Annotated in this window: 55 protein-coding genes and 2 tRNA genes (1 of these 57 running past the window's edge); 34 read left to right on the plus strand and 23 right to left on the minus strand. The window is 67.5% G+C overall.

The window, feature by feature from the left end:
• Positions 1-24: 24 nt before the first annotated feature.
• Positions 25-1,395: a metalloprotease PmbA gene (pmbA, locus tag AC5LXX_RS05260; protein WP_493410712.1), complete on the plus strand. Its 1,371-nt coding sequence runs from the start codon at positions 25-27 to the stop codon at positions 1,393-1,395.
• 91 nt (positions 1,396-1,486) lie between these two features.
• On the opposite strand, the gene AC5LXX_RS05265 is transcribed toward pmbA, so the two are convergent.
• Both AC5LXX_RS05265 and AC5LXX_RS05270 read right to left on the minus strand, forming a co-directional pair.
• Positions 1,487-1,987, minus strand: a complete 501-nt coding sequence (locus AC5LXX_RS05265; protein ID WP_493410713.1) for a dihydrofolate reductase — start codon at positions 1,985-1,987, stop codon at positions 1,487-1,489.
• A 261-nt stretch (positions 1,988-2,248) separates the two neighbouring features.
• The gene (locus AC5LXX_RS05270; protein WP_493410714.1) at positions 2,249-2,575 is read right to left on the minus strand and encodes a hypothetical protein; all 327 of its coding nucleotides are present in this window, start codon (positions 2,573-2,575) and stop codon (positions 2,249-2,251) included.
• 497 nt (positions 2,576-3,072) lie between these two features.
• Between AC5LXX_RS05270 and AC5LXX_RS05275 the strand changes: the two genes are divergently transcribed.
• Positions 3,073-4,470: a sigma-54 dependent transcriptional regulator gene (locus tag AC5LXX_RS05275; RefSeq protein ID WP_493410715.1), complete on the plus strand. Its 1,398-nt coding sequence runs from the start codon at positions 3,073-3,075 to the stop codon at positions 4,468-4,470.
• Between the two features lie 41 nt (positions 4,471-4,511).
• Complete coding sequence (locus tag AC5LXX_RS05280) at positions 4,512-5,483, plus strand: thymidylate synthase (RefSeq protein WP_493410716.1); 972 nt, start codon at positions 4,512-4,514, stop codon at positions 5,481-5,483.
• Positions 5,484-5,572: 89 nt separating this feature from the next.
• Here AC5LXX_RS05280 and AC5LXX_RS05285 read toward each other — a convergent pair whose 3' ends face one another.
• Together AC5LXX_RS05285 and AC5LXX_RS05290 are read right to left on the minus strand one after the other, a co-directional pair.
• Entirely contained in the window at positions 5,573-8,167 is a 2,595-nt protein-coding gene (locus AC5LXX_RS05285; protein WP_493410717.1) for a DUF6600 domain-containing protein, read from the minus strand.
• Between the two features lie 150 nt (positions 8,168-8,317).
• Positions 8,318-9,025: an ArsR/SmtB family transcription factor gene (locus tag AC5LXX_RS05290; protein WP_124456052.1), complete on the minus strand. Its 708-nt coding sequence runs from the start codon at positions 9,023-9,025 to the stop codon at positions 8,318-8,320.
• Positions 9,026-9,211: 186 nt separating this feature from the next.
• On the opposite strand from AC5LXX_RS05290, the gene AC5LXX_RS05295 reads away from it, so the two are divergent.
• Both AC5LXX_RS05295 and AC5LXX_RS05300 read left to right on the plus strand, forming a co-directional pair.
• Positions 9,212-9,355 carry a hypothetical protein gene (locus AC5LXX_RS05295; RefSeq protein WP_185658257.1) on the plus strand — a complete coding sequence of 48 codons (144 nt, stop codon included), beginning with the start codon at positions 9,212-9,214 and terminating at the stop codon, positions 9,353-9,355.
• Positions 9,356-9,486: 131 nt separating this feature from the next.
• A complete protein-coding gene (locus tag AC5LXX_RS05300) occupies positions 9,487-9,999 on the plus strand; it encodes an acyl-CoA thioesterase (protein WP_012328135.1) in 513 nt (170 codons plus the stop codon).
• A 41-nt stretch (positions 10,000-10,040) separates the two neighbouring features.
• Here AC5LXX_RS05300 and fumC read toward each other — a convergent pair whose 3' ends face one another.
• From fumC to AC5LXX_RS05315, 3 genes are all read right to left on the minus strand, one after another.
• Positions 10,041-11,435, minus strand: coding sequence for a class II fumarate hydratase (gene fumC, locus AC5LXX_RS05305; RefSeq protein WP_493410718.1), 1,395 nt, complete (start codon positions 11,433-11,435; stop codon positions 10,041-10,043).
• A gap of 174 nt (positions 11,436-11,609) precedes the next feature.
• Positions 11,610-12,998 carry a multidrug efflux MATE transporter NorM gene (norM, locus tag AC5LXX_RS05310; protein ID WP_493410719.1) on the minus strand — a complete coding sequence of 463 codons (1,389 nt, stop codon included), beginning with the start codon at positions 12,996-12,998 and terminating at the stop codon, positions 11,610-11,612.
• Between the two features lie 331 nt (positions 12,999-13,329).
• Positions 13,330-13,548 (minus strand): RNA-binding S4 domain-containing protein, encoded by a 219-nt coding sequence (locus AC5LXX_RS05315; protein ID WP_124456049.1) that lies wholly within the window; start codon positions 13,546-13,548, stop codon positions 13,330-13,332.
• Between the two features lie 270 nt (positions 13,549-13,818).
• Between AC5LXX_RS05315 and AC5LXX_RS05320 the strand changes: the two genes are divergently transcribed.
• A complete protein-coding gene (locus AC5LXX_RS05320) occupies positions 13,819-14,220 on the plus strand; it encodes a hypothetical protein (RefSeq protein ID WP_493402618.1) in 402 nt (133 codons plus the stop codon).
• A gap of 130 nt (positions 14,221-14,350) precedes the next feature.
• Here AC5LXX_RS05320 and AC5LXX_RS05325 read toward each other — a convergent pair whose 3' ends face one another.
• The 8 genes from AC5LXX_RS05325 to fdxA form a co-directional block, all read right to left on the minus strand.
• The gene (locus AC5LXX_RS05325; RefSeq protein WP_493410720.1) at positions 14,351-15,136 is read right to left on the minus strand and encodes a DUF4088 family protein; all 786 of its coding nucleotides are present in this window, start codon (positions 15,134-15,136) and stop codon (positions 14,351-14,353) included.
• 160 nt (positions 15,137-15,296) lie between these two features.
• Entirely contained in the window at positions 15,297-15,635 is a 339-nt protein-coding gene (locus tag AC5LXX_RS05330) for an AzlD domain-containing protein (protein WP_493410721.1), read from the minus strand.
• On the minus strand, positions 15,632-16,384 hold the full coding sequence (locus AC5LXX_RS05335) for an AzlC family ABC transporter permease (protein ID WP_493410722.1): 753 nt from the start codon (positions 16,382-16,384) through the stop codon (positions 15,632-15,634). Before AC5LXX_RS05335 ends, AC5LXX_RS05330 begins: the two co-directional genes overlap by 4 nt.
• Positions 16,385-16,530: 146 nt before the next feature.
• Positions 16,531-17,436, minus strand: a complete 906-nt coding sequence (locus AC5LXX_RS05340; protein WP_493410723.1) for an AraC family transcriptional regulator — start codon at positions 17,434-17,436, stop codon at positions 16,531-16,533.
• Positions 17,437-17,498: 62 nt separating this feature from the next.
• Positions 17,499-17,984: a CreA family protein gene (locus tag AC5LXX_RS05345; RefSeq protein WP_493410724.1), complete on the minus strand. Its 486-nt coding sequence runs from the start codon at positions 17,982-17,984 to the stop codon at positions 17,499-17,501.
• 127 nt (positions 17,985-18,111) lie between these two features.
• Positions 18,112-18,187: transfer RNA gene (locus AC5LXX_RS05350), tRNA-Asn, on the minus strand.
• 71 nt (positions 18,188-18,258) lie between these two features.
• Positions 18,259-18,334, minus strand: a tRNA-Asn gene (locus AC5LXX_RS05355).
• A gap of 103 nt (positions 18,335-18,437) precedes the next feature.
• Complete coding sequence (fdxA, locus tag AC5LXX_RS05360; RefSeq protein WP_059235411.1) at positions 18,438-18,761, minus strand: ferredoxin FdxA; 324 nt, start codon at positions 18,759-18,761, stop codon at positions 18,438-18,440.
• 267 nt (positions 18,762-19,028) lie between these two features.
• Between fdxA and pncB the strand changes: the two genes are divergently transcribed.
• From pncB to AC5LXX_RS05385, 5 genes are all read left to right on the plus strand, one after another.
• Positions 19,029-20,228: a nicotinate phosphoribosyltransferase gene (pncB, locus tag AC5LXX_RS05365; protein WP_124456041.1), complete on the plus strand. Its 1,200-nt coding sequence runs from the start codon at positions 19,029-19,031 to the stop codon at positions 20,226-20,228.
• A gap of 88 nt (positions 20,229-20,316) precedes the next feature.
• A complete protein-coding gene (locus tag AC5LXX_RS05370; RefSeq protein WP_124456040.1) occupies positions 20,317-20,979 on the plus strand; it encodes a LutC/YkgG family protein in 663 nt (220 codons plus the stop codon).
• A 43-nt stretch (positions 20,980-21,022) separates the two neighbouring features.
• Positions 21,023-22,453, plus strand: coding sequence for a sodium:proton antiporter (locus AC5LXX_RS05375; protein ID WP_493410725.1), 1,431 nt, complete (start codon positions 21,023-21,025; stop codon positions 22,451-22,453).
• Between the two features lie 81 nt (positions 22,454-22,534).
• Positions 22,535-23,524 carry a 2-hydroxyacid dehydrogenase gene (locus tag AC5LXX_RS05380; RefSeq protein WP_493410726.1) on the plus strand — a complete coding sequence of 330 codons (990 nt, stop codon included), beginning with the start codon at positions 22,535-22,537 and terminating at the stop codon, positions 23,522-23,524.
• A complete protein-coding gene (locus tag AC5LXX_RS05385) occupies positions 23,521-24,999 on the plus strand; it encodes a DNA recombination protein RmuC (RefSeq protein ID WP_493410727.1) in 1,479 nt (492 codons plus the stop codon). Before AC5LXX_RS05380 ends, AC5LXX_RS05385 begins: the two co-directional genes overlap by 4 nt.
• Before the next feature lie 102 nt (positions 25,000-25,101).
• Here AC5LXX_RS05385 and AC5LXX_RS05390 read toward each other — a convergent pair whose 3' ends face one another.
• The 6 genes from AC5LXX_RS05390 to AC5LXX_RS05415 form a co-directional block, all read right to left on the minus strand.
• Positions 25,102-25,587 (minus strand): GNAT family N-acetyltransferase, encoded by a 486-nt coding sequence (locus AC5LXX_RS05390; RefSeq protein WP_493410728.1) that lies wholly within the window; start codon positions 25,585-25,587, stop codon positions 25,102-25,104.
• Positions 25,584-25,859, minus strand: a complete 276-nt coding sequence (locus tag AC5LXX_RS05395; protein ID WP_006476519.1) for a hypothetical protein — start codon at positions 25,857-25,859, stop codon at positions 25,584-25,586. Before AC5LXX_RS05395 ends, AC5LXX_RS05390 begins: the two co-directional genes overlap by 4 nt.
• 39 nt (positions 25,860-25,898) lie before the next feature.
• Positions 25,899-27,197, minus strand: a complete 1,299-nt coding sequence (gene moeA, locus AC5LXX_RS05400) for a molybdopterin molybdotransferase MoeA (protein WP_493410729.1) — start codon at positions 27,195-27,197, stop codon at positions 25,899-25,901.
• 112 nt (positions 27,198-27,309) lie between these two features.
• Positions 27,310-27,927: a molybdenum cofactor guanylyltransferase MobA gene (mobA, locus tag AC5LXX_RS05405; RefSeq protein WP_493410730.1), complete on the minus strand. Its 618-nt coding sequence runs from the start codon at positions 27,925-27,927 to the stop codon at positions 27,310-27,312.
• A 29-nt stretch (positions 27,928-27,956) separates the two neighbouring features.
• Positions 27,957-29,069: a GTP 3',8-cyclase MoaA gene (moaA, locus tag AC5LXX_RS05410; RefSeq protein ID WP_493410731.1), complete on the minus strand. Its 1,113-nt coding sequence runs from the start codon at positions 29,067-29,069 to the stop codon at positions 27,957-27,959.
• A gap of 130 nt (positions 29,070-29,199) precedes the next feature.
• A complete protein-coding gene (locus tag AC5LXX_RS05415) occupies positions 29,200-32,322 on the minus strand; it encodes an Rne/Rng family ribonuclease (RefSeq protein WP_493410732.1) in 3,123 nt (1,040 codons plus the stop codon).
• A gap of 722 nt (positions 32,323-33,044) precedes the next feature.
• Between AC5LXX_RS05415 and AC5LXX_RS05420 the strand changes: the two genes are divergently transcribed.
• Genes AC5LXX_RS05420 through AC5LXX_RS05435 form a run of 4 tightly spaced genes read left to right on the plus strand, consistent with a single transcriptional unit; the run spans position 33,045 to position 36,117 of the window.
• The gene (locus AC5LXX_RS05420; protein WP_493410733.1) at positions 33,045-34,049 is read left to right on the plus strand and encodes an RluA family pseudouridine synthase; all 1,005 of its coding nucleotides are present in this window, start codon (positions 33,045-33,047) and stop codon (positions 34,047-34,049) included.
• Positions 34,050-34,054: 5 nt separating this feature from the next.
• Complete coding sequence (locus AC5LXX_RS05425) at positions 34,055-34,714, plus strand: HAD-IA family hydrolase (protein ID WP_493410734.1); 660 nt, start codon at positions 34,055-34,057, stop codon at positions 34,712-34,714.
• Positions 34,711-35,112 (plus strand): Rieske (2Fe-2S) protein, encoded by a 402-nt coding sequence (locus tag AC5LXX_RS05430; protein WP_493410735.1) that lies wholly within the window; start codon positions 34,711-34,713, stop codon positions 35,110-35,112. The genes AC5LXX_RS05425 and AC5LXX_RS05430 overlap by 4 nt, the downstream gene beginning before the upstream one ends.
• Positions 35,113-35,124: 12 nt before the next feature.
• Positions 35,125-36,117, plus strand: a complete 993-nt coding sequence (locus tag AC5LXX_RS05435) for a S49 family peptidase (protein WP_493410736.1) — start codon at positions 35,125-35,127, stop codon at positions 36,115-36,117.
• A gap of 58 nt (positions 36,118-36,175) precedes the next feature.
• On the opposite strand, the gene AC5LXX_RS05440 is transcribed toward AC5LXX_RS05435, so the two are convergent.
• Positions 36,176-36,898: an SAM-dependent methyltransferase gene (locus AC5LXX_RS05440; RefSeq protein WP_043181959.1), complete on the minus strand. Its 723-nt coding sequence runs from the start codon at positions 36,896-36,898 to the stop codon at positions 36,176-36,178.
• Positions 36,895-37,527, minus strand: a complete 633-nt coding sequence (locus AC5LXX_RS05445) for a Maf-like protein (protein ID WP_493410737.1) — start codon at positions 37,525-37,527, stop codon at positions 36,895-36,897. Before AC5LXX_RS05445 ends, AC5LXX_RS05440 begins: the two co-directional genes overlap by 4 nt.
• Before the next feature lie 230 nt (positions 37,528-37,757).
• Here AC5LXX_RS05445 and AC5LXX_RS05450 point away from each other — a divergent pair, with 230 nt between their 5' ends.
• From AC5LXX_RS05450 to recO, 19 genes are all read left to right on the plus strand, one after another.
• Positions 37,758-38,393: a YceD family protein gene (locus AC5LXX_RS05450; RefSeq protein ID WP_069620558.1), complete on the plus strand. Its 636-nt coding sequence runs from the start codon at positions 37,758-37,760 to the stop codon at positions 38,391-38,393.
• A gap of 98 nt (positions 38,394-38,491) precedes the next feature.
• Entirely contained in the window at positions 38,492-38,671 is a 180-nt protein-coding gene (rpmF, locus tag AC5LXX_RS05455) for a 50S ribosomal protein L32 (protein ID WP_006051932.1), read from the plus strand.
• A gap of 129 nt (positions 38,672-38,800) precedes the next feature.
• On the plus strand, positions 38,801-39,907 hold the full coding sequence (plsX, locus tag AC5LXX_RS05460; protein ID WP_493402635.1) for a phosphate acyltransferase PlsX: 1,107 nt from the start codon (positions 38,801-38,803) through the stop codon (positions 39,905-39,907).
• Positions 39,908-40,897: a beta-ketoacyl-ACP synthase III gene (locus AC5LXX_RS05465; protein WP_124456025.1), complete on the plus strand. Its 990-nt coding sequence runs from the start codon at positions 39,908-39,910 to the stop codon at positions 40,895-40,897.
• Between the two features lie 83 nt (positions 40,898-40,980).
• Positions 40,981-41,913 carry an ACP S-malonyltransferase gene (gene fabD / locus AC5LXX_RS05470; protein WP_493383772.1) on the plus strand — a complete coding sequence of 311 codons (933 nt, stop codon included), beginning with the start codon at positions 40,981-40,983 and terminating at the stop codon, positions 41,911-41,913.
• A 36-nt stretch (positions 41,914-41,949) separates the two neighbouring features.
• Entirely contained in the window at positions 41,950-42,699 is a 750-nt protein-coding gene (gene fabG / locus AC5LXX_RS05475; protein WP_493410738.1) for a 3-oxoacyl-ACP reductase FabG, read from the plus strand.
• Positions 42,700-42,843: 144 nt separating this feature from the next.
• Complete coding sequence (gene acpP, locus AC5LXX_RS05480) at positions 42,844-43,083, plus strand: acyl carrier protein (RefSeq protein ID WP_004197638.1); 240 nt, start codon at positions 42,844-42,846, stop codon at positions 43,081-43,083.
• Positions 43,084-43,247: 164 nt separating this feature from the next.
• Positions 43,248-44,480 carry a beta-ketoacyl-ACP synthase II gene (gene fabF, locus AC5LXX_RS05485; protein WP_124456022.1) on the plus strand — a complete coding sequence of 411 codons (1,233 nt, stop codon included), beginning with the start codon at positions 43,248-43,250 and terminating at the stop codon, positions 44,478-44,480.
• A gap of 11 nt (positions 44,481-44,491) precedes the next feature.
• Positions 44,492-44,956 (plus strand): hypothetical protein, encoded by a 465-nt coding sequence (locus AC5LXX_RS05490; protein ID WP_124456021.1) that lies wholly within the window; start codon positions 44,492-44,494, stop codon positions 44,954-44,956.
• 91 nt (positions 44,957-45,047) lie between these two features.
• On the plus strand, positions 45,048-45,647 hold the full coding sequence (rpoE, locus tag AC5LXX_RS05495; protein ID WP_006490873.1) for an RNA polymerase sigma factor RpoE: 600 nt from the start codon (positions 45,048-45,050) through the stop codon (positions 45,645-45,647).
• Between the two features lie 86 nt (positions 45,648-45,733).
• Positions 45,734-46,351: a sigma-E factor negative regulatory protein gene (locus AC5LXX_RS05500; RefSeq protein ID WP_124456020.1), complete on the plus strand. Its 618-nt coding sequence runs from the start codon at positions 45,734-45,736 to the stop codon at positions 46,349-46,351.
• Between the two features lie 5 nt (positions 46,352-46,356).
• Complete coding sequence (locus AC5LXX_RS05505; RefSeq protein ID WP_493410739.1) at positions 46,357-47,409, plus strand: MucB/RseB C-terminal domain-containing protein; 1,053 nt, start codon at positions 46,357-46,359, stop codon at positions 47,407-47,409.
• 16 nt (positions 47,410-47,425) lie between these two features.
• Complete coding sequence (locus AC5LXX_RS05510; protein ID WP_493410740.1) at positions 47,426-48,928, plus strand: DegQ family serine endoprotease; 1,503 nt, start codon at positions 47,426-47,428, stop codon at positions 48,926-48,928.
• 7 nt (positions 48,929-48,935) lie between these two features.
• Entirely contained in the window at positions 48,936-49,172 is a 237-nt protein-coding gene (locus AC5LXX_RS05515; protein ID WP_124456017.1) for a glutaredoxin family protein, read from the plus strand.
• A gap of 166 nt (positions 49,173-49,338) precedes the next feature.
• The gene (gene lepA / locus AC5LXX_RS05520) at positions 49,339-51,132 is read left to right on the plus strand and encodes a translation elongation factor 4 (RefSeq protein ID WP_175881902.1); all 1,794 of its coding nucleotides are present in this window, start codon (positions 49,339-49,341) and stop codon (positions 51,130-51,132) included.
• Positions 51,133-51,148: 16 nt separating this feature from the next.
• Positions 51,149-52,042, plus strand: a complete 894-nt coding sequence (gene lepB, locus AC5LXX_RS05525) for a signal peptidase I (protein ID WP_124456015.1) — start codon at positions 51,149-51,151, stop codon at positions 52,040-52,042.
• Positions 52,043-52,195: 153 nt separating this feature from the next.
• The gene (gene rnc / locus AC5LXX_RS05530) at positions 52,196-53,413 is read left to right on the plus strand and encodes a ribonuclease III (protein WP_493410741.1); all 1,218 of its coding nucleotides are present in this window, start codon (positions 52,196-52,198) and stop codon (positions 53,411-53,413) included.
• A gap of 60 nt (positions 53,414-53,473) precedes the next feature.
• Positions 53,474-54,373, plus strand: coding sequence for a GTPase Era (gene era / locus AC5LXX_RS05535; protein ID WP_124456014.1), 900 nt, complete (start codon positions 53,474-53,476; stop codon positions 54,371-54,373).
• Positions 54,360-55,158, plus strand: partial view of a DNA repair protein RecO gene (gene recO, locus AC5LXX_RS05540; protein ID WP_124456013.1) — the 5' portion only. Its footprint extends 38 nt past the window's final position; 799 of the gene's 837 nt are visible here — the first part of the coding sequence; it begins with the start codon at positions 54,360-54,362; the stop codon falls past the right edge of the window. The genes era and recO overlap by 14 nt, the downstream gene beginning before the upstream one ends.

Consider the following 55,158-nt stretch of genomic DNA (forward strand, 5'->3'; position numbering starts at 1 on the left):
CGCCCGCCACCGGATACCAAGACGATGGCAGCCAATCTCGACGTACAAGCGCGCTATTTCCCGCACACGCAGGACCAGCTCAAAGAAATCGCGTCGGACATCCTTCGCCATGCGAAGGCGCTCGGCGCGTCGGACGCCGCGACCGAAATCTCCGAAGGCGACGGCCTGTCGGTGTCGGTGCGCCGCGGCGAAGTCGAAACGATCGAGCACAACCGCGACAAGATGGTCGGCGTGACCGTGTTCATCGGCAAGAAGCGCGGCAACGCGAGCACGTCCGATTTCTCGCCGGCCGCGATCAAGGACACCGTCGCCGCCGCGTACAACATCGCGCGCTTCACGGCCGAGGATGAAGCAGCCGGCCTCGCCGAGGCCGAACTGCTCGAAACCGACCCGCGCGACCTCGATCTGTACCACCCGTGGGCGCTGACGGCCGACGAGGCCGTCGAGCTGGCCCGCCGCGCGGAAGATGCCGCCTTCGCGGTCAGCCCGCAGATCCGCAATTCGGAAGGCGCGAGCGTGTCGGCGCAGCATTCGCAGTTCGTGCTCGCGACGTCGCGCGGCTTCCTGTCCGGCTACCCGTACTCGCGCCACTACATCGCCTGCGCGCCGATCGCGGGCAGCGGCCGTCACATGCAGCGCGACGACTGGTATTCGTCGAAGCGCAGCGCGATCGATCTCGCGGCGCCCGAAGCGGTCGGCCGTTACGCGGCCGAACGCGCACTCGCGCGGATGGGCGCACGCCGTCTCGACACCCGCAAGGTGCCCGTGCTGTTCGAGGCACCACTCGCGGCCGGCCTGCTCGGCGCATTCGTGCAGGCCGTGAGCGGCGGCGCGCTGTACCGCAAGACGTCGTTTCTCGTCGACAGCCTCGGCAAGCCGGTGTTCGCTCCGCACATCCAGGTCGTCGAGGATCCGCACGTGCCGCGCGCGATGGGCAGCGCGCCGTTCGACGAGGAAGGCGTGCGCACGCGCGCACGCAGCGTCGTGAAGGACGGTGTCGTCGAAGGCTACTTCCTGTCGACCTATTCGGCACGCAAGCTCGGCACGCAAACCACCGGTAACGCGGGCGGTTCGCACAACCTCGCGCTGCGCAGCTCGAACACGCAGGCGGGCGACGACTTCGAAGCCATGCTGAAGAAGCTCGGCACGGGCCTGCTGCTGACCGAGCTGATGGGGCAGGGCGTGAACTACGTGACGGGAGACTATTCGCGCGGCGCGGCGGGTTTCTGGGTGGAGAACGGCGTGATCCAGTATCCGGTCGAGGAAATCACGGTCGCGAGCACGCTGCAGGAAATGTTCCGGCACATCGTCGCGATCGGTGCCGATTCGCTCGTGCGCGGCACGAAGGAAACGGGCTCGGTGCTGATCGAGCAGATGACGATCGCAGGGCAGTAAGCGATGCGCGGCGTTGGCCGCCGTCCAGCGAAAAAGCCCGACCGGCGTGAGCCGGTCGGGCTTTTTTCATCGTGCGTGACGGCGAAACGCGTCAGCCGCGCTTGCGTTCGTAGACGACGAATGCATAGCCGAACGTGTTCGGCTCGGCAGCCTGGTGCGCTTCACGCGATACCTCCTGCCAGTGTGCGGCGTCGGGTGCGGGGAACGACGCATCGCCGTCGAAGTCGGCATCGATCTCGGTGACGACCAGCTTGTCGGCGAGCGTGAGCCCTTCCGCATAGAGTTGCGCGCCGCCGATCAGGAATGCCTCGGGCACGCCGTCGTGCGCGGCGAGCGCCAGCGCATCGGCGAGCGACGTGACCGTGTCGCAGCCGTCGAAGCGGCGCGTTGCGTCGCGCGTGACGACGATGTTGCGGCGGCCCGGCAGCGGCCGGCCGATCGATTCGTGGGTCTTGCGGCCCATCACGATCGGCGCACCCATCGTCGTGCGCTTGAAGAACGCGAGATCCTCGGGAAGTTTCCAGGGCAACTGGTTGTCGCGGCCGATGATGCCGTTGCGGGCACGCGCGACGATCAGGGTCAACGTCGTCATGAAGGTCGGGAAAGAGGAAAGCCGGAATGGCGCCGATTCTACCGGAACGGCGGCGCGCATCGGCTTTCACCTGCTGCGTGCCGCGACGCCTGACGTATTGCGTCGCGGCGACGGACCGAATTAAAAGCGTGCCCGCCGGGGGACGGAGCACAAAACCTGTTCGTGTCGCGGGAGCGGCGATGCCGGCGCGGAGCGGTGCCGTCCGGCCTGCCCGAACCGCCGAATCAATGTGGAATCCTGATTGAGCGGACCGGTGTGCGCTCACTGACGCGTATTGCCTTGTGCGTTGCCTTGCATCGCGTGCTGCGCGTCGCCGGGTTGCGGTACCGGAAGCGGTATCGGCAGTTGGGGCGATGGCGGGATCTCGTCCCACAGCGTGACGGTCGCCTTGCCGGTCGGCAGCGGTCGCGGTGCCGACACGGTCACGATGCCTAAGCCGTTGCCGTGCTGCAGGCCCGGCGCGTCTTCGGCCAGCAGCGTGGAGCGATCCGGTATCGCGATTTCATCCGCGCGGGCCGGCGCAGGCGGGCCGGCGGCCGAGAGCGCAAGCGCCATCGGCACGAAGGAAAGTGAAAGGCGTTTGTGCATGATGGCTGTCTCCGATCGTTCGCGTATTCAGCGAAATACATGCCATCGTGTCGTGACCATTGTCGCCACTGCGATTCGCGCTCAGGCGTTGCGAATTGTGGCCGAAACAGCGTGAAAATGTTTCAGGCCTGAAACGAGGGGGCTCGGGAATACTGCGGATTCAATCGATACGCTTCAAGGATGAAAATCGGGTCGTGTGTTGATGAACGAACACTTCGCTGCGCTATGTGCAGATGATTGACTTGCATCGACCTCCTGAGCGATTCGGCCGGATCGCATCGGCGCTGAAACGGGTTTGTCGTATTCGGTGCCTATAACCAAGCTGTCTTGACCAAAACATAACTGGACGCGAGATAAGCGCCATCATGCGAGGCTTTGTCGTCGCCGCGCATCGGCATGGCGAATCGAGCCACCTCTGGCTGACCCGATTCGATCCTTTTCGCACGAGACCTGACGTGCACGGCAATCGTTAGACGGTTGATGAACGGGGTGAGGATATGGGAGCCGATCAGCGGCACGTGATCTACTATTCGCGCGAACCGAACGACGCGTTGCGCGGCCATTTCGACGAATGCGGCTGGCGCGTCGATCTCGCGGAGACCGTACGTGACGTACGGCGTGTCGTGCAGCACGGTGTGGCGAGCGCCGGCCTGCTCGACTTCTCGCCGGGCTTCAAGCCCTCGGACCTGCGTGAACTCGAATCCTGCCTGAGCATCCAGCACATCGGCTGGATCGCCGCGACGCGTCGCGGCCAGTTGCAGGATGCCACGCTGCGCCATCTCATTCGCGACTATTGCTTCGACTATGTGACGATGCCGTACGAAACGTCGCGGATCGTCGAGACCGTCGGCCACGCGCACGGCATGGTCGCGCTGACCGATCCCGTTGCGCCGCCCGTCGGCGCCGGGCGCAGCGAAGGCGAGATGGTCGGCACCTGCGATGCGATGCTCGGGCTCTTCAGGACGATCCGCCGCGTCGCGGCGACCGATGCGCCGGTGTTCATCTCCGGCGAGTCGGGCACCGGCAAGGAACTGACGGCCGTCGCGATCCACGAGCGTTCGTCGCGCGCGCAGGCGCCGTTCATCGCGATCAATTGCGGCGCGATTCCATCGACGCTGCTGCAGGCCGAACTGTTCGGCTATGAGCGCGGCGCGTTCACCGGCGCGAACCAGCGCAAGGTCGGCCGCGTCGAGGCCGCCAACGGCGGCACGTTGTTCCTCGACGAAATCGGCGATCTGCCGCTCGAAAGCCAGGCAAGCCTGCTGCGTTTCCTGCAGGAAGGCAAGATCGAACGGCTCGGCGCGCATGTGTCGGTACCCGTCGATGTGCGCGTGATTTGCGCGACGCACGTGGACATGGAAGCCGCGTTGCGGGAAGGGCGGTTCCGCGAGGACCTGTTCCATCGCCTGTGCGTGCTGAAGATCGAGGAGCCGCCGCTGCGCGCGCGCGGCAAGGACATCGAGGTGCTCGCGCGCCACATGCTCGAGCGTTTCAAGGGCGATGCGCATCGCCGCCTGCGCGGCTTCTCTCTCGACGCGGTCGCGTCGCTGTACGGCTATTCGTGGCCGGGCAACGTGCGCGAGCTGATCAATCGCGTGCGCCGTGCGATCGTGATGTCGGAGGGCCGGATGATCACCGCGGCCGATCTCGAGCTGAACGACTTCGCGACGCTCGCGCCCGTGTCGCTGCTGGAGGCGCGGGAGGCGGCCGAGCGGCAGGCGATCGAGCAGGCGCTGCTGCGCCACCGCGGCCGTTTCGCGGATGCCGCGCGCGAGCTCGGCGTGTCGCGCGTGACGCTCTACCGGCTGATGTGCGCGCACGGGATGCGCGATCGCGGCGACACGCTGGCAGGGTTTTCGCCGCCGTTGGCGGAGCTTCCTCGCCACGCTTGCTAAAATCGGCGGGTACGGCCGCCCTCGCGGCCGAAGGAACCCGCATGAAACAGTATCTCGATCTCGTTCGTACCATTCTCGATACCGGCACCTGGCAGGAAAACCGCACGGGGATCCGAACCATCAGCATGCCGGGCGCGATGCTCCGCTTCGACCTGCAGCAAGGCTTTCCGGCCGTGACGACCAAGAAGCTCGCGTTCAAGTCGGCGATCGGCGAACTGGTCGGCTTCCTGCGCGCGTCGCGCAGCGCGGCCGATTTCCGCGCGCTCGGCTGCAAGGTGTGGGATGCGAACGCGAACGAGAACGCGCAGTGGCTCGCGAACCCGTATCGCCAGGGCGTCGACGATCTCGGCGACGTGTACGGCGTGCAATGGCGCCAGTGGCCGGGCTACAAGGTGCTCGACGCGGGCGCCGACGCGCAGATCGCCGATGCGACGCGCCGCGGCTTCCGGATCGTCACGCGGTTCGACGAAGACGGTGCGCCGAAGGTGCTGCTGTACAAGGCGATCGACCAGCTGCGCCAGTGCCTGGATACGATCATGGAGAACCCGGCCGACCGCCGCATCCTGTTTCACGCGTGGAATCCGGCCGTGCTCGACCAGATCGCGCTGCCCGCATGCCACCTGCTGTACCAGTTCCTGCCGAACGCGACGAAGCGCGAGCTCTCGCTGTGCCTGTACATCCGCAGCAACGACGTCGGCCTCGGCACGCCGTTCAACCTGACGGAAGGGGCCGCGCTGCTGTCGCTCGTCGGCCGGCTGACGGGCTACACGCCGCGCTGGTTCACGTATTTCATCGGCGACGCGCACATCTACGAGAACCAGCTCGACATGCTGCAGCGGCAGCTCACGCGCGAGCCGTACGAAAGCCCGCGGCTCGAGATTGCCGAGCGTGTGCCCGAGTACGCGAAGACGGGCGTTTATGCGCCGGAATGGCTCGAGCAGATCGAACCGTCCGATTTCTCGCTGGTCGGTTATCGCCACCATGAGCCGCTGACCGCGCCGATGGCGGTCTGAGCGCGCGCGGTTTCGTCGAGCCGCGCCCCGCAGGAAAAAGCCCGACCGGCTGAAACCGGTCGGGCTTTTTTGTTTCACGTTTGCGGCACTTACTGGCGATGCCGTTCTTCGTGACCGCCTTGCGGCGGCGGGCTGCTCTGGCGCGGCGCCTCGACGTGCGGTGCCGGTTGCGGCCGCGGTTCCATGTGCGGAGCGGGCATCGGCGGGCGCGGTTCCATACGGGGCGCCGGCTGCGGCCGCGGCTCCATGCGAGGCGCGGGTTGGGGGCGCGGCTCCATGCGCGGCGCTTGCGGCTGCGGGCGCGGCATGTCGTGCACGACAGGCGCCGGCGGACGGTACTCGTTCACGCGCGGCGGTGCGACTTCGCGGTGCGGCGCCGGTTGCGCGAAGTCGGGGCGCGGTTGCGGTGCCGGGGCGGCCCGCTCCGGTTGCGGCTGCGCGTGCTGGGCCGGCGTCTGGAAATCGGGGTGCGGACGCGGCTGCGAAATCTGCGCCGTGTTGTCGATCCTCGGTTGCGGCAGCGCTCGCGGTGCTTCGTTCCGGCTGCCGGGCTGCATGCCCTGCGGCGTCGGCACGCCCTCCGGATGCGGCACCGCTGCGCTGCGTACGGGCGGCAGCGCGTTCTGTCCTGCCGCGTGAAGGGCGCTCGGCGGTGCTTGGCGCTGACGTTCCATCGGCGTGTGCGGCTGCATCCACGCGGGTGACGGCGTCTCGGCGGCGTGCGCGTTGCCGAGTCCCGGCGGCGGGTTGCTCGCGACCGGCGGATGCGGGACGCCGTTGCCGGCCCCGAAAGCCTGATGCGGCGTCGTGTTGCCGGGCGCCTGCGGCATGCCGCCGTTGGCGAAGTGCGGTGCACCGGGGTTTTCGCCGTTCGCCGGCCGTCCGGGATTCGGCACGCCCTGCACCGGTACGCCCGGCCGTCCGGCCTGTACGGCAGGTGCCTGGCCTTCACGCGGCGCGTGCGACGGCTGCACGACGGGGCCGTGCGGATTCACGAGCTGCACGTTGCGCATTGCCCACGCGCCACCGCCCGGGTTACCGGGCACGCGGATCGGGCGGGGCCTGTAATCGGCCGGCACGCTCGTCTTCACGACCGGTGCGCCGGCGCCCGGCACGCGACCGCCTTGCTGCGCGAGATGCGCGGCGGCCTGGTCACGATAGGCAGCCGGCACTGCAGGGTTGCGCGTCGCGACGTACGGATGCTGCGCGATCGCCGCCGGCGGACGGTAGCTGGCATTGCGCAGCCCGCCGGTAAAGCTCTGGCGTACCGGCGCGATGCCGGGTGTCCCCGGCGTGACGTGCGCATTGCGCCATTGCTGCGGATCGACGCGTTGCGAGAAGTGCGCGACCGGCTGGCCGTGCACGAACGCGGAAGCCGGCACGGCCGTGATCGCGTGCGGCGCATGGAAGTTCAAGTACGTCTTGTTGATGTTGGTGATATTGGTGATGTTCGTCACGTTCACGGTCTTGTTCACGTTCACGTTGACGTTGTTCACCACGACGTTGCGGTTCACGCGGTCGTAGTAGTGCGGGCTCCAGCCGCCCCAGCCGGGGTGCCACGGTTCGCCGGGGCCGAGCGCGAACCACGCGCAGCCGGCCGCGGCGACGCCGCCGACCGTGAGCGCGACACTCCAGTCCGGGCCGCCGCCGCCGCCGCCTACGAACGCGACGAGTGCCGGCGCATAGACCGGCGGCTGGCTGACGACCATCGGGCCGGGCACCCATGCCCAGCTGTCGTCCACGTACGCCCAGCGGCCGTAGTGATACGGCGCGAAGCCCCACGGTGCGTCATCGACCCACGTCCAGCCCCACGGTGCCTGCCAGATCCAGTGGCCGTCGTGATACGGCGCCCAGTCGGCCGGCGTGTCGTTCGGTACCCAGACCGAGCCGTAATTCGGCGTTTCGCGCCACGTACCGTTCGCGTCGAGATCCTGGTAGCCGGGAATGTCGCGCGACACATAGCGGGCCGACACCGAGCGCTCTTCGGCCGCGTCGCGGCTGGCGGCCCACTGGTCGAGCGGGTCGGGGCCCGGCGCCGCCGATTGCTGCGCGACCTGCAGGTCGGTGCCCGTGAACACGACCTGCTGCCCGGGCGACAGCGGGTACTGTCCATTGCTGCCGTAGACGGTGGCGCTGCCGCTGCGCATGGTGACCGTCGTGCTCGCACCGTTCGGCGCGACATCGACGCGATAGTCGCCGGGGCCCGTGATGCTGAGCGCGAGGTTCGGCGTGTCGATTTCGTACGATCCGCCGCGCGGGAGATCGCGCACGTGTGTGGATACGGTGCCGAGGCCGACCTTCAGCTGGGTCGTCGTGTCGTCGAGATTCAGTACCGACAGGCTCGTCGAATCGCCGAGCCGCACCGCGGTCGACCCGATGTGCAGTTCCGAGCGGGCGCCGGCATCGTTCCAGAGCTGGTCGCCGGTCGTCAGCGGCCTGTTCACGGCCGCGTACGACCACGTGTCGGTGCCCGCCGGTTCGGTCGTCACGGCGCCCGACAGGTAGTTGAGCCGCGCGACGCGGCCGGGTGGATCGCCGCCGGGTTGCCGTGCGGCCGCCGCGTACGGCGGCGCAGCGGCCGATTGCGCGAATGCGGGCGGCAGGGCCGCAAGCGCGGCGAACGCGAGCAGCGTGTAGCGGGCGGTTCGCTTGAGCGTGAACAGGGTGGCCATGGTGAGCGTCATCGTCGTTATCGCGGCGCGTCGATTCGTGCCGATGAATTCACAATATCTGCTTGGCCTGTTTCAATGCCCTATGTTTTGTAAGTCGGATGGCCTGCGATGTAACAAAACCTGTCCATCGCACGTTGTTGTCGTGCAGACGCAATACAGGCGTCAAGCGGACGTAAGCCACCCGTCGAAAACCTGCTGGCCGGGCACGGTGACGCGCAGCACGCGCGGTCGTGCGGAACGTTCGATCCAGCCGTGTTCGCAGAAGCTCTCGAGCAGCGCCGCACCGAGCGCGCCGCCGAGATGCGAGCGCCGCTCGCTCCAGTCGAGGCAGCCGCATGCGAAGCGGCGCCGGCGCGTGCGCTGCTGCGCGACGTCGATGCCCCATTGCGCGAGCGCTTGCGTGCCGAGCTCGGTGGTGTCGATCGCGTTGCCGTCCGCGTACAGCCAGCCGCGCGCGGTCAGGCCGTCGAAGATGCGTACGGCGAGTTCGCCGGCCATGTGGTCGTAGCAGGTGCGCGCGTAGCGCAGTTCGGCCGGGACCGTGCGCGACGGCGGCGGAACCGGGCGGTGCGGGGCCGCCGCGCGGGCGACGTTCGCGAGCGCCTCGAGCGACGCCGCGATGTCGGCCGACGCGATGCGGTAGTAGCGGTGCCGCCCGCGCACGTCGAGCGCGAGCAGGCCGCCTTCGGTCAGCCGCGCGAGGTGCGCGCTTGCAGCGGACGGCGACAGCCCCGCGATCAGCGTCAGTTCGCCGGCCGGGCGTGCGCTGCCATCCATCAGCACCCACAGCATCGCGGCACGCCCGGGGTCGGCGATCAGCGCGCCGATGCGGCTCAGGCCCGGAAAGTGGTGGTCGTCTTGATCGGTCATCATCGTCTCTGGTCAGGCGGGATGAGTTGCAGTGTAGTGCGTGCGGGCATTCGATGTTTCGCTTCCGGATGAAATGTCGGATGCAGCGGCGCCGTCCCGGCGGCGGGCGCGGCTGCGGCCCGTTGCAGCGCGCGCGTAGAATGGCCGGACGCGGCGGCAGCGGGCCGCCGCATGCGACTCGACGCAATGATGAAGACGATTTTCTGTGTGTTGGCCGCCGCGCTCGTCTGCGCGGCCTGTGCGCAGGGCGGCGCGGGCGCCGCCGGCGGGCAGGGCGGCAGTATCGAGATGTACGGGACGATCGACCAGGGCATCACGGTGCGCCGCTGACCGGAACCGATCGGCGCGCGTGTCGGGCATGGCCGCCACAGCCGCGCCACACGGGGCTTGCCGCGACGCGTTGCCGCAGTGCAACGTATAATGGCCCGATTACAGCGCCCCCGCCGCCTGGAGCCAGAACGATGTCCCAACCGTCCCCCGTGCCGGCCGCCCTCGACCGCACCGAAACCGTATTCCGCTTCCTCGCCGAGCCTTCGTCCGTGAACTTCGGCGGCAAGGTGCATGGCGGCGCGCTGATGAAGTGGATCGACGAGGTCGCGTATGCGTGCGCGGCCGTCTGGTCGAGCCGCTATTGCGTGACGGTCAGCGTCGGCAACATCCGTTTCCAGCGTCCGATCCTGGTCGGCAACCTGGTCGAGCTGAAGGCGCGCGTCGTGGCGACGGGCCGTACCAGCATGCACATCCATGTGTCCGTGCACGCCGGCGATCCGAAGGGCGGCGTGCTGCGGCAGACGACCGATTGCCTCGTCGTGTTCGTCGCGGTCGACGAGAACGGCAACCCGGTGCCGGTGCCGCCGTTCGTACCCGAGACCGACGAGCAGAAGGTGCTCGCGAAATATGCGGCCGACGTGCGGGCCGCGCTCGACAAGATCGTCGAGATGAAACCGGAAGAAGTCGCGAAGGGCGCGGTCTGACCGCGACGGGCGCCGCGCTCGCCGCGCCCGCCGTCCTGCCTTTACCGCGTCCCGATCATCTGTTCGGGGCGCACCCACGCATCGAATTCCGCCTCGGTCAGGTAGCCGAGCGCGAGCGCGGCCGCCTTCAGCGTCGTGCCCTCCTTGTGCGCCTTCTTCGCGATCTGCGCGGACTTGTCGTAGCCGATGTGCGGATTGAGCGCCGTCACGAGCATCAGCGATTCGTTCAGCAGCAGGTCGATCCGCGAACGGTTCGGCTCGATGCCCACCGCGCAGTGATCGTTGAAGCTCTGCGCGCCGTCGGCGAGCAGTCGCACCGACTGCAGCACGTTGTGCGCGATCATCGGCCGGAACACGTTCAGCTCGAAATTGCCGCTCGCACCGCCGACGTTGACCGCGACATCATTGCCGAACACCTGGCAGCACAGCATCGTCACGGCCTCCGACTGCGTCGGGTTCACCTTGCCCGGCATGATCGAGCTGCCCGGTTCGTTCTCCGGAATCGACAGTTCGCCGAGCCCGCAGCGCGGGCCGCTCGCGAGCCAGCGCACGTCGTTCGCGATCTTCATCAGGCCGGCCGCGACCGTCTTCAGCGCACCGTGCGCGAACACCAGCGCGTCAGCGGCCGCCATCACCTCGAACTTGCTCGGCGCCGTCACGAACGGCAGCTTCGTGAGCCGGCCGATTTCGTCGGCGACGCGCACCGCGAACTCCGGATGCGCATTCAGTCCGGTGCCGACCGCGGTACCGCCGAGCGCGAGCTCGTACAGGTGCGGCAGCGCCGATTCGACGTGACGGATGCCCTGGTCGAGCTGCGCGACATAGCCGGAAAATTCCTGGCCGAGCGTGAGCGGCGTCGCGTCCTGCAGGTGCGTGCGGCCGATCTTCACGATGTCGGCGAACGCCTTCGACTTCGCGTCGAGCGTCGTGCGCAGCGTGCGCAATGCCGGCAGCAGGTGGTTGACGATCGCGTAGGCGGCCGCGACGTGCATCGCGGTCGGGAACACGTCGTTCGACGACTGGCCGCGGTTCACGTCGTCGTTCGGATGCACCTTGCGCGCTTCGCCGCGCTCGCCGCCCATCAGCTCGCTCGCCCGATTCGCGATCACCTCGTTGAGGTTCATGTTGGTCTGCGTGCCGGAGCCCGTCTGCCACACCGCGAGCGGGAATTCGCGCGGATGCTTGCCGGCGATGATCTCGTCGGCCGCGTCGATGATCGCGCGCGCCTTGTCGTCTGCGAGCACGCCGAGCGACTGGTTGACGGCCGCCGCGGCGCGCTTGACGATCGCCAGCGCGTGGATCAGCTCGGGCGACTGCTTCTCGGTCGAGATCCGGAAATTCTGCAGCGAGCGCTCGGTTTGCGCGCCCCAAAGGCGGTCGGCCGGCACGGCGATCTCGCCGAACGTGTCGCGTTCCATCCGAACTGCTTCGTTCATGATGCACTCCTCCAGGAAAGGGGAAAGGCCGCGCGTCGTCGCGCGGCGTCAGACGTATCGTGAGGCAGTCGCGCCGCTCGCGCGGCGTCTTGAGGGGTTCAACCGACAAGCATAGCGCCGGCCGCGATTTCGCGTCGTGTCGCGCCTAGGGCCCGTTATTAGCGTGAATAGGCCCTAGTGCGCCGCCGCAATCAGCGACGCGGTCTTGCGGTGAAAGCGCCAGGCCATCAGCGCGGCGACGCTCGCGAGGCCGGCCGCGAGCCCCCACCACAGGCCGCGTGCGCCGAGGCCCGCGTGGAACGCGAACCAGTAGCCGGTCGGAAAGCCGATGCCCCAGTAGCCGAAGGTCGCGGCGAGCATCGGGATGCGCGTGTCCTTCAGGCCGCGCAGCGCGCCCGACCCGACGGTCTGCATCCCGTCGACGATCTGGAACACCGCGGCGATGCCGAGCAGCGACGCGGCGAGCGACACCGTGGCGGCGTTGGCCGGGTCGTCGAGGTGCAGGTACAGGCCGACGATCGTATGCGGTGCGACGATCATCACGACGCCCGACAGCGACATGAATGCGACGCCGAGCGCGAGCGCGACGAAGCCCGCGTGCCGTGCGGCGACGGGCGAGCCCGCGCCGACCCAGTAGCCGACACGCACGTTGGCGGCCTGGCCGATCGCGAGCGGCACCATGAACGACACCGACGCGACGTTCAGCGCGATCTGGTGCGCGGCCAGCGACGTCGCGCCCAGCACGCCGACCGTGAGGCCGGTGGCGAGGAACAGCGTCGATTCGACCCCGTACGTGATCGCGACGGGCCAGCCGATGCCGATCAGTTCGCCCATCACGGGCAGCTTCGGGCGCGACGCGGTCACGAAATGGCGGAAGCGCTGCCGGCCGTGCAGCAGCCAGATCAGCGCGAGCGCGGTGAGCCAGATCGTGATCGTCGTCGCGACCGCCGAGCCGAGAAAACCGAGGCGCGGCAGCCCGAATGCGCCGTGGATCAGCCCGTAGTTCAGCACGCCGTTGACGCCGACGCCGCCGATCGACACCCACAGCAGCCGCTTTGCGGCGCCGATCGCCGGCAGGAACGCGCGCATCAGCCCGACGCCGATCAGGCTGCCGAGCGCCGCGTAGCGCAGGATGCCCGTGTATTCGCCGACGTGATGCGCGAGCAGCGGCGGCTCGTGGAACATCAGCAGGATCGATTCGGACAGCGACAGCGCGACGATCGCCGGAATCGCGAGCAGCACGGACAGCGCGAAGCCGGTCCAGTAGATGTGCGGCACGCGGTCCTCGGCCTGCGCGCCGCGCGCGTGCGCGACGCTCACGCTGACCGACGACAGCACGCCCTGCAGGATGGTCACGATGACGAAGAAGAAGTTCGCGCCGAGCCCGCCCGCGGCGAGCGAATCGGGGCCGAGCGAACCGAGCAGCACCGTGTCGGTGACGCTCATCGCCATCTGCGAAAGTTGGGCGATCGCGAGCGGCGCGGCGAGACGCGCGGTATCGGCGGCGTGACTGGAGAGCGACGGCGGCGCAATGACCGTCCGCGTAAGACCGGAATGCGACATGGAATGGGCGCTCGCGCGGGTGCGGGCCCGCGCTATATGTATTTATTTTGAGAGACGCTAGCTTACGGCTTTATTCAAACCGTGTCGAACGCGTGCGCCGATGGCCATGTCGCGGACAGGGGGAACGCGCGAGTGCTAGGGCCTGTTCACGCTAATAACGGGCTTGCGCTGGCCCCACGAATGAATTTTCCAAAAAACAGGGGAACGTGCCTTGCCGGCTGCACTGCGGCGTCGATCGTCGCTTGTTTGGCGCGGCCAAACGGCGCTCCTCCCTCCTTGCATTGCGACCGGCAAGGCACGTTCGCAAGCCCGTTATTAGCGTGAACAGGCCCTAGGCCTCGCGCACCGCGATGCGCGTGTCGCCGAGCAGCACGACCTGGCCCGCGCGGATCTTGCAGGTCTTGCGCAGCTCGACGTTGCCGTCGACTTTCACCGCGCCGGACGCGACGATCAGCTTCGCGGTGCCGCCGCTGTCCGCGAGGCCGGTGATCTTGAGAAGGTTGTGCAGCTCGACGTATTCGCCGGTCAGCGTGAAATCCAGATTGGGCATGACGAAGAAGGTGCGCAGGGCGCGGGAGGAAACGCTCCGCATCATACGGCACCGCGGGCCGGCACGCGAGCGCGGGCCGCCGCGGCACGCAGTTGTTAAGGACTGTGAGCGATTCGTCAGCAAATGAAACGGTGGGTAACAGTCTGAGAGATTCGAGAACCGGCCGGGCGCGCCGCGGGTCTTTTGTCGTACCTGCTGCGTGTTGCGGCGGGGGACGCGACGGACCGCATCGATGCGGTCCGGGCTCACAACTTCTCGAGGAGAATTGCCATGTCCAAGATTCGTACGATGCTGATCGGTGCCGCGCTGACGGCGTTCGCCACTTCGGCCGCATTTGCCCAGACGGGCACGGCGGCGCAGGGTGCGGCCGGTGCCGGCGTGCAGGCGCAGGCTCCGGCGGCAGGTGTCGGTGCCGGCGTGCAGGGCGGTGCCGGCGCGAACGCGTCGGGCAACGCGGTCGGCGGTGCCACGGATGCGGTCGGCGCGGCAGCCGACGGTGCGAAGGATTCGGCGTCGTCGGCCGTCCATTCGGCCAAGAAGCACACGAAGCATGCCGCGAAGTCGGCCAAGGGCCACGTCGGCGCAGCCAAGGCGAAGGCCGGGGAAGCGACCGAAGGCGGCGCGTCGGTCGGCGCGGAGGGCGGTGCATCGGCCCAGGGCGCCACGCAGTAAGCGGCGCCTGGCGCCGCGTGACGCTCGCCCCCTGGGCGTCGCGCCGGAGGCCATCCGACGGCCCGGTTCGCTTTGCGCGAACCGGGCCGTTTTCATGGGTTCATGCTTTCGGCGGGAGGGCGGGGCGCGGTCACGGCCGGCGCTGTCCTGGCCCCTGTCCCTGTTGCCCTTGCGCCGGTCGCACGGCGGCCGGCGTGAACACGCCGCGCAGCCATGCGGCGAGCCGCGCGAAGACGTCGTACGGTTCCTCGACGAAGATCTCGGGCTTCAGCAGCCGCAGGTATTCCATGATCTGCTGCGCTTCCTGCTTCTGGAACGAGCCATGCGCGAGCCCGAGCCGCAGCAGCCCGCGCAGTTCGCCGAGCTTGTCGCGCGCGGTGCTGCCGACGCTCATCTCGCACGCGAGCTTGGCCTCGTAAATGCGCTGGCGCAACGATTCGGCGAGCCGCCACGCGGGCGTCTGCATCAGTTCCTCGAGCGCCTGGATGTCCTGCGCGGCGCCCTTAATCTGCGATGCAAGCGGGTCGATCAGCGACGGGTCGCCCTGCGCTTCGGCGACGATCGCCTTCGCCCAGTCGCGGCATGCTTTCGCGAGTTCGTCGGGGGTCCATTCGGAGCGCGATGCGAAGCCGAAGCCGAATTCGCCGGCCTGTCGCATCAGGATCGCGACGACGTCCGGAAATTCCTTGTCGAGCGTGCGCTTGGCCCACGCGTACTGGCCGCCCTGCAGCATCCGCTGCACCGCGTGCTCGGTCAGCGGCACCATGTTGTCGAGCAACTTGGCGCGCAGGAAATCCTCGAACGACGGCGTCGCGAACTGCGGGTCGAGTTTCAGCGACACGCGGACGAACGCGTCATAGTCCTTGCGCAGGGACTCGAGCGTGTCGTCCTTGAGGGAAAGGGTGATCTGGCCCATGAATCGTCTCGATGGCGGCCCGCGCAAGCCGACGGCCGGCACGGCGCACCGGAGCGGGCGCAGCGTCGACTGACCGGTACGCGCCGAGGCCGGTGGCGGGTCTTCATTCCCTATATCGGCGCGCCGGGCGAAAACTTGAGCGCGCGGGTAGAGCGACCGCTCAGGCGGGCAGCCAGTGCGGGATCACGACCCCTTGCCAGAAGAAGAACACCGCGAGCCCCGCGGCGATCGTCACGAGCGGGCGGCGGGTTGCCGCCGACACGAGCACGGCGGCGAGCGCGCCGACGAGTTGCGGATTGCGCAAGGTGAGCTCGGCCGTGCCGCCGTGCGGCGAGACGGTCATCGGCACGATGATCGCCGTCAGCACGGTGACGGGCACGAAGCCGAGCGCGGTCCGCACGAGCGGCGGGAAGGTCAGCCGTTCGCCGAACAGGAACAGCGTCGAGCGAATCGCGTACGTAATGACGGCCATGCCGAGGATCAGCAGCGCGTAGCTCATGATGCGACCTCCGTGCGCGAGCCGGTGCGCGTGCGTTCGTGCAGCAGCGTGAGCACGACGCCGATCGCGACGCCGGCGGCGACCGCGCCGAGCAACCCGAGCTTGTACGGCCAGTCCTGCCAGAAGTACGCAAGCGTGCCGGCCGTCGCGGCCGCCGCGAAATAGCGCAGCGTGCCGAGCTGCGGGACGACGATCGCGATGAAGGTGGCCGCCATCGCGAAATCGAGGCCGAGCGACTGCAGGCCCGGGAACGCCGCGCCAAAGCCGATGCCGGCGAGCGTCCAGACCTGCCAGTTCAGGTACATCGCGAGCCCGGAGCCGAAAAAGTAGTGGGGGCCGATCGTGCCGGGCGCGAAGTGCCGGTAGTGCGCATAGGCGACCGCGAACACCTCGTCGGTCATCAACGCGCCGAGCGTCGCGCGCCAGCGCAGCGGCAGGTGCGCGACATAGGGTGCGAGCGTCGCGCTGTACAGCAGGTGGCGCAGGTTCACGATCAGCGTGGTCGCGAGCACGACGACGAAGCTCGCGCTGCCGGCGATCAGGCCGAGCGCGATGAATTGCGCGGAGCCCGCGAACACGGCGAGCGACATCAGCGCGCCGTGCCATGCGGCGAGCGGGCCGCCGCCGACGAGCGTGCCGAAAATCACGCCGAACGGTGCTGCGCCGATCATCATCGGAATCGTGTCGCGCGCGCCGTCGAGCCATTCGTTGAGCGGGCGGCGAGGCGGCGATGCGGGTGTCGGGTTCAAAGGGTCTCCTCCATGAACAGGAGGATAGCCAGCGGACGGCGAGCCGGCTTGTATGTTCTTGCGCTCGCGGAATCGGGCCGGCGCGATGCCCGGGTGCCGGCCGGCGCCGGATGGCGGCGCGGTTGCCCGCTGCCGGGCGCCGCGCGTCAGCTCGCCTGCCAGCGCCCGGGCGGTACGCCGAACATCCGTTTGAAATGTCGCGTGAAGTGGCTCTGGTCGACGAAGCCGCTGGCCGCCGCGACGTCGGCGACGGGCACGCCCGCGCGCAGCGGCGCCAGCGCGCGCTGCAGCCGCAGCTGGTTGCGCCATGCATGCGGCGGCATGCCGGTCGTACGCGTGAACAGGCGCGCCGCGTGGAACGGCGACAGGCCGGCCGCCTGCGCGACGTCGTCGAGCGTCACCGTGGACAGCAGGTCGCCAGCGAGCCGCTCGCGCATGGCGTCGACGCGTGGTTCGTCGGCCGCGAGCGGCGCCGGTTGCGGCCGCACGTCGGCGTGGCGCGCGATCAACGTCGACAGCGCGTCGAGCATCGCGGTTTCGGCGGCGAGCGGGTCGTAGATGCGTGGTGCGTCGGGCGCTGGATCATCCGCCGGCTGCCCGCGCGCATGCGCCTGCGACGACAGAGCGCGTTCGCTGCCGGCTTCCATCATCCGGTGCGCCAGCGTGAGCCGGGCCGCGAGATCGGCGTCGCGAATCACGCCGGGCGCAAACCACGGCGCATCCTGCGGGCGGCCGGCGATCTCGCTTGCGAGTGCGTGGATGAATTCCACCGGCATGTAGCTGACGCGATAGCACCAGCCTTCGTCGGTGGCACGCGACCCTGTATGCACTTCGCCGGGATTGATCACGGGCACGGTGCCCGTTTCGGCGACATAGCCGGCGCCGCGATAGGTGAAGCGTTCCGCGCCTTCGAGGATCACGGGGATCGTGTACGCGTCGTGCCAGTGAGGCGCGAACGCGTGATCGCGATAGGTGGCCGTGAGCAGATCCGCGTCCGGCAGCAGCGGCGTGCGCCAGTAGCGTGCGGCGTCGGGAAGGCGGGTGGCGGACATGATCGGGCGCGGGAGCGGTCGAACCGACAGTGTATCGCTCGCGCGCCCGGCCGGTGTGCGCGTTACTTGACCGGAATCGTCGTGCCGGCCGGCATCGGCACCGCGGTGACGGCGTTCTTCGGGCTGCCGCTGACGATGCGGTCGCTGTAGGTCAGGTAGACGATCGTGTTGCGCTTCGTGTCGACGACGCGCACGACGTGCAGCGTCTTGAAGATGAACGACATGCGCTCGCTGAACACGTCGGTCTGCTGCTTGAGCGGCTCCTTGAAGCTGATCGGGCCGACCTGCCGGCACGCGATCGACGCTTCGCTCGGATCCTCGGCGACGCCGAGCGTGCCCTTGATCCCGCCGGTGCGGGCGCGCGACACGTAGCAGGTCACGCCGTTCACGACCGGATCGTCATACGCTTCGACGACCACGCGGTCGGAGCCCGTGACGCGGAAATGGGTGTTGACGCTGCCGACTTCCTCCGCGTGCGCGAGCGGCGCCGCGGCGAATGCGGAAAACAGGAGGGCGAACGGGGCGGAGCGGAGGAGGCGTTGCTTCATCGACGGAACCGGATGCGAATGCGGGACAGAGACTCTAGCACGCGCGTGACCGGGCGATGAAAGGCGGAGAAGCGAGCGGGCGGCCGGAAAAACAAAAGGCCCGTCGAATGACGGGCCTTTCGCTGTCTGGCTCCCCGACCTGGGCTCGAACCAGGGACCTACGGATTAACAGTCCGGCGCTCTACCGACTGAGCTATCGGGGAATAAATCGGTACATCTGCATGTGTTGTTTCCAACAAAAAACCCGTCCACTTTCAACGGGCCTTTGTGTTTTTGGCTCCCCGACCTGGGCTCGAACCAGGGACCTACGGATTAACAGTCCGGCGCTCTACCGACTGAGCTATCGGGGAACAAACAACAACAGCAGAGAAACGAGATTGTATGGAGTGGTCGCTAACCTGTCAATACTTTTGGGCCACGATGCACAAAATTTTTTTCGCGCCCGCTGCGCGATCAGCGCTCGAGCAGGTGCAGCTTCTCCTGCACGTCCTTCCACTCGTCCGCGTCGGCCGGTGCCGGCTTGGTCTTCGTGATCGACGGCCAGCCCTTTGCCAGCTCGGCATTCAGCTCGGTGAACTGCTGCTGGTCGCCCGGAACGTCTTCTTCGGCATAGATCGCATTGGTCGGGCACTCGGCGACGCACACAGCGCAGTCGATGCACTCGTCCGGATCGATGGCGAGAAAGTTGGGACCTTCACGGAAGCAATCCACCGGGCACACATCCACGCAGTCCGTGTATTTGCACTTGATGCAGCCTTCGGTCACAACGTGAGTCATTAAAACGCTCCTGCTTGGCGGTATATATGGGGTGGCGTTTGCGCCAAAAGCGGCATTGTAACTGAAGCGCAAAACCCGCATGGCGTGGTCGGCTATCCGGCTTATATCGTTTCGTGATTAGTTTATGGGGTGCGCAAAGCGGATGCCCGCACGCGGGGCGGCGGGCGGTTTCACGATGGTCGGCCCCGCATTCGGGTAACATGGCCGACAGACCGGGCGGCGCGCGGTGCGCCGGGGCCCTGTCACGATATTGGCGGTGCCGTAAACATGATCATCACTTCGCTGCTCGACACGGATCTCTACAAGTTCACGATGATGCAGGTCGTCCTGCATCACTTTCCCGCCGCAAACGTCGAATACCGTTTCCGGTGCCGCACGCCGGGCGTCGACCTCGTGCCGTACATCGACGAGATTCGCGACGAGGTGCGCGGCCTGTGCGCGCTGCGCTTTTCCGACGTCGAACTCGACTACCTGCGGCGGATGCGCTTCATCAAGAGCGATTTCGTCGACTTCCTCGCGCTGTTCCACCTGAACGAGAAATACATCTCGATCACGCCGTCGCCGAAGGGCAATGGCGAGATCGACATCGTGATCGAGGGGCCGTGGCTGCACACGATCCTGTTCGAGATCCCGGTGCTCGCGATCGTCAACGAAGTCTATTTCCGCAACACGCAGCGCGAGCCCGACTATCGCGAGGGCCGCGAGCGGCTGCGCGAGAAGATCAAGCTGCTCGGCGCGAAGCCCGAGTTCGCCGACTGCAAGATCGCCGACTACGGCACGCGCCGGCGCTTCTCGAAGGTCTGGCACGAGGAAGTCGCGCTCACGCTGCGCGACGGGCTCGGCCCGCAGTTCGCGGGCACGAGCAACGTGCTGTATGCGATGAAGCACGACATCACGCCGCTCGGCACGATGGCGCACGAGTACCTGCAGGCGTGCCAGGCGCTCGGCCCGCGGCTGCGCGATTCGCAGATCTACGGGTTCGAGATGTGGGCGAAGGAATACCGCGGCGACCTCGGGATCGCGCTGTCGGACGTCTACGGGATGGATGCGTTCCTGAACGACTTCGACATGTACTTCTGCAAGCTGTTCGACGGCGCGCGCCACGATTCGGGCGATCCGTTCGACTGGGGCGAGCGGATGCTGCGCCACTACGAGGCGAACCGCTGCGACCCGCGCACCAAGGTGCTCGTGTTCTCGGACGCACTCGACATCCCGAAGGTCATGCAGTTGTACGAACGGTTCCGCGGCCGCTGCAAGCTCGCGTTCGGCGTCGGCACGAACCTCACCAACGATCTCGGCTACGTGCCGTTGCAGATCGTGATCAAGATGGTCCGCTGCAACGGCCAGCCGGTCGCGAAGCTGTCGGATTCGCCGGGCAAGAGCATGTGCGACGACAAGGCCTATCTCGCGTACCTGCGCCAGGTGTTCGGCATCGCGCAGCCGGTCGAGGAAGACGCGTCGAAGTAGGCGTCGGCCGTTCGGCCGAAGGTGCGTGGCGGCAGGGGCGGCCGGTATAATCGGACGGAATTGCATGCCACTGTCACGAGGACCGTTCATGGACACTTCCGCTGCCCGTCGCCAGATCCTCGCGCGCATCCGCGCGGCGCAGGGGCGCGCGGCCGAACCCGATGCAGCGGAGCGCGACGGCGTCGCCGACTATCTCGCGCAGCATCCGCAGGGCCCGCGCCCGCCGGCGCCGGCCGACCTCGTCGCCGCCTTCGTCGACGAAGCGGCGCGCCTGTCGACCACGGTCGACGAAGTCGCGACGCTGGCCGACGCGCCCGCCGCCGCCGCCCGCTATCTTTCCGCTCATGGCCTGCCGGCGCAGGCCGTCGCGTGGCGCACGCTGGCCGATCTCGACTGGGCCGGCGCCGGCCTGTCGGTCGAATGCCGCAAGCCGCGCGACGGCGATCTCGTCGGCCTCACCGGCTGTTTTTGCGCGACCGCCGAAACGGGTTCGCTGGTGCTGCTGTCGGGCCCCGACACCTATGCATCGGCCGGCCTGCTGCCGGAAACCCACATTGCGATCGTACCGGCTTCGCGGATCGTCGCCGGGCATGAAGACGCGTTCGCGCTGATTCGCGCGGAGCGCGGCGAATTGCCGCGCGCGGTCAATTTCGTGTCGGGCCCGTCGCGCACGGGCGACATCGAGCAGACCATCGTACTGGGCGCGCACGGCCCGTACCGCGTGCACGTGATCGTCGTACGCGGCGCATGACGCGCCCGCTGCACCCCCTATCACTCGAACAAGGAAGTTCTGCATGAAACGACATGCCGCCTGGGCGGGCATGGCGTCGGGAATCGCGCTTGGCGCGGCGCCCGCGCTCGCATCGGCCGCCACGCTCGACGGTGCCACGCTGTCCGCACTCTGGGGCATCCCGTTTGCCGGGATCCTGCTGTCGATCGCGCTGTTCCCGCTCGTCGCGCCGGTGTTCTGGCATCACCACTTCGGCAAGATCGCGGCCGGCTGGGCGGTCGTGTTCCTGATCCCGTTCGCGTTCGCGTTCGGCGCGGGCACCGCGTTCGGCACGCTCGTGCATGCGCTGCTCGAGGAATACATTCCTTTCATCGTGCTGCTCACCGCGCTCTATACGGTCGCGGGCGGCATCTGCGTGAACGGCAACCTGCACGGCTCGCCGAAGCTGAACACCGCGATTCTCGCGCTCGGCACGCTGCTCGCGAGCGTGATGGGCACGACGGGCGCCGCGATGCTGCTGATCCGGCCGCTCCTGCGCGCGAACGACAACCGCAAGCATGTCGTGCACGTCGTGATCTTCTTCATCTTCCTCGTCGCGAATGCGGGCGGTTCGCTGTCGCCGCTCGGCGATCCGCCGCTGTTCCTCGGCTTCCTGAACGGCGTGAGCTTCTTCTGGACCACCACGCATCTCGCGCTGCCGATGCTGTTCATCTGCGTCGTGCTGCTGGCGCTGTTCTTCGCGCTCGATACGTACTTCTACCGGAAGGGCGGCGAGGAGCGGCCGGCCGCGCTCGATCCGACACCGGATGCCGCGGCGCTGTCGATCGACGGCAAGATCAACTTCGTGCTGCTCGCGGCCGTGATCGCGCTCGTGCTGATGAGCGGCGTGTGGAAGCCCGGCATCACGTTCGACGTGTGGGGCACGCACGTGGCGTTGCAGAACCTCGTGCGCGACGTCGCGCTCGTGGGCGTGACGCTCGCGTCGCTTGCGCTGACGCCGCGCTCCGCGCGCGAGGGCAACGCGTTCAACTGGGCGCCGATCGAGGAGGTCGCAAAGCTGTTTGCCGGGATCTTCGTGACGATCGCGCCGGTGATCGTGATCCTGCGCGCGGGGGCGGACGGTGCGTTCGCGCAGATCGTCCATCTCGTTACGGGGCCGGACGGCAAGCCGGTCGACGCGATGTACTTCTGGGCGACGGGCCTTCTGTCGTCGTTCCTCGACAACGCGCCGACCTATCTCGTGTTCTTCAACCTCGCGGGCGGCGATGCGCAGGCGCTGATGACGACGGGCGCATCGACGCTCGCCGCGATATCCGCGGGCGCGGTGTTCATGGGCGCGAACAGCTATATCGGCAACGCGCCAAACTTCATGGTGAAGGCGATCGCGGAGTCGCGCGGCGTGAAGATGCCGAGCTTCTTTGCGTACCTCGGCTGGGCACTCGTGATTCTGGTCCCGGTGTTCCTGCTGACGTCGCTGATCTTCTTCCCGGCGTAACCTGACGACTTTCAACCCAGCGCGGGCGATCACGGCGGCGCGACGCGCACCGCGACCGGCCCGCGGCATACGGAGATGGCGATGCAGAAGATCCTGGTCGCGCGTCCGATCTTTCCGGACGTGATCGAACGGCTCGAGCAGTATTTCGAAGTCGACTGGAACAACGGCGACGCGCTCGCGCCCGACGCGCTCGCCGCGCGTCTCGCCGACAAGGATGGCGCGCTGACGGCCGGCGACCCGGTCGGCGCGGCCACGCTCGCGGCGGCGCCGCGGCTGCGCGTCGTGGCGAACATGGCGGTCGGCTACAACAACTTCGACATGGCCGCGTTCAACGCGGCGAACGTGCTCGGCACCAACACGCCCGACGTGCTGAACGAATCGACCGCCGATTTCGGCTGGGCGCTGATGATGGCCGCCGCGCGCCGGATCGCCGAATCCGAGCACTGGCTGCGTGCCGGTCACTGGCAGAAGTGGGCGTACGACGGTTTCCTCGGCTCCGACATCTACGGCTCGACGCTCGGCGTGATCGGAATGGGCCGCATCGGCCAGGCGCTCGCGCGTCGCGCCCGCGGCTTCGGGATGCAGGTGATCTATCACAACCGTTCGCGGGTCGCACCCGAGATCGAGGCCGACCTGAATGCCGAGTATGTGTCGAAGGACGCACTGCTCGCGCGTGCCGATCACGTCGTGCTCGTGCTGCCGTACACGAAGGAGAACCATCACACGATCGGGGCGGCCGAGCTCGCGAAGATGAAGCCCACGGCGACGCTGACCAACATCGCGCGCGGCGGGATCGTCGACGATGCGGCGCTGGCTGCCGCGCTGCGCGACGGGACGATCGCCGCGGCTGGCCTCGACGTGTACGAAGGCGAGCCGACCGTGCATCCGGCGCTGCTCGAGGTGCCGAACGTCGTGCTGACGCCGCATATCGCGAGCGCGACCGAAAAGACGCGCCGCGCGATGGCGAACCTCGCCGCCGACAACCTGATCGCCGCACTGGGCGAGGGGCCGCGCGCCGGGCAGCCGCCGAATCCGATCAACCCTGACGTGATCGGGAAGCCGCGCGCATGACCATGACGTTGTTGCTTGCGGCGGTCGTCGTGCTGGCCGTCGCGCTCGCGGTGGCGATTGTCGCGCTCGTGCGCGGCGGCGGCCGTCACGACGATGCGGCGGTACTGGGCGACCAGATCGAGGACGCCGCGCATGCGCAGGCGCGTGCGGTCGAGCGCCTCGAACGCGAATTGCGCGGCGAGATCGTCGAGAACGCGCGCGGCTCGCGCACCGAGCTGGCCGGCAGCTTCGCGCAGCTTCAGCAGACGCTCGCCGCGCAGCTGACGAGCGTGGCGACCGTGCAGAACAACCAGATCGAAGGCTTCGCGCAGCAGCTCGGCAAGCTCGTCGCCGGCAATGCGCAGCAGTTCGACGCGATGCGCGAGAGCGTGCAGCGCCAGGCACAGCAGGCGCGCGAGGAGCAGACGGGTGCGCTCCGGCTGTTCGGCGACACGTTGAACCGGCAGCTCACGCAGCTGACCGAGGCGAACGACCGCCGGATCGGCGAGGTGCGCGCGACGCTCGAGCAGCGGCTGAAGGAAATCGAGACCAACAACGCGGCGAAACTCGAGGAGATGCGCCGCACCGTCGACGAGAAACTGCATGCGACGCTCGAGCAGCGTCTCGGCGAATCGTTCAAGCTCGTGTCGGACCGGCTCGAACAGGTCCATCGCGGGCTCGGCGAAATGCAGACGCTCGCGGCCGGCGTCGGCGACCTGAAGAAGGTGCTGACCAACGTGAAGACGCGCGGCACCTGGGGCGAAGTGCAGCTCGAGGCGCTGCTCGAACAGATGCTGACGCCCGACCAGTATGCGAAGAATGTCGCGACGGTGCCGAAGAGCACCGAGCGCGTCGAGTTCGCGATCCGGCTGCCGGGGCGTGACGCTGGCACGCGCGATGCGCCGCCCGTGTGGCTGCCGATCGACGCGAAATTCCCGCGCGAGGACTACGAGCGGCTGATCGATGCGCAGGAGCGCGCCGACGCGGCGGCTGTCGAGGAGGCCGCTCGTGCGCTCGAGACGCGCGTGCGGCTGGAAGCGCGCACGATCGCCGAGAAGTACGTCGCGCCGCCGCACACGACCGATTTCGCGCTGCTGTTCCTGCCGACCGAGGGGCTCTACGCGGAGATCCTGCGCCGCCCCGGCCTGACAGACCTGCTGCAGCGCGACTATCGCGTGACGGTTGCCGGGCCGACCACGCTCACGGCGCTGCTGAACAGCCTGCAGATGGGCTTCCGCACGCTCGCGATCGAGCAGCGTTCGAGCGAGGTGTGGCAGGTGCTCGGCGCGGTCAAGACGGAGTTCGGCAAGTTCGGCGACGTGCTCGCGCGCACGAAGGCGCAGCTCGAAACGGTCACGCGCTCGATCGAGTCCGCCGAGCAGCGCACGCGCGTGATGAGCCGCAAGCTGAAGCAGGTCGAGGCGCTGCCGGGCGACACGGCGGCCGGGCTGCTCGGCGCGGAAGGCGCTGACGGCGCCGATGCGGATGACGCATGATGCGTATCGCCGGCGGCAGCCGGAACGAAAAACGGGCGCATCGGCGCCCGTTTTTCTTTTGAAGCAATGTCTGATGCGATCGCCGGCGCGGCCGGCCTGCGCTCATTGTCCGGCGAGCGTATCCAGCGCGTCGCCCGTCACGCGGACGATGCGCCAGTCGGGCAGCACGGCAGCGCCCATTTTTTCGTAGAAATCGATCGCCGGCTGGTTCCAGTCGAGGACCGACCATTCGAAGCGCCCGCAACGGCGCTCGACGGCCAGTGCCGCGAGATGACGCAGCATCGCGGTGCCGAGGCCCGTGCCGCGCTGCGACGGCTGCACGTACAGGTCCTCGAGATAGAGGCCGCGACGGCCGAGGAACGTCGAATAGTTGTGGAAGAACAGCGCGTACGCGACGATCGCGCCGTCCTGCTCGGCTACTCGCGCTTCGGCGGCGGGGTGTTCGCCGAACAGTGCATCGGCGAGATCGGCTTCGGTCGCGACGAACAGATCCGTGAGCTTCTCGAACTCGGCCAGCTCGCGCATCAGCGCGAGGATCGCGCCGACGTCGCGCGATTCGGCTGCGCGGATCAGCGGCATGCCGCTCACGCTTCCTCCGGCGGATCGGACAGCACGATCTCGATGCCGCCGAAACGCGATGCGACCCAGTTGTACGCGTGGCAGGCGATCCACAGCAGCACGAAGCCGAGAATGGCGTTCAGCAGCAGTGCGCTCAGGATCGTGCTCAACTCGACCATCCCGTAGCGGATGTACGCGACGAGAATGCCGAGCAGCACGATCGGCACGCTGAACGTCAGGTAGACGAGGATCAGCGCCTTTGCGGTCTGCCCCGCGGCGATCGACGAGATTTGCTTCTTCATGTGTGGATTGCCCCCGTAGAGATATACCGATGGTGGAATTCAGATCAGGCCGTCGAGCGGCAGGATGTCGACCGGGGTGCCCGCGTCGACTGCCGCGGCATCGTGGCCCAGGACGATGAAACAGTTGGCGGCCGCGAGGCCGCTCAGCGACGCGGAACTCTGCGAACCGGCCGGCGAGACGTGCCAGCGGCCGTCGGCGGCGCGTGTCGCGATGCCGCGCAGGTAGTCGGTGCGGCCGGGGCGCTTCTTCAGCGCTTGCGTGCTGAGTGCCGTGTACATCGCCGGCGGCGGGGTCTGCGCGCCGGACAGCGTCAGCAGTGCCGGGCGCACGATCGCGTAGAACGTCACGGCGGACGCGACCGGATTGCCGGGCAGCCCGAAGAACAGCGCGTGACCGGTGCCGCCTGCCGCACGTGCGAGCGTGCCGCAGGCAAGCGGCCGGCCGGGCCGCAGCGCGAGGCTCGCGAACGTCACGTCGCCGAGTTTTGCCATCACGTCGCGCGTGAAGTCGGCTTCGCCGACCGACACGCCGCCCGACGTGATCACCGCATCGGCCTGCGCGGCGACGGCGTCGCGCAGCGCGGCTTCGAGCGCGGCCGGGTCGTCGCGGACGATCCCGAGATCGATCGCGTCGACATGCAGCCGCTCCAGCATCGCGATCAGCATGCCGCGATTGCTGTCGTACAGCGCGCCGCGACCGAGCGGTTCGCCGGGCTCGCGCAGTTCGTCACCGGTCGAGAACACGGCGACGCGCACGCGGCGGCGCACCGTGACGTCGGTGAAACCGAACGAGGCGAGCAGGCCGAGATCGGACGGGCGCAGGATGCGGCCCGCGGCGAGCGCGCACGCGCCGCGCGCGAGATCCTCGCCGGCCTTGCGGCAGTTCGCGCCGGACGCGACGTCGTGCGCGGCGAAACGGATCGTGTCGCCGTCGACGCGCACGCGTTCCTGCGGGATCACCGTGTCGCATCCGGCCGGCATCGGCGCGCCCGTCATGATGCGCACGCATGAGCCGGCTGCCACGGCGCCGTCGAACGGATGGCCCGCGAACGCGGTGCCGGCAACCGTCATCTCGATATCACCTTGCGGTGACACGGGCGTGCCGGCGCTGCCGTCGAATGCATAGCCGTCCATCGCCGAGTTGTCGTACGCGGGAATGTCGAACGGCGCATTCACGTCGGCCGCGAGCACGCGGTCGAGCGCATCGCGCAGCGTCACCGCGTCGCACGCGTCGACCGGCACCGCGAAACGGCACGCGAGTGCCTGTGCGTCGGCGAGCGACAGCGGGGCGTCGGAATCGGGTGCGGTTCGGGGGGCGGGCGAGGATTGCGTGATCATCAGTCGGACTGCGCCGCAAGGCGTATCGGGTTCGTGGCCGGTGGCGCGAGGAGGGTGCCCGGACGCGGGTTTCGCGTGCGGCGGGTGCCGGGCGGGAACGGCGCGTGCGCCGTCAGCGACGGGCCAGCGCGGCGAGTTCCTGCCAGGAGTTGGCATTGTAAAACGCACGCTCGTCGCGAAACTCGACTTCGACCGTCTTGTGGCGTGCGTACCACGCACGCACCTTGCGGTCGCCGGCCGCGAGCCGGGCGGCCAGATCGTCGGCCAGCGACGTGCGCAGCAGCGCGAACGTCGGCTGCGGCGAGCGCGCCTGCCGTGCATCGACGGTCACGGCCATCGCGATGTCGGCCTGTTGCGCGTCGAGGGCTGCGCGCAGCCGCGCGACGAGGTCGGCGGGCAGGTAGGGCGTATCGCACGGCGAGCACACGACGAGCGGCGCGCGCGCCGCCCGCATGCCGGCGAGCAGGCCCGCAAGCGGGCCGGGGAAGTCGGGTGTTTCGTCCGCGACGATGCGCGCATCGAACGGCGCACCGAGCTCGGCATAGCGGTCGGCATGGCGATTTGCGCTGATCAGCGTCTCGTCGACCTGCGGCGACAGCCGGCGCAGCACGTGCAGCGCGAGCGGCGTGCCGTCGAGCAGCTGCAGGCCCTTGTCGACGCCGTCCATGCGCGTGCCGCGCCCGCCTGCGAGCAGCAGGCCGGCGATCGAGGGGGAGGCGGTAGCGGACATCGTGCGAGAGCGGAACGGGCCGGCGTGCGTCAGCCGCCGATATACGACATTTCGACACGCTTGCCGGCGCCGTCGGGCAGGGCTTCGGCCGACGCGCTGCCGCGCAGCTGCGAATAGCGGTCGGTGCGGGCCTGCCAGATGCGGGCAATTGCGGTCGCGATCTCGGCGTCGCTCGCGCCGCCGCGCACGAGCGCGCGCAGATCGTGACCCGTCGACGCGAACAGGCACAGGTACAGCTTGCCTTCGGTCGACAGCCGCGCGCGCGTGCAGTCGCCGCAAAACGCCTGCGTGACGCTCGAGATCACGCCGATCTCGCCGCTGCCGTCCGCGTAGCCCCAGCGTTGCGCGGTTTCGGCCGCCGTGTGCGGCTCGAGCGGCACCAGCGGGAAATGTTCGGCGATCCGCGCGACGACGTCGGCCGACGGCAGCACCTCGGTCATGTTCCAGCCGTTCGACGTGCCGACGTCCATGTATTCGATGAAGCGCAGGACCACGCCGGTGCCGCGGAAACGCTCGGCCATCGGCAGGATCTCGCTGTCGTTGGTGCCGCGCTTCACGACCATGTTGACCTTGACCGGCGCAAGGCCCGCGGCCTGCGCGGCGAAGATGCCGTCGAGGACGTCGGCGCTCGCGAACTCGGCATCGTTCATGCGCTTGAACAGCGCATCGTCGAGCGCATCGAGGCTGACCGTCACGCGTGTGAGCCCTGCGTCCTGCAGTGCACGCGCCTTGCGCGCCAGCAGCGAGCCGTTGGTCGTCAGCGTCAGGTCGAGCGGGCGGCCGGCATGCGTCGTCAGGCGCGCGAGGCGCTCGATCAGGAATTCGAGATTCTTGCGCAGCAGCGGCTCGCCGCCGGTGATGCGGATCTTCTCGACGCCATGTGCGACGAATAGCCGTGCCACGCGCTCGATTTCCTCGTGCGTGAGCAGTGCGCTGTGCGGCAGGAACGGATAGTCCTTGTCGAAGACCGCGCGCGGCATGCAGTACACGCAACGGAAGTTGCAGCGGTCCGTCACCGAAATGCGCAGGTCGCGCAGCGGCCTGGCGAACGTGTCGGCCAGCGTGCCGTCCGGGGCATGCGCGACGCCGGAGACGTCCGGCATCCCGCTGACGTCGGCAAGAGGAATGATGCGTCGGGACATGTTGAAAGAAGTGCGAACCAGACCTCTATTTTAGCCGCAAGCGGCCGGCTGGTCCGGTGGGCGGAAACCCGCAGCGCGGACATGAAAAAGCCCGCCGGGGGGCGGGCTTTTCCAGGTCAGGCGATGCGACTTAGTGATGCGTCGTTTCGACCTGCTGCATCGGGGCCGTATCGGCCGGCGGCAGCGCCTTGCGTTCACGCGGCACGCGGGCCGGGCGCGGCAGTTGCGACGCGGCTTCCTGCGCAGCGGCGAACTTGCTGGCGTCCGTGTTCACCCAGACGAGGCCGGCTTGCTCCAGCACGACATCCAGGCTCGCCGAAGCGGGCGCGGCTGCCGGTTGCGCGGGAGCCGCTGCCGGTGCTGCGACGGCCTCGACCGGCGCAGCTGCGACCGGTGCCGGCTCGACAGCCACCGGAGCGGCTTCGATCGCCACGGCCGGTGCGGCTTGCTCGACGGGCGCGGGCTGCGGTGCCTCGGCAACGGCCGGGGCCGCAGCCGGGACTGCCGGCACTTCGAACGCGTCGGTCGGCGAAACCTCGACCGGAGCCGGGCCGGCTTCGGCGACGGCGGCCGGTGCAACCGGTGCCGGTTCCGCTGCCTGGACGGCGACGGCCGGCTCGACCGGAGCAGCTTCGACGGGTGCCGGTGCCGGCTGGGTTTCGACAGCGGCCGGTGCAGCATGCTGCTCGACGACTGCTTCCACGACGACGGCGCTTGCCACGGCCGCGACGACTGCCGGTGCGGCCGTGTGGGCCGGTTCGACAGCAGCCGGTGCTTCCGGCGTCACGGCTTGCACGGCTGCTTCGCCGTCCGCGCCTTGCTCGGCCTGGTCGACGACTGCGCCGTCTTCGTCGCGTTCGCGACGACCGCCGCGGCGGCCGCGACGGCGACGACGGCGTTCTTCGCCATCACGCGCGCCGGCTTCCGCATCGGCTGCCAGGTCGGCGCCGGGCAGCGCCTCTGCGGCGGCCTTGTCGTCTTCCGGTTCCGGGTGGTTTTCACCGCGGTTGACGGTCTCGAGCGTGGCCGCATGCTGGGTCGGCTTGCGGCGCTCACCGCGCTCGCGACGCTCGCCGCGTTCCTGGCGCTCGCCACGGCCGGCTGCCTCGGCGGCTTCCGGCTGCTCGGCGCGTTCGCGCGGTTCGCGGTTCTCGCGCGGCTCACGGCTTTCACGCGGCTCGCGCGGTTCGCGGCCTTCGCGCGGGCCACGGCCCTCACGACCTTCGCGGCCTTCACGACCTTCGCGGTTTTCGCGACCTTCACGCGGCTCGCGACCTTCGCGCGGCTCACGGCCTTCACGCGGTTCGCGCACTTCCTTGCCTTCGCGCTCCTGGCGTTGCGACTGGCCACGGCCTGCCGCTGCCTGGTCGCGGCCGCCTTGCGCCTGCTGCGTGCCGCCACGACGGTTGCGATTGCGATCGCCGCCGCGCTGCTCGGTCTTCTCGGTCCGCTCGCGGGCCGGACGGGTGGCCTGCTCCTTTGCCGGTGCCGGAGCAACCGGTGCGGGCGCCGGCGCCGGCGACACGCCGAACAGGCCCTTCAGCCAGCCGATGAAGCCGCCGCTTGCCGCGGCGACAGGGGCGGGTGCGGCAACCGGTTCGACCGGACGCTGCGGTGCCGGGCTCGGGGCCGGACGCTCGGGCGTGATGCCCTTGACCGCGGCTTCCTGCTTCGGCTTCACTTCTGCCGCGCGCTTGCTGTAGCCGGTTTCCGACTCGAGTTCGCGGGCCGCTTCCTCGGCCATCTTCCACGACGCGCGCGGATCGTCGAGGCGTGCATCGTCGTGACGCAGGCGCTCGAGCTTGTAGTGCGGCGTATCGAGGTGCTTGTTCGGGATCAGCACGATGCCGACCTTGAAGCGCGACTCGATCTTGTTGATTTCCTGACGCTTCTCGTTCAGCAGGAAGGCGGTCACCTCGACCGGCACCTGGCAGTGGATCGCCGCGGTGTTTTCCTTCATCGCTTCTTCCTGAATGATCCGCAGGACCTGCAGCGCGGACGATTCGGTATCGCGGATGTGGCCGGTGCCGTTACAGCGCGGGCACGTCACGTGGCTGCCTTCCGACAGCGCCGGACGCAGGCGCTGGCGCGACAGCTCCATCAGGCCGAAGCGGGAGATCTTGCCCATCTGCACGCGCGCACGGTCGTGCTTGAGCGCGTCCTTCAGGCGTTGCTCGACTTCACGCTGGCTCTTGGCCGATTCCATGTCGATGAAATCGATCACGATCAGGCCGCCGAGGTCGCGCAGGCGCAGCTGGCGGGCGACTTCGTCGGCCGCTTCGAGGTTCGTGCGGGTCGCCGTTTCCTCGATGTCCGCGCCCTTGGTCGCGCGCGCCGAGTTCACGTCGATCGCGACGAGCGCTTCGGTGTGATCGATCACGATCGCGCCGCCCGACGGCAGCGGCACCGTGCGCGAGTACGCGGTTTCGATCTGGTGCTCGATCTGGAACCGCGAGAACAGCGGCACGTCGTCGTGGTAGCGCTTCACCTTCGCGACGTTGTCCGGCATCACGATGTCCATGAACGCACGGGCCTGATCGTGGATTTCGTTCGTGTCGATCAGGATTTCGCCGATATCGGGCTGGAAATAGTCCCGGATCGCGCGGATCACGAGGCTCGATTCCAGATAGATCAGCATCGGCTGGCCGGCGTTGCCGCTTTGCGACGCCGCTTCGATCGCGCGCCACAGCTGCAGCAGGTAGTTCAGGTCCCACTGCAGTTCCTCGGCGCTGCGGCCGATGCCCGCGGTACGGGCGATCATGCTCATGCCGTCTGGAATCTGCAGCTGCGCCATCGTTTCGCGCAGTTCCTGGCGCTCGTCGCCTTCGATCCGGCGCGACACGCCGCCGCCGCGCGGATTGTTCGGCATCAGCACGAGGTAACGGCCGGCGAGCGAGATGAAGGTGGTGAGGGCGGCGCCCTTGTTGCCACGCTCTTCCTTCTCGACCTGGACGATCAGCTCCTGGCCTTCGCGCAGGGCATCCTGGATGCGCGCGGAGCGCATGTCGATGCCTTCCTTGAAGTACTGGCGGGCGACTTCCTTGAACGGCAGGAAGCCGTGGCGGTCTTCGCCGTAGTTGACGAAGCACGCTTCGAGCGACGGCTCGATGCGGGTGATGACACCTTTGTAGATATTGCCCTTGCGCTGTTCGCGCCCGGCGGTTTCGATGTCGATGTCGATGAGCTTTTGCCCATCGACGATGGCGACGCGCAGCTCCTCCTGCTGCGTCGCATTGAACAGCATGCGTTTCATGAACGACTCCAGGCGGCTCCGCTACCGGCGCCTCGCGGTTGTCAGTCGCGAGAGCGGGAACGACGGCAGGCCGCACCTTGTTGTGTTGTCACGAGCACGCTGGAGCGGGAACGATGGCGGGGAGAATTGCCTGAAGAGGCGCTTGGGCCCGAAAGACGGGGCCGGCGGCCATAGGGCACCTGCGAATACGGCTTCAAAGCACGGCGTTCACACACCGCACGCTGCAAAAGCGCGCTAAGCCTGAGTCCGGGCATTGCCACGGGCGCGCGCAATGCGTCGCGCGCGCCGACGGGCGGCAGATGCTGCGGCTTGGGCCGCAGCGGGGAGTATCGAATCCAGCCCGACTTTCCCGCTTGGGGTGTACTTCCCTGGTTTGACGTCGCCAAGCCCCGCACGCTTCGCGGGACCAAATCGGGCGCAACGCCGTAATTTTCGCAACCGGCAGCCTGCGGACGCACCTCGCGCCGTCGGGCTGCCGATCAAATTCTTTTCAACCAACTTTCCGTTACCGCGGCGCCTTGCCGACCGAATCCGCCTGTGGGCGCGATCCTTGCCGACGGGCGGCGCCGTGCGTGCAACTTGCTGCATCTCTTTGATTAGGGGTGAGCAGCGGACCCCCGGCGCAAGTAAAATAGCGGTTTGCGCTTGCGCCTTGCCCGATTCAGCCGGGGCCGGCCGGTCAGGCCACCCTCAACGTCAGGCTGGGCAAAATTATATTCAGTATGAATGAGTTAGGCAAAATATCCCAGAATTCGGTCGCAAGCGGCCAGGTATCGATGATCGAGATCGACGAAAACTCGGCCGGTCAGCGGATCGACAACTTCCTGTTGCGCGTCTGTAAAGGCGTGCCGAAAAGCCATATTTACCGGATCCTCCGCAGCGGCGAAGTGCGCGTCAACAAGGGCCGGATCGACGCGCAGTACCGCCTCGAGCTTGGCGACCTCGTCCGCGTGCCGCCGGTGCGTGTGGCGGCCGCAGACCTCGCGCGCGCCGACACGCCGGTCGTGCCGCCCGCCAATTTCCCCGTGCTGTACGAGGACGACGCGATGCTCGTCATCGACAAGCCGGCCGGCGTCGCGGTCCACGGCGGCAGCGGCGTCGCGTTCGGCGTGATCGAGCAGATGCGCCAGGCGCGCCCGCGCGCGAAATTCCTCGAGCTCGTGCACCGGCTCGACCGCGAGACGTCCGGGATCCTGATGCTCGCGAAGAAGCGCACGGCGCTGGTCGGCCTGCACGAGCAGATCCGCGAGAACCGGATGGACAAGCGCTACTTTGCATGTGCGCACGGCGAATGGCAGCCCGACTGGGGCCGCCGCCGCGCGGTGAAGGCGCCGCTGTTCAAGTATTCGACCGCAGAAGGAGAGCGCCGCGTGCGCGTGCAGGACGACGGGCTGCCGTCGCATACGGTGTTCAACCTCGTCGACCGCTGGTCCGACTATGTGCTCGTCGAAGCGGAACTCAAAACGGGTCGGACCCATCAGATCCGCGTGCACCTCGCGCATCTCGGCCTGCCGATCGCCGGCGACGCCAAGTATGGCGATTTCGCACTGAACAAGGCGCTGGCGCGCGCGAACGCGCAGCCGTCGCTGAAGCGGATGTTCCTGCATGCACACCGGCTGCGGCTTGCCCATCCGATCACCGGCGAGGCGCTGCAGTTCGACGCGCCGCTGCCGGACGACTGCCGGCGTTTCCTCGATCAACTCAGCGCATTGCGCGATACCGCCTGAACCGCATGGCTCGACAGCAATTTGACCTGATCGTCTTCGACTGGGACGGCACGCTGATGGATTCGACTGCGCACATCGCGCACAGCATCCAGGCGGCATGCCGCGATCTCGGCCTGCCCACGCCGTCCGACGAGGCGTCGCGCTACGTGATCGGCCTCGGCCTGCGCGATGCGCTGCAGATTACCGCTCCGACCCTCGATCCGTCCGATTATGCGCGGCTGGCCGAGCGCTACCGCTATCACTATCTGCTCGACGACCAGCGCATCGAGCTGTTCGCCGGCGTGCGCGAACTGCTCGCCGAACTGCGCGACACGGGCTACCTGCTCGCGGTGGCGACCGGCAAGGGGCGGGTGGGGCTGAATCGCGTGCTCGACCAGTCGAAGCTGACGAGCGTGTTCGACGCGACGCGCTGCGCGGACGAGACGTTCTCGAAGCCGCACCCGGCGATGCTGCACGAGTTGTCGCGGGAATTGGGGCAGGACCTCGCGCGCACCGTGATGATCGGCGACACGACGCACGACCTGCAGATGGCCGCGAGCGCCGGTGCGGCCGGCGTCGGCGTCGCGTACGGCGCGCATACGGCCGATGCGCTGGCGGCGCTCGCGCCGCGCTTCGTCGCGCCTGATGTCGGCGCGCTGGCCGAATGGCTGAGGGAGTACGCATGAGCACGGTGCCGGACGCCGTGCGCGTATGCGCATCGGACGCGCTGAGCGACGGCGGCGCCGGCGTGCGCGTCGACGCGACGCTGCGCGGCGAGCAGGCCGTCGTGTTCTTCGTGCGCTACGAAGGGCGCGCCTACGGGTACCTGAACCGCTGCGCGCACGTGCCGATGGAGCTCGACTGGGCCGAAGGGCAGTTCTTCGAGTCGTCGGGCCTTTACCTGATGTGCGCGACGCACGGCGCAATCTACGCGCCGGATACCGGCAAGTGCGTCGGCGGGCCGTGCCGCGGCGGCCGCCTGCGGCCGGTCGAGGTCGACGAACGCGACACGCCCGACGGCCGTGCGGTATTCTGGGTGCCGGATGCCGACCTGCATCCGGCCACTCCTGCCACGACCGACTGACGACACCACTGCATGGCCGACCAACCGAATTCCCCGGATTCCTCCTCCCGTCCCGACAACCGTGAACCGAGCTGGGAGCGCGCGGCGCTCGAGCGGATCGCGCTCGCGGCCGTCAAGGAGCAGCGTGCGGCGCGGCGCTGGAAAATCTTCTTCCGCTTCGCGTTCCTCGGCGTGTTCGTGCTGTTCGCGTTCGCGCTGATCGATTTCTCGAGCGATTCGAAGTTTTCGTCGAGCGGGCGGCATACGGCGCTCGTGACGATCGACGGCGAGATCGCGGCCGGCGTCAACGCGAACGCCGACGACATCAACACGGCGCTCGGCGCCGCGTTCGACGACGACGGCACGGTCGGCGTCGTGCTGCGGATCAACAGCCCGGGCGGCAGCCCCGTGCAGGCCGGCATGGTTTACGACGAGATCCGGCGGCTGCGCGCGAAGCATCCGGACAAGCCGCTGTACGTCGTCGTGACCGACATGTGTGCCTCGGGCGGCTATTACATCGCGGCCGCGGCCGACAAGATCTTCGTCGACAAGGCGAGCATCGTCGGGTCGATTGGCGTGCTGATGGACGGTTTCGGTTTCACCGGGCTGATGGGCAAGCTCGGTGTCGAGCGCCGCCTGCATACGTCAGGTGAAAACAAGGGCTTCTACGATCCGTTCTCGCCGGAAACGCCGAAGATGGATGCGCACGCGCAGGCGCTGCTCGACCAGGTGCACGCGCAGTTCATCAAGGCCGTGAAGGACGGCCGCGGCAAGCGGCTGCACGAAACCCCCGACATGTTCTCGGGCCTGTTCTGGACGGGCGAGAAGAGCGTCGAGCTCGGGCTTGCCGACGGCTACGGCACGACCGACACGGTCGCGCGCGACGTGCTGAAGGCACCGGATCTCGTCGATTACACGGTGAAGGAAAGCCTGACGAACCGTGTCGCGCGCAAGTTCGGCGCGGCCGTCGGTGGCGCCGCGATGAAGGCGCTGACGTCCGGCGGCGCGTCGGTCAGCCTGCGCTGACCGATGGCGGCGGGCCGCGATGGCCCGCCTTCCAGTTGTCCGGTCGCCGGGCGCGGCGTCAGTTGGCGAGCAGCAGGAAGATCGCCGGGCGCTTGTGCAGATTCGGCGCAGGCGCCTTTTTCCAGTCGGCCACGGTGCGGCTCGCGATCGTCTCGGTCGCGAGGGTCAGGTCGGCCGCGACGCAGATCTGCGTCGACGGTGCGCAGGTCGCGACCAGCGTGTCGAGCATCGCGTGATTCCGGTACGGCGTTTCGATGAAGATCTGCGTCTGGCGCGCCTTGCGTGACAGTTGCTCAAGTTCGCGCAGGCGCTTCGCACGCGCGGCCGCATCGACCGGCAGGTAGCCGTTGAACGCGAAGCTCTGGCCGTTCAGGCCCGACGCCATCAATGCGAGCAGGATCGAACTCGGCCCGACGAGCGGCACGACCTTCACGCCGCGCTCGTGCGCGCGGCGCACCAGCAGCGCACCGGGATCGGCGACGGCCGGGCAGCCGGCCTCCGACACGAGGCCGGCGTCCGCGCCGGCCAGGATGGGCGCGAGCAGCCGGTCGATGGCGCCGGCCGGCGTATTGACGTTCAGTTCGCTGATCTCGATTTCCTGGATCGGGCGCGTCGTGCCGATCTTCTTCAGGAACGCGCGCGTCGTTTTTGCGTTCTCGCCGATGTAATAGCCGAGCGTGCCGGCGCGTGCCTGGACGGCAGCGGGCAGCACGGCGGCGAGCATCGATTCGTCGCCTTCGCCGAGCGTGTTCGGGACGAGGTAAAGCGTGCCGGCGGTCATGCGCGGTCTCCACGGGTGGTTGCAAACAGCGGGTATTCGGCGGCGCGCAGCATCCGCGTGAGCGCGATCAGCGGCAGGCCGACGAGCGCGGTCGGGTCGTCGGAGTCGATCGCGTCGAGCAGCGCGATGCCGAGGCCTTCGGATTTCGCGCTGCCGGCGACGTCGTACGGCGTTTCCGCGCGCAGGTACGCGTCGAGTTCGGCTTCGGGCAGCGAGCGGAAGCGCACGTGCGTGACGACGTCCTCGACCTGCGCTTCGCCCGTGCGGCTGTCGTACAGGCAAAGCGCGCTGTGGAATTCGACGGCGCGGCCCTGCATCGACACGAGTTGCGCGAGGGCGCGCTCGTGCGTGCCGGGCTTGCCGATCTGCAGGCCGTCGAAAGTCGCGACCTGGTCTGACCCGATCACGAGCACGCCGTCCGGCGCGTCGATCGTCGCGGCGACGGCGCGCGCTTTCGCGTCGGCGAGGCGCAGCGCGGTCGCGGCCGGCGTTTCGCCGTCGAGCGGGGTTTCGTCGAGATCGGGCGACACGACGTCGAACGGCACGCCGAGGCGCTCGAGGAGCGCGCGGCGGTAACGGGAACTGGAGGCGAGAATCAGCCGCGGCGGGCGGCAAACGGTATCCGGCATGGTCGGTTGGATCGGTGAGTCTTCAGGTGTGGCGCGGCGTTGCGCGGACGCAAGCTTAAGTGATTGACCGCAAAAGGTAAAACAGGTATGCTTTCCCGCTTTTCGTCGGCAGGCTTTCGTAGTGATGGCGCCTGCCGGGTCTTCGGAAGTAAAGTACGTCATCCGCGGATGAGCCGTACGCGAGCGGTACCAAGCCGGATTCGCAAGTCAGCCTGTAGGCAGGAGCGCACATGAACACTTCTTCTGGCAAACCTGCGGCGGCGCTTGATCCGCACGCGGTCGACCTGTTCGAGTTCGCCCGCAGCGGGCGGCAGGCAGCAGGAGCGGTGCGCCTCTCGCAACTGCCGCGCATGTTAAACGAAGTGCCGGCGGACGCGCCAGATCGCGACACGGTCTTCACCTGGCAGGCGGAAGGGTTCACGCAGAAGGAATTGCAGGACGACGGCGCCGATGGGCAGCAGCCGTACCTGCGCCTCGCGGTGCATGGCCATGCTTGGCTCACGTGCCAGCGCTGCATGACCCCGTACGACCAGACGTTCGACGTCGACATGACGTACCGGGTCGTCGCGACCGAAGAAGAAGCTGAAGAATTTCCGCTCGACGACGATGAAGCCGATGTGATCGTGGGCTCACGCCAGTTCGATCTCGTCGACTTGATCGAAGAGGAATTGCTGCTTTCGTTGCCGCTCGTGCCCAAGCACGAGGTTTGCCCGGCAGTCCACGAAAGCCTCGTGTCGGGTGCGAGCGGTCCCGCGGAAGAGACGGACGAGGAGTCCGACGAAGCCGGGGACGAAGGCAAACGGCCGAATCCGTTCGCAGCGCTGCAAGCGTTGAAGAAGGACGGTGACGGCACCAAGAAACACTAAGCAGTTGTGGCGCGGGAAGGCGTAAGGGCTTTGGGCCAGGGTAGTTAAGCGCCGGATCGGGCTGTGTTAGAATCCGGAAAATTATTTAGGAGTTAGTCATGGCAGTCCAGCAAAACAAGAAGTCGCCGTCGAAGCGCGGCATGCATCGTTCGCACGATTTCCTGACGGCAGCGCCGCTGGCAGTCGAGCCGAGCACGGGTGAAGTGCATCTGCGTCACCACGTCAGCCCGAACGGCTACTATCGCGGCAAGAAAGTCGTCAAGACGAAGAACGACTAAGCGTCAAGTCACGCGTTGCGCGCTACGCTCGCCGTTCGCGTGACAACTGGTTCGCTTGACACTTTCCTGGCGCAACAAAAAGGCGGCATTCAACTGCCGCTTTTTTGTGCCTGAAATTCGTCGCATTCCATGACCGTAAAGCTCACTATCGATTGCATGGGAGGCGACCACGGCCCGTCCGTGACCGTTCCCGCGGCAGTCAAGTTCGTCCGCGCGCATCCCGATGCGCACCTGATGCTCGTCGGCATCGAAAGCGCGATTCGCGCTCAGCTGAAGAAGCTGAAAGCCCTCGACGATCCCGCGCTGACCATCGTTCCCGCCACCGAAGTCGTGGCGATGGACGACCCTGTCGAAGTGGCGCTGCGCAAGAAGAAGGATTCTTCGATGCGTGTCGCGCTCAACCACGTCAAGGATGGCGCGGCGCAGGCCTGTATCTCCGCCGGCAATACCGGCGCGCTGATGGCGGTTTCCCGTTACGTACTCAAGACGCTGCCCGGCATCGAGCGGCCCGCGATCGCGTTCGCGCTGCCGAACCCGACCGGCTATACGATGATGCTGGACCTCGGTGCGAACGTCGACTGCGAGCCGCAGCACCTGCTGCAGTTCGCGGAGATGGGGCACGCGCTGGTGGCCGCGCTCGAAGGCAAGGAGCGCCCGACGATCGGCCTGCTGAACATCGGCGAAGAGGTCATCAAGGGCAACGAGACGATCAAGCGCGCAGGCGAACTGCTGCGCGCCAGCACGCTCAATTTCCGCGGCAACGTGGAAGGCAACGACATCTACAAGGGCACCGTCGACGTGATCGTGTGCGACGGCTTCGTCGGCAACGTCGCGCTGAAGACGTCGGAAGGGCTCGCGCAGATGCTGTCCGACATCATCCGCGAGGAGTTCGGCCGTTCGCTGATGTCGAAGCTGATGGCGCTGCTCGCGCTGCCGGTGCTGATGCGTTTCAAGAAGCGCGTCGACCATCGCCAGTACAACGGCGCGGCGCTGCTGGGGCTGAAGAGCCTCGTGATCAAGAGCCACGGTTCGGCCGACGCCTACGCGTTTGAGTGGGCGATCAAACGCGGGTATGATGCCGTCAAAAACGGCGTGCTGGAGCGCCTCGCGCGCGCGATGGCGGATAATTCGGTGTCGCTCGGCGACGGCGAACACGACGCGGGCGGCGCGGGCCAGGCAAGCCCGGCCGCAGGCCATCACGCCGAACCTTCCGCTGCGCAATCCTCTAAAGCATAAATGGCCCAATCGACTCTCTATTCCCGCGTGCTCGGCACGGGCAGCTACCTGCCGCCCGACCGCGTCACGAACCAGCAGCTGGCCGATCGTCTTGCGAAGGAAGGCATCGAGACGAGCGATGAATGGATCGTTGCGCGCACGGGCATCCATGCGCGCCATTTCGCCGCACCGGACGTCACGACGAGCGATCTCGCGCTCGAGGCGTCGCGTCGTGCGATCGAGGCGGCCGGTGTCGATCCGCAGTCGATCGACCTGATCATCGTCGCGACTTCGACCCCCGATTTCGTGTTCCCGAGCACCGCGTGCCTGCTGCAGAACAAGCTCGGCATCAAGAACGGCGGCGCGGCATTCGACGTGCAGGCCGTGTGTTCGGGCTTCGCATATGCCATGGCGACGGCCGACAGCTTCATCCGCAGCGGCCAGCACCGTACGGCGCTCGTGGTCGGTGCGGAGACGTTCTCGCGCATTCTCGACTTCAAGGACCGCACGACCTGCGTGCTGTTCGGCGACGGCGCGGGCGCGGTGATCCTGTCCGCCTCGGAAGAGCCGGGCGTGCTCGGCAGCGCGCTGCATGCGGACGGCAGCTATTCGCACATCCTCTGCACGCCGGGTAACGTCAACCGCGGCGTGATCGAGGGCAGCGCGTTCCTGTACATGGACGGGCAGGCCGTGTTCAAGCTCGCGGTCAACGTGCTCGAAAAGGTCGCGATCGAGGCGCTCGCGAAGGCGAATCTCGCGCCCGAGCAGATCGACTGGCTGATTCCGCACCAGGCCAACATCCGCATCATGACCAGCACCTGCCGCAAGCTCGGCCTGCCGCAGGAGCGCATGGTCGTGACGGTCGACCAGCACGGCAACACGTCGGCCGCGTCGATCCCGCTGGCGCTCGACACCGCGGTGCGCGACGGTCGCATCCAGCGTGGCCAGCACGTGCTGATCGAAGGCGTCGGCGGCGGCTTCACCTGGGGCGCGTCGGTCTTCCGCTTCTGATCCGCGGCGCGCGACAGCTGCGCGCGGATCCCATCGGCGCGCCGCTCGTGCGCGCCGTCCGAATCGATTCAATTGGGGACGATATGAAATTTGCATTCGTTTTTCCGGGGCAGGGCTCGCAGGCGATCGGCATGCTCAACGCATTCGCCGATCTGGCCGTCGTGCGCGAGACGCTTCAGGAAGCGTCCGATGCACTCAATCAGGATCTCGGCAAGCTGATCGCCGAAGGCCCGGCCGAAGAGCTGAACCTGACCACCAATACGCAGCCCGTGATGCTGACGGCCGCCTATGCGTGCTACCGCGCGTGGCAGCAGGCAGGCGGCCCGGCGCCGTCGATCGTCGCCGGCCACAGCCTCGGTGAATATACGGCGCTCGTCGCCGCGGGTGCGCTCGCGTTCAAGGACGCCGTGCCGCTCGTGCGCTTCCGTGCGCAGGCGATGCAGACGGCCGTGCCGGTCGGCCAGGGCGGCATGGCCGCGATCCTGGGCCTCGACGACGACACGGTGCGCGCGGTGTGCGCCGAGGCCGCGGAAGCGGGCGTCGTCGAAGCGGTGAACTTCAATGCGCCCGCGCAGGTCGTGATCGCCGGCAGCAAGGCCGCGGTCGAAAAGGCATGCGAGATTGCGAAGGCGAAGGGCGCGAAGCGCGCGCTGCCGCTGCCGGTGTCGGCGCCGTTCCATTCGTCGCTGCTCAAGCCGGCGTCGGACCAGCTGCGCGACTATCTCGCGAACGTCGACGTGAAGGCGCCGCAGATTCCGGTCGTGAACAACATCGACGTGGCCGTGATCAGCGATCCGGCCGCGATCAAGGACGCGCTGGTGCGCCAGGCCGCCGGCCCGGTGCGCTGGGTCGAGTGCGTGCAGCACATCGCCGGTACCGGCGTCACGCACGTGATCGAATGCGGTCCGGGCAAGGTGCTCGCCGGCCTGACGAAGCGCATCGACGGCAACCTGACGGGTGCGTCGGTGTTCGATCCGGCGTCGCTCGACGAAGCGCTCAAGCTGGTGACCGCCTGACGCGGCGCCTTTTCCCAAGAAACGGATATTCGATTCATGGACAAGACTCTCGATAAACAGGTCGCGATCGTGACCGGCGCGTCGCGCGGCATCGGCCGTTCGATCGCGCTCGAACTCGCGCGCCTGGGCGCGACGGTGATCGGCACGGCGACGAGCGAAGCGGGCGCCGCCGCGATCACCGCGGCATTCGCGGAAGCGGGCGTCACGGGCCGCGGCGCGGTGCTGAACGTCAACGACGCAGCCGCCGCCGAGGCACTGATCGATGCGACCGTGAAGGAATTCGGCGCGCTGAACTTGCTCGTCAACAACGCGGGCATCACGCAGGACCAGCTCGCGATGCGGATGAAGGACGAGGACTGGGACGCGGTGATCGACACCAACCTGAAGTCGGTGTTCCGCCTGTCGCGCGCGGTGCTGCGCCCGATGATGAAGGCGCGCGGCGGCCGTATCATCAACATCACGTCGGTGGTCGGTTCGGCCGGCAACCCGGGCCAGGTCAACTACGCGGCCGCGAAGGCCGGCGTGGCGGGCATGACGCGTGCGCTCGCGCGCGAGATCGGCAGCCGCGGCATCACCGTGAACTGCGTCGCGCCGGGCTTCATCGATACCGACATGACGAAGACGCTGCCGGAAGAACAGCAGGCCGCGCTCAAGACCCAGATTCCGCTCGGCCGCCTCGGCAGCCCGGAAGACATCGCCCATGCCGTCGCGTTCCTCGCATCGCCGCAGGCCGGTTATATCACCGGCACGACGCTGCACGTGAACGGCGGCATGTACATGTCGTAACGGTTTTCGTTTACCATCCGCGCCGTATCCCGATTTTCAGGCGGATCGGCGCTTGATCGACCATCAAGCCAACGCGCGTTTTGGCGTCAGCAAACCTGATAAAATGCGCGCACTTGTAAATCTGAACTTTCCCTCGGAGGGGTAATGGACAACATCGAACAACGTGTCAAGAAGATCGTCGCTGAACAACTGGGCGTCGCGGAAGCCGAGATCAAGAACGAAGCTTCGTTCGTGAACGATCTGGGCGCCGACTCGCTCGACACGGTCGAACTGGTGATGGCTCTGGAAGACGAGTTCGGCATGGAAATCCCGGACGAAGAAGCAGAGAAGATCACGACCGTTCAGCAAGCGATCGACTACGCTCGCGCAAACGTCAAGGCGTAAGCGCCTTTCGCGCTTGTCCGCCACGTCGCCGCGATCTTCGCGATTGACGCGCCATCCTGCCGGCTTCGCGCCGGACGGACTAACAGCCACAGGGCTCGCAGGGCTGGTTCCTGTGGCCACTGTGGCTTTTGTTTTTGTCATCCAATAATGGAAAAGAGGTTACCGTGAGCCGCCGTCGTGTTGTCGTTACAGGCCTGGGGCTGATTTCGCCTGTTGGCAATAGTGTTGCCGACGGCTGGGCCAATCTCGTCGCCGGCAAGTCCGGTATCGCCACCGTCACGAAGTTCGATGCGTCGAACCTCGCCTGCCATTTCGCGGGCGAAGTGAAGGGTTTCAGCGCCGAGGAGTACATCCCGGCGAAGGAAGCCCGGAACATGGATACGTTCATCCATTACGGCATCGCCGCCGGTGTCCAGGCTTTCCGGGACAGCGGGCTGGAAGTGACTGAAGCCAATGCGGAACGCATCGGCGTGCTGGTCGGTTCCGGCATCGGCGGCCTGCCGATGATCGAAGATACGCACCAGACCTACGTCGATCGCGGCGCGCGCCGGATTTCGCCGTTCTTCGTGCCGGGTTCGATCATCAACATGATCTCGGGCCACCTGAGCATCATGTTCGGCCTGAAGGGCCCGAACCTCGCGGCCGTGACGGCCTGCACGACCGGCCTGCACAGCATCGGCCTCGCCGCGCGCCTGATCCAGGCCGGCGACGCCGACGTGATGGTCGCGGGCGGCGCCGAATCGACGGTGTCGCCGCTCGGCATCGGCGGTTTCGCGGCGGCACGCGCGCTGTCGACCCGCAACGACGATCCGGCTACCGCGTCGCGTCCGTGGGACAAGGACCGCGACGGCTTCGTGCTGGGCGAGGGTTCCGGCGTGATGGTGCTCGAGGAGTACGAGGCAGCGAAGGCGCGCGGCGCGAAGATCTACGCGGAAGTCTCGGGCTTCGGCATGACGGGCGACGCGTACCACATGACCGCGCCGAACATGGACGGCCCGCGCCGCTGCATGGTCGCGGCACTGCGCGACGCCGGCGTGAACCCCGACGAGGTCCAGTACCTGAACGCGCATGGCACGTCGACGCCGCTGGGCGACAAGAACGAGTCCGACGCGGTGAAGGCGGCCTTCGGCGAGCACGCGTACAAGATGGTGGTCAACTCCACGAAGTCGATGACGGGCCACCTGCTGGGTGGCGCGGGCGGCCTCGAATCGGTGTTCACGGTGCTGGCGCTGCACAACAACGTGTCGCCGCCGACCATCAACATCTTCAACCAGGATCCCGAGTGCGATCTCGATTACTGCGCGAACACCGCGCGTGACATGAAGATCGACGTCGCCGTGAAGAACAACTTCGGCTTCGGCGGGACCAACGGCACGCTGGTGTTCAAGCGCGTCTGACGTCGAATCGCTTGACGAGTCCATTCGATGCTCCGGCCGGGCGTCCGCAGCGCTTTGCGTTGCGGGCCTCGGCCGTGTCGTATCTCCTGCTGGCCGCATTCGTCGCGTCGGCTGCCGCGTCGGCATACCTGTTCTGGGCGCCGCGCGCGGGCGCTGCCGCCGGCGCAGGCGTGTCGGCCGTGACGGCCGCCCTGCTGGCCGTATGCGCGGCGCGGGCTTGCGCCCGCCGGTTGCCAGCCGAGCTGCGGATCGATGCGTTCGGGGAGATTGCGGCGTTTGGCCGCACCGGGCGGTTGCTGGCCCGCGGCCGCGTGACGGGCCATGCGCACTGGAGCAGCCTGCTGCTGGTGCTGTCGGTCGGGCAGGGCGCCCGGCGGGCCCGGCCGCTGCTGATTCCGGCCGATGCGCTCGACGCGGCATCGTTCAGCGCGCTGTCCGTGCTGGCGAGAACCGCGGGCGCGGCGGGGCGGGCATGACGGTGGCATGGTTACGGACCGTAACCAGCGGCCGGCGCCGGAACGCTACAATAACGCTCCGCGTTGCATCCCTAGTTAACGGATTTGTCAGGTGAGTGAAAAAGAAATCGATCAGGCTCTGGTCGAGCGCGTACAGAAGGGCGACAAGGCGGCGTTCGAACTCCTGGTCTCCAAATACCACCGGAAGATCATTCGGCTGATCTCGCGCCTCGTGCGGGATCCCGCCGAGGTCGAGGATGTGGCCCAGGACGCGTTCATCAAGGCGTATCGTGCGCTGCCGCAATTTCGCGGCGAATCGGCGTTCTATACGTGGTTGTACCGAATTGCCGTCAACACGGCGAAGAACTACCTTGCGACGCAAGGCCGCCGGGCGCCGACTTCGACCGAGGCCGATGCGGAGGAAGCGGAAACTTTCTCCGATGCAGACCAACTAAGGGATATCAACACGCCTGAGTCGATGTTGATGAGCAAGCAGATTGCCGAGACGGTCAACGCTGCAATGGCTCTGCTGCCCGAGGAACTGCGCCAGGCAATCACGCTGCGCGAGATCGAGGGCCTGAGCTACGAAGAGATCGCGGAAATGATGGGCTGTCCGATCGGGACGGTCCGGTCGCGGATCTTCCGTGCGCGCGAAGCAATCGCTGCCAAATTGCGTCCGCTGCTCGATACGCCCGAAGGCAAGCGCTGGTAAGCGCCAGGGGCGGAACGACGCGGGTCGGGGTCTAGTTACGGTTAGAGTCGTGAAGTCACGACGGGGTGTGCAAGATGGGGAGCATCATGGGGTCGGTCAATACGCAATCGCAAGCGTGCTCGCGCGGCGAGCGCCTTTCCGCGCTGGTCGACGGCGAAATGTTCGATGGCCCGGAACACGGGCAGTTTCTGGCTGAGCTCGACCGCGCGGATCGCGCTGCGTGGGCCCATTACCACCTGATCGGCGATGCGCTGCGCTCGGACGAGCTCGCGCTGTCGCCCGCGCTGAGCGTCGCGTTCACCGCGCGCATGTCGGCTGCGCTCGAAAGCGAGCCGCACCTGCTCGCGCCGGCGGCCGCGCCGGTCGCGCGCAAGCTGCTGTCGCTGCGCCGGCGCGTCGTGCCCGCGTTCGCGGTCGCGGCCGCGGCAGCCACGCTGACGTGGATCGTCGTCCCGCAGATGCAGACGGCCGGTGCCCCGGGCGCCGTCCAGGTCGCGTCGGCCGGTGCGCAGCAAGGCGGCAACCTGCAGCGCGTGACGGTGGCGCAGGCATCGGCCCAGCCGGGCCTGCAGGACGTCAACATCATTCGCGACGCGAGCCTCGACCAATATCTTGAAGCGCACCAGCAATTCGCGCAGCAGCCCGTCGTCACGGGTTCGATGCCGCTGATCCGCGCAGCCGTGACCACCACGCCAGGCCAATAAACCCGATGCGGACATTGCAGTTGAATCACACCATCTCCGGATGGAAGCGGCTGCCGGCCCTCCTGCTTTGCGCAGCCGCCCTGTTGTCCGTTCAATCCCTTCCTGCCAGCGCCCAGCAACCGGACGATCCCGTCGCGACCCGCAAGGGCGCCGCGGACTGGCTCGACCGCGTCCAGCAGGCGGCGCAGCAGCAGAGCTACGAAGGCACGTTCGTCTACCAGCGCGGCGGGTATGTCCAGTCGTCGCGCATCGCGCACGTCGCGTCCCGCGACGGCGAATTCGAGCGGATCGAGACGCTCGACGGCAAGCCGCGCAAGCTGCTGCGGCACAACGACGAGCTGTACACGTTCGTGCCCGAGCGCAAGCTGTGCGTGGTCGAGCGCCGTCAGACGCGCGATTCGTTCCCCGCGCTGCTCGGCGCGAGCGGCGAGCACGTGATGTCCGTCTACGACGCGAAGTCGCTCGGCAAGGACCGCGTGGCCGGGATCGACGCGCAGGTCGTCGAGCTCGTGCCGAAGGATGCATACCGCTTCACGTACAAGCTGTGGGCCGACGCGCGCACCGGGCTGCTGCTGCGTTCGCAGACGCTCGATGCGAACGATCACGTGCTCGAACAGATTGCGTTCTCCCAGTTGCAGACGGGCGGCGCGAGCGGCGACAAGGCCGCGATCGCGGCCGGCATGCGCAACCTGAGCGGCTGGACGGTCGTGCGCCCGCCGGTCGCGACGGTCGACATGGAAGCGCAGGGCTGGCAGCTTGCACCGAGCGTGGCCGGCTTCCAGAAGATTCGTGAAGTGCGCCGGCCGATGGCTGCGCGCGACGCGGGCGAGCCGCCGATTCCGGTCGATCAGGCCGTCTTCACCGACGGCCTCGCGACGATCTCGGTTTTCATCGAGCCGGCCGAAAAGAATACGCGCAAGGAAGGCGCGGGCAGTACGGGCGCGACGAACGTTCTCGTGAAGCGCCGCGGCGACTACTGGATCACCGTGCTCGGCGAAGTGCCGCCGGCGACGTTGCAGCAGTTCGCGTCTGCCATAGAATACAAGGCTTCCAAGTAACGCTACGGCTTCCGACATGATGAAACTCACGCTGCGCAAATGGCTCGCGGCGGCGGCGTTGTCTGCCTGCCTGCCGCTCGTGCCGCATACCGCGTTCGCAGTGACGGCTCCCGCCGCCAGCCTGCCCGACTTCGCCGACCTCGTCGAAAAGGTCGGACCGGCCGTCGTGAACATCCGGACCACCGCCAACGTGCCGACGAACAGCGGCCCGCGCGGCATGCTCCCGCCGGGGTTCGACAACGGCGACATGTCGGAATTCTTCCGGCGCTTCTTCGGCATTCCGCTGCCGCAGGCGCCCGGCAACGGCGGCGGCAACGGCAGCAACCCGAAGAACGCGCCGGCGCCGGACAATCCGCCCGACACCGAGCAGAACCGCGGGGTGGGCTCGGGCTTCATCGTGTCGGCCGACGGTTACGTGATGACCAATGCGCACGTCGTCGACGATGCGGACACCATCTACGTAACGCTGACCGACAAGCGCGAATTCAAGGCGAAGCTGATCGGCGTCGACGATCGCACGGACGTCGCGGTCGTCAAGATCCAGGCATCGAACCTGCCGGTCGTCGCGGTCGGCGATTCGAACAAGGTGCGCGTCGGCGAGTGGGTCGTCGCGATCGGTTCGCCGTTCGGCCTCGACAACACGGTGACGGCCGGCATCGTCAGCTCGAAGAGCCGCAACACGGGCGACTACCTGCCGTTCATCCAGACCGACGTCGCCGTGAACCCCGGCAACTCGGGCGGCCCGCTGATCAACATGCAGGGCGAGGTGATCGGCATCAACTCGCAGATCTACAGCCGTACCGGTGGCTTCATGGGCATCTCGTTCGCGATTCCGATCGACGAAGCGATGCGCGTGGCCGACCAGCTGAAGGCGACCGGCAAGGTCACGCGCGGCCGGATCGCGGTCGCGATCGGCGAGGTGACGAAGGACGTGGCCGATTCGATCGGGCTGCCGAAGGCCGAAGGCGCGCTCGTCAGCAGCGTCGAGCCGGGCGGCCCGGCCGACAAGGCGGGCATCCAGCCGGGCGACATTATCCTGAAGTTCAACGGCCGTTCGGTCGACGCGGCGTCGGACCTGCCGCGCATGGTCGGGGACACGAAGCCCGGCACGAAGGCGACGGTCAGCGTGTGGCGCAAGGGTCAGGCACGCGATCTGCCGATCACGATCGCGGAGACGCCGGCCGAATCGACGGCGAAGGCCGAGCAGCGCAAGAACACGCCGCAGAAACCGCGCCAGACCAATTCGCTCGGCCTGACGGTCAGCGACCTGACGGCCGACCAGCTGAAGACGCTGAAGCTGAAGGGTGGCGTGCAGATCGACGGCGTCGACGGTCCGGCCGCCCGTGCGGGCCTGCAGCGCGGCGACATCGTGCTGCGCGTCGGTGACACCGACATCACGAGCGCGAAGCAGTTCGCCGACGTGACGGCGCAGCTCGATCCGCAGAAGGCGGTCGCGGTGCTCGTGCGGCGTGGCGACAACACGCAGTTCGTGCCCGTGCGGCCGCGCCAGCAGAAGTAACGCGCCGATGTTCACGCTCTACGGCCGCGGCTGGTGCCACCTGTGCGACGACATGCGCGACGCACTGGCGCCGGTGGCGGCCGAATTCGGCGTGGCGGTCGATTACGTCGACATCGATACCGATGCGGCGCTGGTCGCCCGTTATGACGAGGACGTGCCCGTGCTGATGCTGGACGGTGCGGAAGTGTGCCGCCACCGGTTCGACGACGCGCGGGTGCGCGACGCGCTGGCGGCCCGGCGCTGAGGCCGGCCAGCTGCCGGCCGGCGTCGCTTTGCGCGGGGCGCGGCCCGGCGTCCGAAATCCCGCCCGTCGTAAGCCTTTTCGGCTAAAATAAGCCGTTTTTTCACCGACTTACACAAGGCGTGCTCCGCAGTCGTCGAGCGCGCCTTTTTCGCTTGATCGGCACTGAATGGATCATATTCGCAATTTCTCGATCATCGCGCACATCGACCATGGCAAGTCGACGCTCGCGGATCGCATCATCCAGGTATGCGGCGGTCTCGCCGACCGTGAAATGGAAGCGCAGGTGCTCGACTCGATGGATATCGAGCGCGAGCGCGGCATCACGATCAAGGCACAGACGGCGGCATTGTCCTATCGCGCGCGCGACGGCAAGGTCTACAACCTGAACCTGATCGACACGCCGGGGCACGTCGACTTCTCGTACGAAGTCAGCCGTTCGCTGTCCGCGTGCGAAGGCGCGCTGCTGGTGGTCGATGCCAGCCAGGGCGTCGAGGCGCAGACGGTCGCGAACTGCTACACGGCGATCGAGCTCGGCGTCGAGGTCGTGCCCGTGCTGAACAAGATCGACCTGCCGGCGGCGAACCCCGAGAACGCGATCGAGGAGATCGAGGACGTGATCGGCATCGACGCGACCGATGCGACGCGCTGCAGCGCGAAGACGGGGCTCGGCGTCGAAGACGTGCTCGAGTCGCTGATCGCGAAGGTGCCGCCGCCGAAGGGCGATCCGGCCGCGCCGCTGCAGGCGCTGATCATCGATTCGTGGTTCGACAACTACGTCGGCGTCGTGATGCTCGTGCGTATCGTCAACGGCACGCTGCGTCCGAAGGACAAGATCAAGATGATGGCGACCGGCGCGCAGTATCCGGTCGAGCACGTCGGCGTGTTCACGCCGAAGTCGCGCAATCTCGACTCGCTGTCGGCAGGGCAGGTGGGCTTCATCATCGCCGGCATCAAGGAACTGACGGCCGCGAAGGTCGGCGACACCGTCACGCACGCGACCAAGGCCGCGGCCGAACCGCTGCCGGGCTTCAAGGAAGTGAAGCCGCAGGTGTTCGCGGGCCTGTATCCGGTCGAGGCGAACCAGTACGACGCGCTGCGCGAGTCGCTCGAGAAGCTGAAGCTGAACGACGCGTCGCTGCAGTACGAGCCGGAAGTGTCGCAGGCACTCGGCTTCGGTTTCCGCTGCGGCTTCCTCGGGCTGCTGCACATGGAAATCGTGCAGGAGCGGCTCGAGCGCGAGTTCGACATGGACCTCATCACGACCGCGCCGACGGTCGTCTACGAGGTCGTGCAGAGCGACGGCTCGACGATCATGGTCGAGAACCCGGCGAAGATGCCGGAACCGGGCCGCATCGGCGAAGTCCGCGAGCCGATCGTCACCGTGAACCTGTACATGCCGCAGGACTACGTCGGCTCGGTGATCACGCTGTGCGAGCAGAAGCGCGGCTCGCAGATCAACATGCAGTATCACGGCCGCCAGGTGCAGCTCACGTACGAGATCCCGATGGCCGAGATCGTGCTCGACTTCTTCGATCGCCTGAAGTCGGTGTCGCGCGGCTATGCGTCGATGGACTACGAGTTCAAGGAATACCGTTCGTCGGACGTCGTGAAGGTCGACATGCTGATCAACGGCGACAAGGTCGATGCGCTGTCGATCATCGTGCACCGGTCGCAGTCGCAATACCGCGGCCGCGAGGTGGCCGCGAAGATGCGCGAGATCATCCCGCGCCAGATGTACGACGTGGCGATCCAGGCCGCGATCGGCGCGCACATCGTCGCGCGTGAGAACATCAAGGCGCTCCGCAAGAACGTGCTCGCGAAGTGTTACGGCGGCGACATCACGCGGAAGAAGAAACTGCTCGAGAAGCAGAAAGAAGGCAAGAAACGGATGAAGCAGGTGGGTTCGGTCGAGATCCCGCAGGAAGCGTTCCTTGCGATCTTGCGCGTCGAAGACAAATAACAGGGCTGATCCTTTCATGAATTTTGCGCTGATTCTTTTTGTGCTCGTCATCGTGACGGGCGTAGCGTGGGTGCTGGACAAACTGGTGTTCCTGCCGCGGCGACGCAAGGCGGCCGACTCGGCGATCGAGGAGTTCGATCGCCAGCAGTCGCGCATCGACAAGCGTTTCGCGGATGAAAACGCGGTGCAGACGCGTTCGAAGCTGCGTGACGAAAAGCTGCGCCAGCCGTGGTGGCTCGAGTACACCGCGAGCTTCTTCCCGGTGATTCTCGCGGTGTTCGTCGTGCGTTCGTTCGTCGTCGAGCCGTTCAAGATTCCGTCGGGCTCGATGGTGCCGACGCTGCTCGTCGGCGATTTCATCCTCGTCAACAAGTTCGAATACGGGCTGCGCCTGCCGGTCACGAACACGAAGATCACGCAGGGCAGCCCGCTGTCGCGCGGCGACGTCGTCGTGTTCCGTTATCCGAAGGACGAGTCGGTCGACTACATCAAGCGCGTGATCGGCCTGCCGGGCGACACGGTCGCGTACCAGGACAAGCAGCTCACGATCAACGGCCAGCCGGTGCCCGAAACGCCGCTGCCGGATTTCTTCGACGACGAGCGCCAGAATTACGCGAAGCAGTTCGAAGAAACGATCGGCAACAAGAAGAACGCGATCCTCAACAACCCGGCCGTGCCGCCGTTCGTGATGGGCGCCTACGACTATCCGTATCGCGACAACTGCACGTACAACAGCCGCGGCGTGATCTGCAAGGTGCCGCCCGGTCACTACTTCATGATGGGCGACAACCGCGACAACAGTGCGGACAGCCGCTACTGGGGTTTCGTGCCGGACCAGAACATCGTCGGCCGCGCGTTCTTCATCTGGATGAACTTCGGCGACCTGAAGCGCATCGGTTCCTTCAACTGATCGCAGTCGACTCGCACGCAATACGCGACGCACGGGCCGCGTCGCGTATTGCCGAACTACTTTAAGAACCGGCGGTAACACCGCCTCGTCACGCCTTTTCGTGTCCGACCGTGCCGTTTCGGCCCGCCCGGCGCCCGCGTTATACTCCTGCACATGCCCTCATCCCAGTTGGAAAGCCGGCTGCGCTACGAATTTCGCAATGCGGAATTGTTGCGCCAGGCTTTGACCCATCGCAGTCACAGTGCCACGCACAACGAACGGCTCGAGTTTCTCGGCGATTCCGTTCTGAATTGCGCGGTGGCCGCCCTTTTGTTCCAGCGTTTCGGCAAGCTGGACGAAGGTGACCTGTCGCGCGTACGCGCCAACCTCGTCAAACAGCAGTCGCTGTACGAAATTGCTCAGGCCCTGAATATCTCGGACGGCCTGCGGCTGGGCGAGGGCGAACTGCGCAGCGGCGGGTTCCGTCGGCCGTCGATCCTCGCGGACGCGTTCGAAGCCATCATCGGGGCCGTGTTCCTCGATGGCGGCTTCGAAGCCGCCCAAGGGGTCATCAAGCGCCTCTACATCCCGATTCTCGACCACATCGATCCGCGCACCCTCGGCAAGGACGCGAAGACGCTGCTGCAGGAGTACCTGCAGGGGCACAAGATCGCGCTGCCGACCTACACGGTCGTCGCGACGCATGGTGCGGCGCACAATCAGCAGTTCGAGGTCGAATGCACGGTGCCGAAGCTGGACGTGAAGGTCTCGGGTTCCGGCGCGAGCCGGCGCGCGGCCGAGCAGGCCGCCGCGAAGAAGGCGCTCGACGAAGTGATGGCCGCCGCGCCGATGCTGGCCGCGAAGCCGAAACGTTCGAAAAACGCGCGCGGGTCGAAGCATGTCGAACCTGAAATCGTGCCGGGCGTGAAGGGCGTGCAGGAAGCGCTCGATCTGCGCTCGCCAGAGCGGAAGGAACGGGCGGCTGCACGTGAGGCCAGGGCGGCCGCCGGTGGGGTGCCGGCAACCGCCGCGACCGGCGCCGAGCCGGCCGTCGCGCCGATGGCCGCGATTCGCGCGGCGCATGTCGAGACGGCCGCCGACAAGGGCGAACGCGCGGCGAAGCCGGCGACCGACAAGGCGGCTGACAAGCCGGCCGAGCGGCCCGACAAGGCCGCGGAAAAGCCCGTCGAGGCCACGCCGCGTGTGACCGACAAGCCGGCCGGCCAGGCCGATTCGGCATCCTCGTCCGCCGACAAGTCTTCCGCCGGTTCCGACCCCGCTGCGCGCCCGCCCGCGCGTGCGCGCGACGCCGCGGCACCGGACGCCGAGACGCCGCCGGGCGGCGCGAGCCTCGCTGCCGCGCAGGCGCGCGTGGCCGATGCCGACCACTGAATTGCCCAGCGATCGTGCCGCGCGCCGCGCGGCCGTTTCCGAACCTGTCTCCCAAACGATATGAACACTCCCGCTCCTACCGGTTTCCGTTGCGGCATGATCGCGATCGTGGGCCGCCCGAACGTCGGCAAGTCGACGTTGATGAACGCACTCGTCGGCCAGAAGATCAGCATCACGTCGCGCAAGGCGCAGACGACGCGCCACCGCATCACCGGCATCAACACGTTCGACGACGCGCAATTCGTGTTCGTCGACACACCGGGTTTCCAGACCCGTCACAGCACCGCGCTGAACCGTTCGCTGAACCGCGCGGTCACGTCGACGCTGACGTCGGTCGACGTGATCCTGTTCGTGATCGAGGCCGGCCGTTTCGGTCCCGACGACCAGAAGGTGCTCGACCTGATCCCGCCCGGCATGCCGACGCTGCTGATCACGAACAAGATCGACCGTGTGGCCGACAAGGCCACGCTGTATCCGTTCATGCAGAAAATGAACGCGCTGCGCGAATTCGCCGAGCTCGTGCCGCTGTCGGCGCAGCAGCCGGACGACATCAAGCGCCTGCTCGAGACGATCAAGCCGTACCTGCCGGAAGGCGCGCCGATCTACGGCGAGGACGAACTGACCGACCGCAGCTCGCGCTTCCTCGCGGCTGAAATCCTGCGCGAGAAGGTGTTCCGCTGGACCGGCGACGAGCTGCCGTACACGAGCACCGTCGTGATCGACAAGTTCGAGGAGGAAGGGCGGCTGAAGCGCATCTTCGCGACGATCCTCGTCGAACGCGATTCGCACAAGGCGATGGTGATCGGCAAGAAGGGCGAGAAGCTCAAGCAGATCAGCACCGAGGCGCGGATGGACATGGAGAAGCTGTTCGACGGCCCCGTGTACCTCGAGACCTTCGTGAAGGTGAGGAGCGGCTGGGCCGACAACGAGGCCGGACTGCGCGCCTATGGGTACGAATGACGCGCTGACGTCGACTGAAGACGCGGTGACGGCCGGCGCGAACGACGCGCCGCTGCCGGCGCCGCCCGAACCGCCGCGCAAGGCGCGGCGCGCGACGTCTCGCACGTCCGATTTCCGCGTCGCCGAGCAGCCGGCGTTCGTGCTGCACAGCTATCCGTATCGCGAAACGAGCCTGATCGTCGACGTGCTGACGCGCGATCACGGCCGGCTCGCGCTCGTCGCGAAGGGCGCGAAGCGCCCGCACTCCGCGCTGCGCGGCGTGCTGCAGACGTTCCAGCCGTTGCTGCTGTCGTGGTCCGGCAAATCCGAAGTGCGCACGCTGACGGGCGCCGAGTGGGTCGGCGGCATGCTGCCGCTCGGCGGCGACGGGTTGCTGTGCGGTTTCTACGCGAACGAGCTGCTCGTGAAATTCTGCGCGCGCGAGGATCCGCAGCCGCCGCTGTTCAATCACTATGTGCTGACGCTCACGCGCCTCGCGCACGGCGAACCCGCGGTGCAGGTGCTGCGCTCGTTCGAGCGCGTGCTGTTGCGCGAGACCGGCTACGCGATGGCGCTGAACCGCACGGTCGCGCGCCGCGCGGTCGAGCCCGATCGCCGCTACGTGTTCGATCCCGAGCGCGGCGTGCGCAATGCGGACGACGACGTGCCGTCGCACTGGCCGGTGATCGCCGGACAGACGTTGCTCGACATGGAGCAGGACGATTACCATCGAGCCCAGACGGTCGCGCAAAGCAAGACGCTGATGCGCTTCCTGCTGAACACCTATCTCGGCGGTACGCCGCTTG

Source organism: Burkholderia torrens (genome assembly GCF_984668525.1).

What these genes read in the sequence shown, in the direction of transcription:
- pmbA (WP_493410712.1), top strand. Translation starts at nt 25, where the DNA reads ATGGCAGCCAATCTCGACGTACAAGCGCGCTATTTCCCGCACACGCAG.
- AC5LXX_RS05265 (WP_493410713.1), bottom strand. Translation starts at nt 1,987, where the DNA reads ATGACGACGTTGACCCTGATCGTCGCGCGTGCCCGCAACGGCATCATC.
- AC5LXX_RS05270 (WP_493410714.1), bottom strand. Translation starts at nt 2,575, where the DNA reads ATGCACAAACGCCTTTCACTTTCCTTCGTGCCGATGGCGCTTGCGCTC.
- AC5LXX_RS05275 (WP_493410715.1), top strand. Translation starts at nt 3,073, where the DNA reads ATGGGAGCCGATCAGCGGCACGTGATCTACTATTCGCGCGAACCGAAC.
- AC5LXX_RS05280 (WP_493410716.1), top strand. Translation starts at nt 4,512, where the DNA reads ATGAAACAGTATCTCGATCTCGTTCGTACCATTCTCGATACCGGCACC.
- AC5LXX_RS05285 (WP_493410717.1), bottom strand. Translation starts at nt 8,167, where the DNA reads ATGACGCTCACCATGGCCACCCTGTTCACGCTCAAGCGAACCGCCCGC.
- AC5LXX_RS05290 (WP_124456052.1), bottom strand. Translation starts at nt 9,025, where the DNA reads ATGACCGATCAAGACGACCACCACTTTCCGGGCCTGAGCCGCATCGGC.
- AC5LXX_RS05295 (WP_185658257.1), top strand. Translation starts at nt 9,212, where the DNA reads ATGATGAAGACGATTTTCTGTGTGTTGGCCGCCGCGCTCGTCTGCGCG.
- AC5LXX_RS05300 (WP_012328135.1), top strand. Translation starts at nt 9,487, where the DNA reads ATGTCCCAACCGTCCCCCGTGCCGGCCGCCCTCGACCGCACCGAAACC.
- fumC (WP_493410718.1), bottom strand. Translation starts at nt 11,435, where the DNA reads ATGAACGAAGCAGTTCGGATGGAACGCGACACGTTCGGCGAGATCGCC.
- norM (WP_493410719.1), bottom strand. Translation starts at nt 12,998, where the DNA reads ATGTCGCATTCCGGTCTTACGCGGACGGTCATTGCGCCGCCGTCGCTC.
- AC5LXX_RS05315 (WP_124456049.1), bottom strand. Translation starts at nt 13,548, where the DNA reads ATGCCCAATCTGGATTTCACGCTGACCGGCGAATACGTCGAGCTGCAC.
- AC5LXX_RS05320 (WP_493402618.1), top strand. Translation starts at nt 13,819, where the DNA reads ATGTCCAAGATTCGTACGATGCTGATCGGTGCCGCGCTGACGGCGTTC.
- AC5LXX_RS05325 (WP_493410720.1), bottom strand. Translation starts at nt 15,136, where the DNA reads ATGGGCCAGATCACCCTTTCCCTCAAGGACGACACGCTCGAGTCCCTG.
- AC5LXX_RS05330 (WP_493410721.1), bottom strand. Translation starts at nt 15,635, where the DNA reads ATGAGCTACGCGCTGCTGATCCTCGGCATGGCCGTCATTACGTACGCG.
- AC5LXX_RS05340 (WP_493410723.1), bottom strand. Translation starts at nt 17,436, where the DNA reads ATGTCCGCCACCCGCCTTCCCGACGCCGCACGCTACTGGCGCACGCCG.
- AC5LXX_RS05345 (WP_493410724.1), bottom strand. Translation starts at nt 17,984, where the DNA reads ATGAAGCAACGCCTCCTCCGCTCCGCCCCGTTCGCCCTCCTGTTTTCC.
- fdxA (WP_059235411.1), bottom strand. Translation starts at nt 18,761, where the DNA reads ATGACTCACGTTGTGACCGAAGGCTGCATCAAGTGCAAATACACGGAC.
- pncB (WP_124456041.1), top strand. Translation starts at nt 19,029, where the DNA reads ATGATCATCACTTCGCTGCTCGACACGGATCTCTACAAGTTCACGATG.
- AC5LXX_RS05370 (WP_124456040.1), top strand. Translation starts at nt 20,317, where the DNA reads ATGGACACTTCCGCTGCCCGTCGCCAGATCCTCGCGCGCATCCGCGCG.
- AC5LXX_RS05375 (WP_493410725.1), top strand. Translation starts at nt 21,023, where the DNA reads ATGAAACGACATGCCGCCTGGGCGGGCATGGCGTCGGGAATCGCGCTT.
- AC5LXX_RS05380 (WP_493410726.1), top strand. Translation starts at nt 22,535, where the DNA reads ATGCAGAAGATCCTGGTCGCGCGTCCGATCTTTCCGGACGTGATCGAA.
- AC5LXX_RS05385 (WP_493410727.1), top strand. Translation starts at nt 23,521, where the DNA reads ATGACCATGACGTTGTTGCTTGCGGCGGTCGTCGTGCTGGCCGTCGCG.
- AC5LXX_RS05395 (WP_006476519.1), bottom strand. Translation starts at nt 25,859, where the DNA reads ATGAAGAAGCAAATCTCGTCGATCGCCGCGGGGCAGACCGCAAAGGCG.
- moeA (WP_493410729.1), bottom strand. Translation starts at nt 27,197, where the DNA reads ATGATCACGCAATCCTCGCCCGCCCCCCGAACCGCACCCGATTCCGAC.
- mobA (WP_493410730.1), bottom strand. Translation starts at nt 27,927, where the DNA reads ATGTCCGCTACCGCCTCCCCCTCGATCGCCGGCCTGCTGCTCGCAGGC.
- moaA (WP_493410731.1), bottom strand. Translation starts at nt 29,069, where the DNA reads ATGTCCCGACGCATCATTCCTCTTGCCGACGTCAGCGGGATGCCGGAC.
- AC5LXX_RS05415 (WP_493410732.1), bottom strand. Translation starts at nt 32,322, where the DNA reads ATGAAACGCATGCTGTTCAATGCGACGCAGCAGGAGGAGCTGCGCGTC.
- AC5LXX_RS05420 (WP_493410733.1), top strand. Translation starts at nt 33,045, where the DNA reads ATGAATGAGTTAGGCAAAATATCCCAGAATTCGGTCGCAAGCGGCCAG.
- AC5LXX_RS05425 (WP_493410734.1), top strand. Translation starts at nt 34,055, where the DNA reads ATGGCTCGACAGCAATTTGACCTGATCGTCTTCGACTGGGACGGCACG.
- AC5LXX_RS05430 (WP_493410735.1), top strand. Translation starts at nt 34,711, where the DNA reads ATGAGCACGGTGCCGGACGCCGTGCGCGTATGCGCATCGGACGCGCTG.
- AC5LXX_RS05435 (WP_493410736.1), top strand. Translation starts at nt 35,125, where the DNA reads ATGGCCGACCAACCGAATTCCCCGGATTCCTCCTCCCGTCCCGACAAC.
- AC5LXX_RS05440 (WP_043181959.1), bottom strand. Translation starts at nt 36,898, where the DNA reads ATGACCGCCGGCACGCTTTACCTCGTCCCGAACACGCTCGGCGAAGGC.
- AC5LXX_RS05445 (WP_493410737.1), bottom strand. Translation starts at nt 37,527, where the DNA reads ATGCCGGATACCGTTTGCCGCCCGCCGCGGCTGATTCTCGCCTCCAGT.
- AC5LXX_RS05450 (WP_069620558.1), top strand. Translation starts at nt 37,758, where the DNA reads ATGAACACTTCTTCTGGCAAACCTGCGGCGGCGCTTGATCCGCACGCG.
- rpmF (WP_006051932.1), top strand. Translation starts at nt 38,492, where the DNA reads ATGGCAGTCCAGCAAAACAAGAAGTCGCCGTCGAAGCGCGGCATGCAT.
- plsX (WP_493402635.1), top strand. Translation starts at nt 38,801, where the DNA reads ATGACCGTAAAGCTCACTATCGATTGCATGGGAGGCGACCACGGCCCG.
- AC5LXX_RS05465 (WP_124456025.1), top strand. Translation starts at nt 39,908, where the DNA reads ATGGCCCAATCGACTCTCTATTCCCGCGTGCTCGGCACGGGCAGCTAC.
- fabD (WP_493383772.1), top strand. Translation starts at nt 40,981, where the DNA reads ATGAAATTTGCATTCGTTTTTCCGGGGCAGGGCTCGCAGGCGATCGGC.
- fabG (WP_493410738.1), top strand. Translation starts at nt 41,950, where the DNA reads ATGGACAAGACTCTCGATAAACAGGTCGCGATCGTGACCGGCGCGTCG.
- acpP (WP_004197638.1), top strand. Translation starts at nt 42,844, where the DNA reads ATGGACAACATCGAACAACGTGTCAAGAAGATCGTCGCTGAACAACTG.
- AC5LXX_RS05500 (WP_124456020.1), top strand. Translation starts at nt 45,734, where the DNA reads ATGGGGTCGGTCAATACGCAATCGCAAGCGTGCTCGCGCGGCGAGCGC.
- AC5LXX_RS05505 (WP_493410739.1), top strand. Translation starts at nt 46,357, where the DNA reads ATGCGGACATTGCAGTTGAATCACACCATCTCCGGATGGAAGCGGCTG.
- AC5LXX_RS05510 (WP_493410740.1), top strand. Translation starts at nt 47,426, where the DNA reads ATGATGAAACTCACGCTGCGCAAATGGCTCGCGGCGGCGGCGTTGTCT.
- AC5LXX_RS05515 (WP_124456017.1), top strand. Translation starts at nt 48,936, where the DNA reads ATGTTCACGCTCTACGGCCGCGGCTGGTGCCACCTGTGCGACGACATG.
- lepA (WP_175881902.1), top strand. Translation starts at nt 49,339, where the DNA reads ATGGATCATATTCGCAATTTCTCGATCATCGCGCACATCGACCATGGC.
- lepB (WP_124456015.1), top strand. Translation starts at nt 51,149, where the DNA reads ATGAATTTTGCGCTGATTCTTTTTGTGCTCGTCATCGTGACGGGCGTA.
- rnc (WP_493410741.1), top strand. Translation starts at nt 52,196, where the DNA reads ATGCCCTCATCCCAGTTGGAAAGCCGGCTGCGCTACGAATTTCGCAAT.
- era (WP_124456014.1), top strand. Translation starts at nt 53,474, where the DNA reads ATGAACACTCCCGCTCCTACCGGTTTCCGTTGCGGCATGATCGCGATC.